Source organism: Cystobacter fuscus DSM 2262 (assembly GCF_000335475.2).
Lineage (GTDB): Bacteria > Myxococcota > Myxococcia > Myxococcales > Myxococcaceae > Cystobacter > Cystobacter fuscus.
Window position 1 is genome coordinate 1 of sequence record NZ_ANAH02000015.1, and the last position, 57,671, is coordinate 57,671.

At 68.4% G+C, this 57,671-nt stretch carries 44 protein-coding genes (1 of these 44 running past the window's edge); 19 read left to right on the forward strand and 25 right to left on the reverse strand.

Annotated features, from left to right (window positions below; all coding sequences use genetic code 11):
• The 3 genes from D187_RS25460 to ileS form a co-directional block, all read right to left on the reverse strand.
• Positions 1–1,087, reverse strand: a 1,087-nt coding sequence (locus D187_RS25460; RefSeq protein WP_043431536.1) for a serine/threonine-protein kinase, incomplete at its 3' end; no start/stop codon positions are given.
• A 31-nt stretch (positions 1,088–1,118) separates the two neighbouring features.
• Positions 1,119–1,580, reverse strand: coding sequence for a DUF4430 domain-containing protein (locus D187_RS25465; protein WP_002625679.1), 462 nt, complete (start codon positions 1,578–1,580; stop codon positions 1,119–1,121).
• Entirely contained in the window at positions 1,577–4,477 is a 2,901-nt protein-coding gene (ileS, locus tag D187_RS25470; RefSeq protein ID WP_002625678.1) for an isoleucine--tRNA ligase, read from the reverse strand. The genes D187_RS25465 and ileS overlap by 4 nt, the downstream gene beginning before the upstream one ends.
• Before the next feature lie 583 nt (positions 4,478–5,060).
• Between ileS and D187_RS25475 the strand changes: the two genes are divergently transcribed.
• The 4 genes from D187_RS25475 to D187_RS25485 all read left to right on the forward strand — a co-directional run bounded on the left by D187_RS25475 (position 5,061) and on the right by D187_RS25485 (position 8,460).
• Positions 5,061–6,542, forward strand: a complete 1,482-nt coding sequence (locus tag D187_RS25475) for a radical SAM/SPASM domain-containing protein (protein WP_002625676.1) — start codon at positions 5,061–5,063, stop codon at positions 6,540–6,542.
• Positions 6,543–6,611: 69 nt separating this feature from the next.
• Positions 6,612–6,785 carry a hypothetical protein gene (locus D187_RS55470; RefSeq protein WP_002625675.1) on the forward strand — a complete coding sequence of 58 codons (174 nt, stop codon included), beginning with the start codon at positions 6,612–6,614 and terminating at the stop codon, positions 6,783–6,785.
• Between the two features lie 81 nt (positions 6,786–6,866).
• A complete protein-coding gene (locus tag D187_RS25480; RefSeq protein ID WP_002625674.1) occupies positions 6,867–8,081 on the forward strand; it encodes a tetratricopeptide repeat protein in 1,215 nt (404 codons plus the stop codon).
• A gap of 85 nt (positions 8,082–8,166) precedes the next feature.
• Positions 8,167–8,460 (forward strand): hypothetical protein, encoded by a 294-nt coding sequence (locus D187_RS25485; protein ID WP_002625673.1) that lies wholly within the window; start codon positions 8,167–8,169, stop codon positions 8,458–8,460.
• A 37-nt stretch (positions 8,461–8,497) separates the two neighbouring features.
• Here D187_RS25485 and D187_RS25490 read toward each other — a convergent pair whose 3' ends face one another.
• The 5 genes from D187_RS25490 to D187_RS25510 all read right to left on the reverse strand — a co-directional run bounded on the left by D187_RS25490 (position 8,498) and on the right by D187_RS25510 (position 14,212).
• Positions 8,498–9,256: a hypothetical protein gene (locus D187_RS25490; protein ID WP_002625672.1), complete on the reverse strand. Its 759-nt coding sequence runs from the start codon at positions 9,254–9,256 to the stop codon at positions 8,498–8,500.
• Positions 9,256–10,245: a hypothetical protein gene (locus tag D187_RS25495; RefSeq protein WP_002625671.1), complete on the reverse strand. Its 990-nt coding sequence runs from the start codon at positions 10,243–10,245 to the stop codon at positions 9,256–9,258. Before D187_RS25495 ends, D187_RS25490 begins: the two co-directional genes overlap by 1 nt.
• Entirely contained in the window at positions 10,245–11,816 is a 1,572-nt protein-coding gene (locus D187_RS25500) for a pilus assembly protein TadG-related protein (protein ID WP_002625670.1), read from the reverse strand. Before D187_RS25500 ends, D187_RS25495 begins: the two co-directional genes overlap by 1 nt.
• Positions 11,817–11,842: 26 nt before the next feature.
• Complete coding sequence (locus D187_RS25505) at positions 11,843–12,601, reverse strand: TadE/TadG family type IV pilus assembly protein (protein ID WP_002625669.1); 759 nt, start codon at positions 12,599–12,601, stop codon at positions 11,843–11,845.
• Positions 12,602–12,766: 165 nt separating this feature from the next.
• On the reverse strand, positions 12,767–14,212 hold the full coding sequence (locus D187_RS25510; RefSeq protein WP_020918271.1) for a sigma 54-interacting transcriptional regulator: 1,446 nt from the start codon (positions 14,210–14,212) through the stop codon (positions 12,767–12,769).
• Between the two features lie 68 nt (positions 14,213–14,280).
• On the opposite strand from D187_RS25510, the gene D187_RS25515 reads away from it, so the two are divergent.
• The 4 genes from D187_RS25515 (at position 14,281) to D187_RS25530 (ending at position 18,279) form a co-directional block, all read left to right on the forward strand.
• Positions 14,281–15,312, forward strand: coding sequence for an ATP-grasp domain-containing protein (locus D187_RS25515; protein ID WP_002625667.1), 1,032 nt, complete (start codon positions 14,281–14,283; stop codon positions 15,310–15,312).
• A gap of 152 nt (positions 15,313–15,464) precedes the next feature.
• On the forward strand, positions 15,465–16,136 hold the full coding sequence (locus D187_RS25520; protein ID WP_002625666.1) for a DsbA family oxidoreductase: 672 nt from the start codon (positions 15,465–15,467) through the stop codon (positions 16,134–16,136).
• Positions 16,137–16,227: 91 nt separating this feature from the next.
• Positions 16,228–17,262: a hypothetical protein gene (locus D187_RS25525; RefSeq protein ID WP_002625665.1), complete on the forward strand. Its 1,035-nt coding sequence runs from the start codon at positions 16,228–16,230 to the stop codon at positions 17,260–17,262.
• Positions 17,263–17,427: 165 nt separating this feature from the next.
• A complete protein-coding gene (locus tag D187_RS25530) occupies positions 17,428–18,279 on the forward strand; it encodes a hypothetical protein (protein WP_043431537.1) in 852 nt (283 codons plus the stop codon).
• 10 nt (positions 18,280–18,289) lie between these two features.
• Here D187_RS25530 and D187_RS25535 read toward each other — a convergent pair whose 3' ends face one another.
• Both D187_RS25535 and D187_RS25540 read right to left on the reverse strand, forming a co-directional pair.
• Complete coding sequence (locus D187_RS25535; RefSeq protein WP_002625663.1) at positions 18,290–19,423, reverse strand: TolB family protein; 1,134 nt, start codon at positions 19,421–19,423, stop codon at positions 18,290–18,292.
• A gap of 12 nt (positions 19,424–19,435) precedes the next feature.
• Positions 19,436–21,046, reverse strand: coding sequence for a golvesin C-terminal-like domain-containing protein (locus tag D187_RS25540; RefSeq protein WP_002625662.1), 1,611 nt, complete (start codon positions 21,044–21,046; stop codon positions 19,436–19,438).
• Positions 21,047–21,355: 309 nt separating this feature from the next.
• On the opposite strand from D187_RS25540, the gene D187_RS25545 reads away from it, so the two are divergent.
• Entirely contained in the window at positions 21,356–22,090 is a 735-nt protein-coding gene (locus tag D187_RS25545; RefSeq protein WP_002625661.1) for a metallophosphoesterase, read from the forward strand.
• A gap of 41 nt (positions 22,091–22,131) precedes the next feature.
• Here D187_RS25545 and D187_RS25550 read toward each other — a convergent pair whose 3' ends face one another.
• Positions 22,132–24,237 (reverse strand): HYR domain-containing protein, encoded by a 2,106-nt coding sequence (locus D187_RS25550; protein ID WP_043431538.1) that lies wholly within the window; start codon positions 24,235–24,237, stop codon positions 22,132–22,134.
• Between the two features lie 210 nt (positions 24,238–24,447).
• On the reverse strand, positions 24,448–26,370 hold the full coding sequence (locus tag D187_RS25555) for a potassium transporter Kup (RefSeq protein ID WP_002625658.1): 1,923 nt from the start codon (positions 26,368–26,370) through the stop codon (positions 24,448–24,450).
• 359 nt (positions 26,371–26,729) lie between these two features.
• Between D187_RS25555 and D187_RS50330 the strand changes: the two genes are divergently transcribed.
• Together D187_RS50330 and D187_RS25565 are read left to right on the forward strand one after the other, a co-directional pair.
• Positions 26,730–28,874, forward strand: coding sequence for a glycoside hydrolase family 88 protein (locus tag D187_RS50330; RefSeq protein WP_245591821.1), 2,145 nt, complete (start codon positions 26,730–26,732; stop codon positions 28,872–28,874).
• 126 nt (positions 28,875–29,000) lie between these two features.
• Positions 29,001–29,951 (forward strand): CBS domain-containing protein, encoded by a 951-nt coding sequence (locus D187_RS25565; RefSeq protein WP_155893575.1) that lies wholly within the window; start codon positions 29,001–29,003, stop codon positions 29,949–29,951.
• A 169-nt stretch (positions 29,952–30,120) separates the two neighbouring features.
• On the opposite strand, the gene D187_RS25570 is transcribed toward D187_RS25565, so the two are convergent.
• Complete coding sequence (locus D187_RS25570; protein WP_002625654.1) at positions 30,121–30,990, reverse strand: hypothetical protein; 870 nt, start codon at positions 30,988–30,990, stop codon at positions 30,121–30,123.
• Between the two features lie 768 nt (positions 30,991–31,758).
• Between D187_RS25570 and D187_RS52650 the strand changes: the two genes are divergently transcribed.
• Positions 31,759–31,947, forward strand: a complete 189-nt coding sequence (locus D187_RS52650; RefSeq protein ID WP_002625653.1) for a hypothetical protein — start codon at positions 31,759–31,761, stop codon at positions 31,945–31,947.
• A gap of 50 nt (positions 31,948–31,997) precedes the next feature.
• Here the strand turns inward: D187_RS52650 and D187_RS25575 are convergent, their stop codons facing one another.
• From D187_RS25575 to cra, 11 genes are all read right to left on the reverse strand, one after another.
• Positions 31,998–33,341: a nicotinate phosphoribosyltransferase gene (locus D187_RS25575; RefSeq protein ID WP_002625652.1), complete on the reverse strand. Its 1,344-nt coding sequence runs from the start codon at positions 33,339–33,341 to the stop codon at positions 31,998–32,000.
• 72 nt (positions 33,342–33,413) lie between these two features.
• Positions 33,414–35,699, reverse strand: a complete 2,286-nt coding sequence (locus D187_RS25580) for a heavy metal translocating P-type ATPase (RefSeq protein WP_002625651.1) — start codon at positions 35,697–35,699, stop codon at positions 33,414–33,416.
• A 45-nt stretch (positions 35,700–35,744) separates the two neighbouring features.
• The gene (locus D187_RS25585; protein WP_002625650.1) at positions 35,745–36,071 is read right to left on the reverse strand and encodes a 2TM domain-containing protein; all 327 of its coding nucleotides are present in this window, start codon (positions 36,069–36,071) and stop codon (positions 35,745–35,747) included.
• Entirely contained in the window at positions 36,052–38,406 is a 2,355-nt protein-coding gene (ppsA, locus tag D187_RS25590; protein ID WP_002625649.1) for a phosphoenolpyruvate synthase, read from the reverse strand. Before ppsA ends, D187_RS25585 begins: the two co-directional genes overlap by 20 nt.
• Before the next feature lie 184 nt (positions 38,407–38,590).
• Positions 38,591–40,069, reverse strand: a complete 1,479-nt coding sequence (locus tag D187_RS25595; RefSeq protein WP_002625648.1) for an ELWxxDGT repeat protein — start codon at positions 40,067–40,069, stop codon at positions 38,591–38,593.
• A gap of 108 nt (positions 40,070–40,177) precedes the next feature.
• Positions 40,178–40,348 (reverse strand): Imm52 family immunity protein, encoded by a 171-nt coding sequence (locus D187_RS59290; RefSeq protein WP_002625644.1) that lies wholly within the window; start codon positions 40,346–40,348, stop codon positions 40,178–40,180.
• Positions 40,349–40,475: 127 nt separating this feature from the next.
• On the reverse strand, positions 40,476–41,153 hold the full coding sequence (mtnC, locus tag D187_RS25600) for an acireductone synthase (RefSeq protein ID WP_002625641.1): 678 nt from the start codon (positions 41,151–41,153) through the stop codon (positions 40,476–40,478).
• 5 nt (positions 41,154–41,158) lie between these two features.
• Positions 41,159–41,701, reverse strand: coding sequence for a 1,2-dihydroxy-3-keto-5-methylthiopentene dioxygenase (locus D187_RS25605; RefSeq protein WP_002625639.1), 543 nt, complete (start codon positions 41,699–41,701; stop codon positions 41,159–41,161).
• Positions 41,698–42,330, reverse strand: a complete 633-nt coding sequence (locus D187_RS25610; protein WP_002625637.1) for a methylthioribulose 1-phosphate dehydratase — start codon at positions 42,328–42,330, stop codon at positions 41,698–41,700. Before D187_RS25610 ends, D187_RS25605 begins: the two co-directional genes overlap by 4 nt.
• Positions 42,331–42,341: 11 nt before the next feature.
• Positions 42,342–43,370, reverse strand: a complete 1,029-nt coding sequence (locus tag D187_RS25615) for an LLM class flavin-dependent oxidoreductase (RefSeq protein WP_002625636.1) — start codon at positions 43,368–43,370, stop codon at positions 42,342–42,344.
• Positions 43,371–43,418: 48 nt separating this feature from the next.
• Positions 43,419–44,405 carry a catabolite repressor/activator gene (gene cra, locus D187_RS25620; RefSeq protein ID WP_211241569.1) on the reverse strand — a complete coding sequence of 329 codons (987 nt, stop codon included), beginning with the start codon at positions 44,403–44,405 and terminating at the stop codon, positions 43,419–43,421.
• Positions 44,406–44,549: 144 nt separating this feature from the next.
• On the opposite strand from cra, the gene ptsP reads away from it, so the two are divergent.
• The 7 genes from ptsP to qatD all read left to right on the forward strand — a co-directional run bounded on the left by ptsP (position 44,550) and on the right by qatD (position 55,378).
• Positions 44,550–47,402 (forward strand): phosphoenolpyruvate--protein phosphotransferase, encoded by a 2,853-nt coding sequence (ptsP, locus tag D187_RS25625; protein ID WP_245591838.1) that lies wholly within the window; start codon positions 44,550–44,552, stop codon positions 47,400–47,402.
• Entirely contained in the window at positions 47,402–48,373 is a 972-nt protein-coding gene (gene pfkB, locus D187_RS25630) for a 1-phosphofructokinase (RefSeq protein WP_002625629.1), read from the forward strand. Before ptsP ends, pfkB begins: the two co-directional genes overlap by 1 nt.
• Positions 48,370–50,166, forward strand: a complete 1,797-nt coding sequence (locus D187_RS25635; protein ID WP_002625628.1) for a PTS fructose-like transporter subunit IIB — start codon at positions 48,370–48,372, stop codon at positions 50,164–50,166. Before pfkB ends, D187_RS25635 begins: the two co-directional genes overlap by 4 nt.
• Positions 50,167–50,311: 145 nt before the next feature.
• Positions 50,312–52,324, forward strand: a complete 2,013-nt coding sequence (gene qatA / locus D187_RS25640; RefSeq protein ID WP_002625626.1) for a Qat anti-phage system ATPase QatA — start codon at positions 50,312–50,314, stop codon at positions 52,322–52,324.
• Positions 52,324–53,238, forward strand: a complete 915-nt coding sequence (gene qatB, locus D187_RS59100) for a Qat anti-phage system associated protein QatB (RefSeq protein ID WP_043431541.1) — start codon at positions 52,324–52,326, stop codon at positions 53,236–53,238. Before qatA ends, qatB begins: the two co-directional genes overlap by 1 nt.
• Entirely contained in the window at positions 53,235–54,605 is a 1,371-nt protein-coding gene (gene qatC / locus D187_RS52655) for a Qat anti-phage system QueC-like protein QatC (RefSeq protein ID WP_020918273.1), read from the forward strand. The genes qatB and qatC overlap by 4 nt, the downstream gene beginning before the upstream one ends.
• Entirely contained in the window at positions 54,605–55,378 is a 774-nt protein-coding gene (gene qatD / locus D187_RS52660; protein ID WP_076606228.1) for a Qat anti-phage system TatD family nuclease QatD, read from the forward strand. Before qatC ends, qatD begins: the two co-directional genes overlap by 1 nt.
• A gap of 97 nt (positions 55,379–55,475) precedes the next feature.
• Here the strand turns inward: qatD and D187_RS52665 are convergent, their stop codons facing one another.
• Positions 55,476–57,671, reverse strand: the 3' portion of a protein-coding gene (locus D187_RS52665; RefSeq protein ID WP_002625622.1) for a Kelch repeat-containing protein. Its footprint extends 120 nt past the window's final position; only the last 2,196 of its 2,316 coding nucleotides appear in the window; its start codon lies beyond the right edge, outside the window — the gene reads right to left on this strand; its stop codon occupies positions 55,476–55,478.

The following is a 57,671-nucleotide window of genomic DNA, read 5'->3' on the forward strand; positions in this document are numbered from 1 at the left end:
TCGCATGGGGGATGTCCCGCTGGAACTGCTCGAACTTCCCACTCAGGAAGAACCCACGCCGTTGCACCACCGGCTTGTGCAGTTCCTGCACCACGGACGACTTGCCGATGCCGGAGTAGCCGCGCACCAGCATGAGCTCCGCCTGTCCTCCGCCGTGGACCCGCTCGAAGCCCCGAAGCAGCGTGAAGACCTGGGCCTCGCGCCCATAGAGCCGCTGCGGCAGATGGAACCGTTGGGGAACGTCCCGCTCGCCCAGGGGGAACACCTCGAGTGCTCCCCCGCGGCACCTTTCCAGATCGACCCGCAGCCCCTCGGCGCTCTGGTAGCGCTCCTCGGCCACCTTGGCCAACAGCTTCACCACGATGGCCGAGACGGCGGGTGGAATGCTGGGGAGGGACTCGTGGGGGGGCCTCGGACTCTGGGCCATATGGGCGTGGAACAATTCGAGCGGATCACGCCCGTGGAACGGGCGGCTGCCCGTGAGCAGCTCGTAGAACGTCACGCCCAGCGAATAGAAGTCGGTGCGGTAATCCACCTGGCGATTCATCCGCCCGGTCTGCTCGGGCGACATGTACGCCAGCGTCCCCTCGATGAGGTGGGTGGGCACCGCGTCCAGCTGTTCCACCTTTTGGAGCGTGGCCAGGCCAAAGTCGATGAGGCGGGCTCCTCCCTCGGGCTCGGCGATGATGTTGGAGGGCTTGATGTCCTTGTGGATGACGCCGTGGCGGTGGATCTCCGCCAGGGTCGACGCCAGGGAGGTGGCCAGCTCGAGGAACCGGGGCACCTCCATGGGCTGGCCGACGAGCTCGGAGAGAGGCTCGCCCCGCACCTTCTCCATCAGGAGCACCGGGCGCTCGAGAATCTGCTCGAGGCAATAGGAGCGGACCACGCCGCTCACCTCCCGCAGCCGTTGCAGGAGGGCGAACTCCCGGCGGTAGCGCTCGAGTTCGCGCGAACCTGGGAACTCCACCCCGGGAGTCTTGATGATGACCGGCAGGCCATCCGACTCACGCACCGCGTGGAAGAGGACGTTCGAGCCGTTGGCTCGCAGCCTACCCAGGAGCCTGTAACCGGGAATGTCCAGCATCGAGAAGCGCCAAGGCGACCGCGCCTCCTTCTCAGGTGCCCGAAGGCGGGGGCGGTGCGAACTTCCAGAGCACCTTGTCCCCCGCCTGAAGCACCTTGGCGCCCACGCCCGCGTCGGCGTAGGTGCCGTTGACCCAGAGCTGCCAGTTGCGCTTGTCGCGCCCGCCGCCCTGGTTCTTCACCCCATCGATGCCCGTGACGTACACCATCGCGCCACTGCCCGAGTGTTTGAGCTCGATGGGAGGGGAGCGCCGGGCCGCGGCCTGGGTGGCCTCCCAGGCCGTCATTCCCTGGCGCCACTCGATGCCCGTCAGGGCCTTTTCCTTGCCATTGCCATAGTCAAAGACAACCGAGACGGTCGCGGGGGTGCTCTTGCCTTCCGGGGCCTTCTTCGCCGGCTCATCCGCCCAGGCGGGCACCGAGGCGAACCCCAGCACCACCAGGGCCAGACAACCCAGCAGGGAACGGCGTGACGGCTTCATCGTGCCACTCATGACAATGCCTCCTGGCATTTGCCGCAGACGGAAGCGCCCGCGGCCACCTGCTCCGAATACGTCCAGCAACGAGGGCACTTGGCGCCCCGGGCCGGCAGCACCTCCGCCTTCACGTCCTCGCCCAGCGCCTGCGCCACGGCGAGCACCTGGGCCTTCTCCCCCGCCCCGTCCGCCAGCTCCACCTGGCTCACGATGAGCAGCCCCGGCAGCTCCGCCGCATGGGCCTGGAGGAACTCGCGCGCCTTGCCGCTCGCGCTCAGCACCACCCGCGCCTCCAGCGAGGAGCCGATCATCTTCTCTCGCCGCGCCGCCTCCAGCAGCCCCTGCACGGCGCCCCGCACCGTGAAGAGCTTCGCGTACCGCTCGGCCAGGGCCGCGTCGGGCTTCACCGCCGGCTCCGGGAAGTCCGTCAGGAAGACGCTCTCCGCCTTCTTCCCCGGCAGGTACTGCCACGCTTCCTCCGCGGTGAAGCTCATGATGGGCGCCAGCAGTTGCAGCAGCACCGTGGCCACCTCGTGCAGCACCGTCTGCGCGCCGCGCCGTGCCTCGCCCGTCGCCTTGGACGTGTAGAGCCGGTCCTTGAGGATGTCGAAGTACACCGCCGACAGGTCCCCCGCGCAGAAGTCCACCACCGTCGCGTACACGAGGTGGAACTCGTACGCCTCGTAGGCTTTCTTCACCCGCGCCACCACCTCCGCGAGCCGGCCCCGGGCCCACGTGTCCAGGGGCTGCAACCGCTCCGCTGGCACCGCGTCCCGCTCCGGCTCGAAGTCATACAGGTTGCTCAGCGCGTAGCGGATGGTGTTGCGGATCTTCCGGTAGCCCTCGCTCAGGCCCTTGAGGATCTGATCCGACAGGCGCACGTCGTTGCGGTAGTCGCTGCTGGCCACCCACAGCCGGAGCACCTCGGCGCCGTACTGCTGGATGATCTTCTCCGGGGCCACCGTGTTGCCCACGCTCTTGGACATCTTCTCGCCCTTGCCGTCCACCACGAAGCCGTGCGTGAGACAGGCCTTGTAGGGCGACACGTCGCGCGTGCCCACCGACACCAGGATGGAGGAGTGGAACCAGCCCCGGTGCTGATCACTCCCCTCGAGGAACAGGTCCGCCGGAATGCGCTGGCGCCGGTCCAGCACCGCGCTGAACATGCACGCCGAGTCGAACCACACGTCCAGGATGTCCGTCTCGCGGCGGAAGGCCGTCTTGCCGCACTTGCGGCACGCGCGCTGGCCCTCGGGCAGGAAGTCCGCCACCGGAGTGCGGTACCACACGCCCACGCCCTGCTTCTCCACCGCCGCCGCCACGTTCTCCATCAACTCGGGGGAGATGAGCGCCTCGTCGCAGCCCTCGCAGTAGGCGATGGGGATGGGCACGCCCCAGCTGCGCTGGCGGCTGATGCACCAGTCCGGCCGCGTCTCCAGCATGCCCCGGATGCGGCTCTGCCCCCACGAGGGCACCCACTGCACCCGGTCCACCTCGTCCAGCACCTGCTGGCGGTACGTCTTGCCCTCGCCGCCGTGCAGCGGCTTGTCCAGCGGGATGAACCACTGGTACGTGGCGCTGAGGATGACCGGGTTGTGGCAGCGCCAGCAGTGCGGATAGCTGTGCTCCACCTTGTCCGTCTTGCCGTTGAGCAGCACGCCCTTGTCGGCGAGCACGTCGATGACGAGCGGGTTGGCCTCGAAGACCTTCTTGCCCACGAGCCACTCGCCCACGCTGTCGTCGAAGCGGCCGTCGTGGCGGATGGGGTTGTAGATGTCGAGCCCGTACTTCAGGCCCACCTCGTAGTCCTCCTGGCCGTGTCCCGGCGCCGTGTGCACCAGGCCCGTACCGGCCTCCAGCGTCACGTGCTCGCCCAGGAGGATCTTCCCCTGCCGGGGATAGAAGACGTGCTGGTAGGTGCAGCCCTCCAGCTCGTCGCCCCGCGCGTAGGCGAGGATGCGCTCGGGCTCCACCAGCGCCGTCGCCGACACCTCGCTGCCCTTCACCTTCACCGTCTTCACTTCCAGCTCGTCCGCCTTCACCTCGGCGAGCACCCGGGACAGCAGATCCTTGGCCACGCAGATGACGCGCTCGCCGAGCGCGTAGAACACGTACTCGTACTCGGCGTTCATCGCGATGGCGAGGTTGGCCGGCAGCGTCCAGGGCGTGGTGGTCCAGATGACGAAGGAGACCTTCCGGCCCGCGAGCGCCGGCACCCGCTCGGCCACCTCGGGGCCCGCGGGGAAGGCCACGTACACGGACGGGCTCGCGTGCTGCTCGTACTCCACCTCGGCCTCGGCGAGCGCCGTCTGATCCGTGAGGCAGAAGTACACCGGCTTCTTGCGCCGGTAGAGCATGCCGCGCCGGGCGAAGGTGGCCAGCTCGCGAATCTCCTGCGCCTCGTAGGCGAAGTCGAGCGTGCGATAGGGATTGTCCCAGTCCCCGAGCACGCCCAGGCGCTTGAACTCGGTGCGCTGGATGTCGATGAACTCCAGCGCGTACTCGCGGCACTGGGTGAGGAAGGCCTCACGGTCCAGCGTGCGCTTGTCGATCTTCTTGTCCTTGAGCCGCTTCTCCACGGCCTGCTCGATGGGCAGGCCGTGCGTGTCCCAGCCGGGGATGTAGTCACACTGGCGGCCGGAGAGATTGCGGTACTTCACCACGATGTCCTTGAGGACCTTGTTGAGCGCGTGGCCCGCGTGCAGGTGTCCGTTGGCGTACGGCGGCCCGTCGGCGATGACGAAGGGCTCGTGGCCCACGCGCCGCTGGAGGATCTTTCCCCAGATGCCGTGGTCCGCCCACCAGCCGAGCATGCGGGGCTCGAGCTGGGCGAGGTTCCCCTTCATGGGGAAGTCCGTCTTGGGAAGGTTGACGGTGTCCTTGGGATCCTGGGGAGGTGCTCCGGCGTCGCTCATGCCGGGGCCGTAACACGGGAGGGACGGGCGCATCAATTACAGTCCAGCACCCACCAGGCGGCACGAGGAGCCCAGGCCCGTCAGCTCGGCCGCGCTCATCCGGCCCGCGCCGTTTTCCGCGTCTGCTCCAGCTGGGCGTGGAGGAGCTCGGCGTAGGCCCCGCTCCGGGCCATCACGACGATGAGGTCGGCGCTCCGGATCGTGCTCAGAGACTCCACCCCACCGCCTCTGCTGCGGGCCGCATGAGAACCTCGACGATGCATTGAGGACGAAGCAGGCTCGGCCTGTCTGGGGAGTTGGGAGCCGAGCAGTCCCTTTCGGAATCGTTTTCGCGCCCTGGAAGCCCATCACAACAGCCAGATGCCACCTCCATCCTGCTGGAGGCTGTCATGCGGCACATCAGTGAGGAGTCATTCCGTCAGTTCAGGGCCTTTCCGACGCCGGCCCAGCCCAACGGAATCACGCTCCATGCCCGGGCTACCGCGTCTCATCCCCCATTTCCGATGTCATCTGCCCATGAACCGTGACCCTTGAAATACGAACATTACATTTCATGCGGTGAGGGTCGTACCTGGAGGTCTCCATGAAGTCCGATGAAATCGCCGAAGCGCAGGACCTCAAGATTCTCCATTCCTCTCCGCACGATGCTGCCGGGTGGGAAGACGACAAGAAGTCGGGCACGGAGAACGAGATTCAGCACTGGGTACCATCCCGTTACACCGTGCGGGCCGCCACCGATGATGGGCAGCTCATCTTGTGGAACACGCTCAGCCGGACGATCAGCGTTTTCAAGAAGGAGCAGGCCCCCTACGTCCTCGCGATGCTCAAGCCCGCGGGAGTCCAGTCACGTGAGGAAGGACTCGCGGGCTATCTGGCCAGGCGGGGAGTGCTGATCCCCAAGGGTACGGATGAGTACAGCAAGTTCCTGCTCATGTTCGGGCAGCAGCACTATCGCAGCGATGTGCTGGAGCTGTTCGTCCTCTCCTCGGAGGACTGCAACTTCCGGTGTACCTATTGTTACGAGCGGTTCACTCGCGGCACCATGCGCCCGGAGGTCCGCCAGGGCATCAAGCGCATGGTGGAGAAGCAGATCAAGAATCTGCGCACGTTGGACATCCGCTGGTTTGGTGGTGAGCCGCTGTATGGGTGGGCCGCCGTGGAGGAGCTGGCTCCGTTCTTCCGCCGGATTTCACAGGAGTACGGGGTCAACCACCGCAGCCAGATGACCACCAATGGTTATCTGCTCACCCCGGACGTCGCGGATCGCCTCCTGGACTGGAACGTCAGATCCTACCAGATCACGCTCGACGGTGTTCCCGACACCCACAATTGCAGCCGGCCGACGCGGGACGGCCGCCCCACCTTCGAGACCATTGTCGAGAACCTCAAGTCCCTGGGCAAGCGCACGGATGAGTTCTACGTGAACCTGCGGGTCAACTTCGACAAGACCAACAGCAACCGGCTGGAGGAGTTCCTCGACCTGGTGAAGAAGGAGCTGAACCCCGACTCCCGATTCAACCTGGCCTTCCACCCGGTGGGCCGCTGGGGCGGAGCGAACGACCCGCAGCTGCAGGTGTGTGGTGGGGACGAGAAGGTCAACATCATGACCCAGCTCAAGGAGGCCGCCCATGCACGAGGCCTCCGGGTCAACAACCTCAAGGACTACAACTACCTGGGCGGCATGGTCTGCTACGCGGCACGCCCCTACAACCTCATCATCGGTGCCAGTGGCAAGGTCATGAAGTGCACCGTCCTCCTCGACATGGACGAGCGCAACGTCGTCGGCCGCCTGATGGAGGACGGCAGCCTGCTGCTGAACAACAACAAGATGGCGCGTTGGACGGAGCCCTCCTTCGAGAAGGATGCGAAGTGCCAGAAGTGCTTCGTCCTTCCCAACTGCCAGGGAATCTCGTGTCCCCTGCCGCGCCTGGATGAGAACAAGCGCCCGTGCATCCCCACCAAGCTCCGGGCCAAGGCGGAACTCCGCGAGGCGTTGAAGTTTGGAACCGCCGTCGTGAAGCGGGAAGTCGCTCAGACGGTTCAACGTCTCGAGGAGAAGCCCTAGAGCCTGGCTGCCCAATGCCGGGCAGCCTTCGTCGCAGCCTGTCCACCAGGGCTGCAAAAGGAGCAGCACATGTCGGAGAGCATCGAGAAGAAGGACACGAGCAAGCTCGAGGAGAACATTCTCTTCGAGGTCGCCGAGCTGGACGACGCCGCCTTGGACGCGGTGAGCGGCGGTGCCCAGCATGAGGCGCCGAACGGCGTCCAGTGCCACTGTAGTAGTGGTAGTGCCAACAACCCCAGCTAGTCGCACCCGGGGAATCCGCCGCCTCCCCGAGGCGGGCAGTTCACCCGAACTGCCCGCTTTCTTTTTCAGACCGGAGAAGCCATGACATCCCACCAGCCCTCACTCGTGCCCAATGACTTCTTGATCGAAGAGGGCCGGGTGAACCGTCCTCCCCTGCGGGCCTGGGCCCGGACCCTCCTGCGGAGGCTGGAGTCGGGTGAGGCCGGGCCGGGCAACTGGCTCAACGTCAGCGGCTGTCTGAACAACGCGTCGCTCATCGAGGTCTACCGCAACCGGCCGCGGAGTGCCCAGGCGCTGTGCGAGCTCCAGTTGCGCTCCGCCGAGAACCTCATCCGGTTCCATGATGCGAACGCCTTCGTCGAGTTCGTCGTGCAACCCTGGGTCAACCTCGGGCGGCTGCTGCGCATCCAGGGGCAGTTCGAGCGCGCGCTCGACTCCTTCGCGGTCTTCTACGATGTCCTGACGGGTGTCTCCCCCCGGCTCTGGCCGTTGCAGCTCGAGCTTCCGTTCTGGAGCAAGCACGCGGCGGCCCAGCCGTCGATGCTTTCCTTCGTGCAGGCGGTCTACGTCATCGACTCGACGAAGAGCTACTTCGCGGCCCGGGACCTCGAGGGCGCGGCGCGCTTCATCCAGCGTACCCGGGAGCGGCCCCAGAGCGCCTCCTCGCTGCTGTTGGACGAGGCGGAGTTCATCACCCTCTTCAAGCTCGGCCGTCATGAGGAGGCCATGGCCCTCACGGAGAAGGCCTCGTGGCAGCGGTATGGCTTCCACGGCAAGCTGGTGCGGGTCACCTACCGCGTCGCCATCCTGGCGGCCTCCGGCTCCGTGGACGCCGCGCGCCAGCTCGGGCTGCAGCTCGCGGAGCGTGTCCTGAAACCGGAGGGGTTGCCCCCCAAGGACCAGCGGGTCCTTCGCTATTTGTATTACCTGGGACAGGTGCTCCAGGGAGTGGGGCTGCCCGAGGCCGCCGCGCGCAGCTGGCTGGCGGGCCTGGCGGCCACCCATCAGCTCGAGGACGTGCCCCTGCGGATGTCCTTCCTCGACTCGCTGCTCGCGCTCGACGCCCCTCCGGCCCGGGAGGAACTGGAGGCCGAGCGGGACCTGCTCCTGCGAGACTGCCAGTACGCCTCCCTGCTCAAAGCCCATGGGCTCTCCCTGGACCCGGCGGGCAACAGGGATCCGGTGTTCGAGCAGCTGCGCGAGCGGCTCGAGGCCACCGCGAGGGCCAGCGCCGCTCCGGACTCGCACGCGACGGACGACAGTGCGGGTGCGCCGGTGCCGAGCCAGGTCGGTTAGGGCCTGGGAATGTCATTCCTGTCTGGCACCGGGGTCCGCAAGCCAGACACTTCAATTACAGTCCAGCAGCTCCTATAGTGGCCGGATGACACGCTCCTCGCTCCTGCTGACCCTCGCGCTCTCCTGTCTCCTGCCCACCGCCGCCCTGGCCAAGGATCCAGCTCCCTCCCGGCGGGACAAGGAGCCCAAGCCAGTCATGAACACCCAACAGGCCCAGGCGCTCAACAAGTGCATGTCGAAGTGCCAGGACCCCATGAAGTCGTGCATGGACGATTGCAAGGGCAACCAGGACTGCAACATGAACTGTGGCGAGAAGTTCACCACCTGCATCACCAAGACGTGCGGAGACCTGCTCCCCGAGGCCAAGCCGCAGGAGTAGGCGCGCGGGGTGAAGGCGGCCCGGCGCCCAAGCCCGCTCAAGGGGCCGGAGCCGCCGGGTCCACTCCGCCCACCTGACGTACCAGCCACACCATCAGCCCCTTCTCGTCCGGCCGGACACGCACCCGCAGCCACTCCGTGGCCCGCCGGTATTCCCCCGGCTGTCCGGTGGCCTTGTAACCCGCCTTCTCCAGCTGCTCGCGATAGAAGGCCTGGACCTTGTCGGGTGTGCTGTCCACGTCGTAGGCCGCGCTCGACTGTCCCTCCGCCTCCGTGCGCAAGAGGTTGCGCGCGCCCGGCATCAGGGGCGCCCACCCGAGTGACTGGCTCTGCTTCTGTGGCTTCCAGGCCCCCACGTTCGCCGTGCCCAGGATGACCGAGGTGGTCTTGTCCGGATTGGACTGGAGGATGACCGTATAGGACAGCATCTGCTTGGGATCCAACGCCGTGAGCTGGGGCTCACGGGTGATGGCGGCCTGTTTCTCGAGCGGAGCGACGTAGAGCCCCGCCTTCTCGAAGAAGCGCACGAAGTGCGCGGCGAGGTCATCCACGGATCGGGACGAGCGCGCCAGTTGGATGAGGACCGGTATGCCATTGGCCGCGATGGGCCCATCCGTGTCCACCCACGCGAGCAGTCCCGGGACATCCCAGCGCAGGGGAACCGGCGTGCTGGAAGGCGCGGACGGCAGCCCGTTCGCCGGGGCCCCTGACGGCGCGCTCGGGGCGCCCGCGGTGGCCGGAGCAGGGGGAGGCGAGGTGGGACTCGCCGCCAACAGCCAGGTCAGGACGAGGAGCATCAGGGGCAATCCTTCCCGAGGAAGCAGCCATCCCGCATGAGGTAGGCCGCCGAATACGCCAGACCGGGAACACCGATGGGCGCGGCCCCGGGAGTGGTGGGCCAGAGCGGCCAGCCCTCGGCCATGGAGAAGCCCGTGGGCTGGACGAAGAGCGGCTCGCCCGCGCTGCTCATCCAGAACATGTTCTCGCCGCCATAGAAGAAGGGCATGGGCATTCTCTTGACGATGCCCATGGCCATCTTGCTGCCGGCGATGCCCTGGCCCAACCCGTTGAGGGTAAAGACGCTGAGGGCCATCCCATAGAAGGGAAGGTTGGTGGGGCACGGCGCGGGGACGTCGGGGATGAACGGGCAGATGCCGGACTCGTTGTCCCCGGACAGGCCCCAGTCATCCAGCGCCATGGTCAACCGCCCCGTGCAGACGCCTCCCCGGGCCCGGCCCATGCCGCACACGCGGAAGGGATCGGGACGCAGCAGGTGCGGCTGGGAGAAGAAGCCCGTGGGGCCCTCCATGAACTTCCGGGGAAGCGTATAAGCGCCCACCGGCTCGACGAGTGCCTCGGATTGGCAGCTCAATCCGCCCGCGTCCTCATACGCGACGCTGGTCAACAGGCTCGGACCGAACGAGGGGCCGGCGCCCGTGCGGCAGGTCACGTTCAGGCCCGAGACGCGGGTGAAGACCTGGGCGAGCCCGTCTCCGTGGGCGGTGGAGGTCCGGCTGTCGAAGTCCCGGTAGCGCTCGGTGGCCTCCGCGGCGGCGATCTCCGCGGCCCGGTCGGAGGGATTGTTGTTCGACGGCCACGAGTGCAGTTTGTGCCCGGTGGTGTCCAGCAGCGCCGAGTGCGACGCCTCCGTCACCTTCACCGACAGGTAGCCGATCTCCGCGAAGTGGATGCCGAACATCAGCACCGTGACGAAGACCAGCAACCCGAGCACCAGCTCCACCAGCGACTGGCCGCGCGAGGCGCGACGGCGCGAAAGGTTGCTCATCACGGACCTCCCTCGTAGCCCTGGCCACGCAGGGCCTCGAAAGTCTCCCCCGCCCACCCGGTGCCCACGTTGCCCAACGTATCGGGGACATCGCCCTCGCCATCCTCATCGACCGTGAGGGGGACCAGGGTGGCGCGCCAGTAGGGGTTGAGCAGGTTGGGCGGCTCCTTCCAGTGCCCCTTGCGGTGGTAGTAGGCGATGCCCGCCGACAGCGCCGTCTGCTTGCTGATGTCGGTTCCGTCCGCGAGCACCAGTGCCCGGTTGTCGAAGCCAGACTCCCGGGAGGGGCTGAAGCGGAAGCGGAAGCCGAGGTTCCACGGGTCCACGGACTGACCGCTGGCCGCGCGCACGCCGTAGTCGCGCTGGATGACGGCGAAGTTCTTCGGCTGCCCGAAGTTGTCATCCTCCTGCACCAGGGGCAGGGGATTGTAGTCGATGAAGGTGGGCCACATGCTCGGACAGCGCACGCACCGGCCCAGGGTGTGACGCGCGGGCGCGGGGACCGTGTCCACGAAGAAGAAGGGGCTCCAGACGTGCAGGTCGGTGGGATCCGTCGAGTCCGTGGAGTTCAACAAGACCATCGTGGGGAACGCGGACTGGTAGCGGCGACACGGCATGAAGGTGTGGTTGTAGCGCAGCGTGTTCATGCCGTGGTCATCCGTCCAGGAGTACTTGCCGTTGACCAGGGGCCACAACGCGCCGTGGTTGGGCAGCGTGGAGAAGTAGGAGCTGCCCTGGTTGACGACCGTCGCCCTGTCCGGGGGCACCACGTAGCCCAGGGCCTGCAATTGCTGCTGGATCACCATCGCGGGAATGCCGGAGCGGCCGGTGATGAAGGAGAAGCCCCGGCTGCCCATGGCCGCGAAGACATGGTGGGAGTTGAGGATGTCGATGGGCGTGGTCGCGCCCGTGAAGAAACCAATCTCCCGGTTGGAGACCGAGTCACCTCCACCCGGCGCGCTCCACTCTCCCGCCACCCGGCTGCCCGCCTTCGCGGCATCCACGATCTCATCGGCCAGGCTCTGGTTGTTGATCTCTCCCATCAGCCGCGTGTACTCGAGCAGTTGCACCGCATGCAGGCGCATGGCCGCGTTCTGCAGGCGCAGCGACTGGGCGGCCGCTTCCGTGTCCAGCGCCTCGAACTGCATGGACTCCGCGACGTCCCGGGTCCAGACCTGGAAGGCCTTCAAGCCCGACACGGCGGAAGCGGCGATGGAGCAGCCACACAGGTGGGGACAGGGCGAGTACTTCTTGCAGCACCTGGCGGCGTCCTTGGCGTGCTGCGCCGAGATGATGGAGTAGTTGAGCGACGTGGCGGCGACGTTGGCCCGGAAGAGCGTGGACCAGCTGATGAGGCTCTGCACCGCCGCCATGGACACCATGTGGGCGATCTGCGCGCGGCTCAACAGGGCGATCTCGTTGTACACGCGCGCGGTGACGGCCGCGTTGCTGTAGGCGGCGGCATCCGCCACGGCCTGCACCTCCATCTTCTCGCGCACCTTGGAGCCGATGGACAGGGTGAGCGTCACCATCAGCGTGAGCAGGAAGAGGGAGATGACCATGAGGACCATGGTCTGGCCCCGACGAGGGTAGGGTTTCACAGGACCTCCGGCGCCGGAGCGCAGTTCTGGGTCAGGAAGTGCCGTTGGCGCACGGGCGTCATCATCCGCAGGCTCGCCGAGGCGTGAATGGGCATGGAGTAGAAGCCAATCGAGACGCGACGCAGGAGTTCGGCGCGGATGGCCCCCTCGAGCGAGGTGGGGTTCTCCGCGGTCCAGTTCGCCCGCCGCACGGGGGTGAGCGGATCCTGCGCCGTGTAGTCCTGCAGGCCCCAGCGCGCCAGCGTCATGCGGCTGATGACCCAGTCGGCGAAGGGAATCTTGAGCGGGTACCAGTAGACGAGCCGGATCTCCATGCGCCGGTTGGCGCTGTCCGCCTGATCGAAGTTCTGGTCCTCGGTGGGAACCGTGGCGGCCACGGGGCTGTCGCGGAGGATCCACACCAGGGCGCCCTCGACGGGATTGCCCCGCGCCGAGCTCCGGTAGACGTTGTCCTTGTACCTGCCGAACGCCTGGCCGAGCTTCTGGGCGGGCGAGCCACCGCCCGCCATGAAGGAGTGGTAGCTGGGCATCAGGGCGAGCACCGCCGCGTGCGTCATCGCCGTGCAGTCCCCATGCTTCACGCTCCCCGAGCGCACGGCCCGGAAGGCGGCGTACTCCGCCATGATGCGGCCCTGGAGCATCAGGAACAGCTGCAAGGTCCCCAGCATCAAGAAGACGACGAGTGGCAGGGACAAGGCCGCCTCGACGGACGCCTGGCCGGACTGTCCCTGCTTGAAGCGCGCACGCGGAGTCATGGGACTCTCGTTTTCTTATAACCGACAGTTGCTGTCCAATCGGTCAAGTGGACGCCTGCCCCCTTTGGGCGGCTGCTCGCCCTCAACGCCAGCGGGGGCCGAGCTTGTCCCGGCCGAGAGATTTTCGGGCCGTCCGCCCCGCGCCCGCCCGCCGGGCCACCGGGCTCAGCGCGGCTTCATGCCCTTGGCATCGAGCTGGTACTTCTTCACCAACCGCTCGATGGACTTGCGGTGCAGGCCGCTCTCGCGGGCCGCGCGGGACAGGTTGCCCTCGCAGCGCGAGAGGACCCGGGTGATGTACTCACGCTCGAAGTTCTCCAGGAGCTGCTCCTTGGCGTCCTTGAAGGTGAGGTGCTCGTTGAAGGGCAGCGGCAGCTCGCGCGCCTGACCCCGCACGCGCGCGGGCAGGTGCTCGGGCAGCACCTCCTCGCCCTCACTGAAGGCGAGCACGTGCGAGAGCACGTTCACCAGCTCGCGCACGTTGCCCGGCCAGGCGTAGGCCATGAGCAGGGCGAGGGCCTCGGGGGAGATGTGCTTGCGGCCATGGCGCGCGAGCACCTCGGGATCCGCCAGGGCACGCGAGAGGATGAGGGGGATGTCCTCGCGGCGCTCGCGCAGCGGCGGCAGTTGCAGGTGGATGACGGACAGGCGGAAGAAGAGATCCTCGCGGAAGTGGCCCGCGGCGATCTCCTTCACCAGGTCGCGGTTGGTGGCGGCGATGACGCGGCAGTCCACCGACAGCACGTCGTTGCCGCCCACGCGCCGCACCTCGCGGTTCTCCAGCACACGCAGGAGCTTGGGCTGCAGGTCCAGCCGCAGCTCCCCCAGCTCGTCGAGGAAGATGGTGCCGCCGTGGGCGCGCTCGAACGCGCCCGGCCGCTCCGTCACCGCGCCGGTGAAGGCGCCCTTCTCGTGGCCGAACAGCTCGCTCTCGATGAGGTGGGGCGGAATGGCGCCGCAGTCGAGCACCACCAGGGGGCCCTTGCCGCGGCTGCTGCGCTCGTGGATGGCGCGCGCCACCAGCTCCTTGCCCGTGCCCGTCTCGCCCCCGATGATGACGGAGACGTCCAGCGGGGCGATCTTCTTGATGAGCGCGAACACCTGCCGCATGTGCACGCTCTGCCCCACCATGCCCCCAAGCTCGCCCTCGCGGTCCGGCTCGACCGTCACCTCCTCGTCGATGGGGGTGAAGGAGAGCACCGAGGAGCCCGCGCGCACCACGGCCCCCGCCGACAGGTAGGCGCGCTCCACGCGCCGCCCCTCCAGGAAGGTGCCATTGGTGGAGTTGAGGTCCACCAGGAGCCAGCCCCGCTCGGTGTTGAGGATCTCGAAGTGGTGGCGGCTGGCGGTGCGATCCTCGGCGAGCACCAGGTCATTGGTGGGGTGGGCCCCGCAGCGCAGGCGCTCCTTGTCCGAGACGATCGAGCGCCCCTCGTCCGGTCCGGCCGTCACCTGAACGCGACATTTGCGCAACTTGAGCGTGGCGCGGGGCTCCAACACGAGGATTTCCGTGCCGGCGCCGACGCCCGCATCCGGGGCCACGACGGAGTCGAGACCGTTCTCTCCCGGATTGGTGAGGATGTCGTCCGGGTGCGGTTCGGGGGTACGCATTCTCACGTCATCATAGCAAACACCACCGGCGCGGCCCGCCCACGTCCGTGGTAGGGTCCCGCGCCCCCATGCCCGCCAAGAAGGTCTCGTCCAAGAAGGCGTCCGTCCAGGCGCGCGCCAAGGCGCCCCCGCGCACCGTGGAGCCCCGGCCCTCCTCCGGCGCGGCGTCCCCCCCCCGCCTGCCCCGGTCGAAGCGGACCGTGGTCATCCTCTCGCGCAAGCGCTCGCTCTACTCCACCCGTCGGCTCGTGGAGGCCATCCGGCGGCGCGGGCATCGGCCCCTGGTGCTCGACACGCTGCGCTGCACCATGGTGCTCGCCCCCAGCCAGCCGCGGATGCTCTACCGGGGGGTGGACATCAAGGGCGTGGACGTGGTGATTCCGCGCATTGGTGCCTCCATCACCGGCTATGGCCTGGCCGTGGTGGCGCACTTCGAGATGATGGGGGTGCCGGTGCTCAACAGCGCCCTGGCCATCTCCCAGAGCCGCGACAAGCTCCGGGCGCTCCAGTTGCTGTGCCGCGCGGGCCTGGACGCGCCGCGCACGGTGATGGCGCACGACCGCAGCAACATGCGCAAGCTGGTGGAGGAGGTGGGAGGGCTGCCCGTCATCATCAAGCTGTTGCGCGGCACGCAGGGCGTGGGGGTGATGATCGCCCACACGCTGCAGGAGGTGCAGACCATCGGCAACACCTTCTGGGACCTGGGGCAGGAGGTGGTGCTCCAGGAGTTCGTCGCGGAGAGCAAGGGCCGGGACGTGCGCGCCCTGGTGGTGGGCAACCAGGTGGTGGGCGCCATGCGCAGGCGGGCCAAGCAGGGCGAGTTCCGCTCCAACATCCACCGGGGCGGCGAGGGCAGCCCGGTGGAGCTGTCCGCCACCTATGTCGAGGTGGCGGTGCGGGCCGCGCGCCTGCTCGGGCTGGAGATCGCGGGGGTGGACATGCTGGAGGGCCACAAGGGGCCACGGCTCATGGAGCTCAACTCCAGTCCGGGCTTCGAGGGCCTGGAGCGGGCGACGGGGCAGGACATCGCCGGGGAGATGATCGACCACGCGCTCGCCCTGGTCGAGGCGCGCGCGGTCGCCACCCGTCCGACGTTGTAGGAAAGGGCGAGGAGGAAGGTCGGCAAGGACTTCCAGAGCAGGCGGGCGGACGAGCCCCATGCCTGGCCCTCCTGGGAATGACCTTGGCGGCGGTGGGTTGCGGGGGGAGTGACAACGAGCGCGGGGCCTTCGTAATCTGTGCGCGCCCGCACATGAAGCCCTCCTCCAAACCACTGCAGATCACCATCTACCAGGATGTGTTGTGTGCCTGGTGCTATCTGGCCGACCTGCGGCTGGAGACCCTCAAGCATGAGTTCGGAGATATCGTCCGCTGGCGCGTGCGCCCCTATCCCCTGCGCGTCCACGACAAGCGGCCCACGGAGAAGGAACTGCGGGGACTGACGCAGGAAATCAGTCTGGCGCAGAAGGAGCCGGAGCCCACGGCGCGGCTGTTGTCGACGGAGCTGTGGCGGGGAGGAGATCCGCCGCGCTCGAGCATCCCGGCGCTCGCGGCGCTGGAGGCGGCGCACCTGCAGGGCCCCGCGGCGCGCGCGCACCTCGCGCGCTCCATGCAGAAGACGGCGCTGGAGCAGGGCGTCAACGTGACGCGCACGGATGTCATCTTCGAGCTGGCCAGCCGCGTGGGCCTGGACATGAGCCCCTTCTCGGTGGCGTACCACTCGGCCGACACGCGCAAGCTCATCCTCGACGAGCACCAGCTCGCCACGAGCCGGGGCGTGCGCGGGGTGCCCACGCTCGTCATCGCCGGCAGGTGGATGGTGTGCGGCCTGCGCGAGGTGAGCGAGTACCGCGAGTACATCCTCGGCTGTCTGAGCAAGCTGTACACGCCCCGCGCCGGCTCGTCCGAGCGCGTGGTCCATTGAGGGTTGAATTTTCATCTCTCCGGGCCGTCCAGTCGTTTCGTCGTGCAGCACTGCGCGGGTAGGCCCACCGCCCCGGGCCCGGAGAACCTCAATGCGTCGCCTCCTCTTCCTCAGCGTGTCGGCCGCCCTGGTCATGGGCTCCGGCTGTGTCGCCCATTACCATCGGCCCGCGACCTATCGCGTGTACGAGTACCGTTACGCGGGGGCCCACCCGGACGTGTACGGAGGCTGGTGCACCGAGGACTACGACCACGTCCACGAGTACGCGCCCTCGGACGTCAACGCCTACACCTACTCGAATCAGGTGTACGTCTACCGGGGCCCGCGCCAGGTCTGGTACTTCGACTACCACCCGGGTCCGAACGGGGACGCCTGCTACCTGCACGGCCGGCACCACCACGACTACTTCCCGCGCACCTACTCGGGCAGCACGTACAACTGGGACCGGGGCCGCTCGGTGTACGTCTACAACAACTACCGCCCATCCCCGCCGCGCCACCACTCCTCCGGGGGATGGGACAGGGACAGGGACAACGGCCACGACGCCTCGCCCGCGCGCCCGCCCCGGGGTGGGGGCTACTACCCGGCTCCGTCTCCCTCCTCGCCGCGTCCGCGTGACGATGACTGGGGCTCGTCGGGCAACCGGCCGCCTCCGGGCAGCGGTCACGGCTCGCGGCCTCCCCGGGGAGACTCGGGTGGAGGCCAGGACCGGCCGCCTCCGGGAACGAGCACCGGCTCCCAGCCTCCGGGTGGTGGCTGGGGTCAGCCCAATCCTCCTCCGAGCAATCCGGGCAATCCGAACACGGATCCACCCGCGCCCCGCGACAACGCCGGCCCGGGCCGCCCCTCGAGGGATCGGGATGATTCGCCTTCCCGCGGCGGTGGTTGGGGCCGGGGCGGTAACAGTGACAACTCTCCGCCGCCCTCGCGTGGCGGGGACACTGGTGGCGGCAACGGTGGCGGCTGGGGCCGAGGCGGCAACAGCGACAACGGCGGTGGCCGGGGCAACAGCGGCGGCAACGGTGGCGGCTGGGGCCGGGGCGGCAACAGCGACAGCGGCGGAGGCCGGGGCAACAGCGGCGACAACGGCGGTGGCCGGGGCAACGGTGGCTGGGGCCGCCGCTAGGCGGGGGTAACGACCCTCGCCGGGATTCCAAGGGCCGCTCCCTTCCTCTCTGGAGGACGGGGGGCGGCCCTTCTTCGTGTCCCCATGTCCGTTCTCCGCCCAACGCCCAGCACCCGGGGGGTGGATTGCCAACAGGCCAGAGCGTGGAGACCTTGGCTTCCAGTCATGAAGCGTTCGAATGTCCTCCTTTGCTGCGCTCTGGTGGGTCTGCTCCCCACCGCCTGTTCGTCCGGTGGCGCTCCGGATCCCAACGGCAATCGCAGTACCCAGGTGGATCTCGATCACCTGACCATCTCCGTGTCCGGCCGCGCCGAGCTGCTTCCCGAGGCCGCACACCTGCTCGATGCCCAGGGGCAACGGCTGCCCGTGCTCGACGGGCTCACCGTCACCCTCGAGGAACCCTGGGGCATGGGGGTGAATGACGAGAACGCCGTCCTGGGCGAGGGACTCCTCGGCGAGGACCATGCCTTCTCCGTGTCCAACGTGCGCGTGCGCGACATCCACCTGAGCCTCGCGGCGCGCCTGGAACACCCGGGACTCGTGCGCAGCTCCACCGTCATCTTCGACACCGCGCTCATGCGCACGCGGCCGAGCACCGACATCTCCGACACGCGCGCCTGGGCCCTGCCCGAGTCCTTCGAGCAGGCCCTGACGCGCGCCATCGGCGAGGCGGCCATCCGCGGCCACAGCGCTCAGCGGGCGGGCACCCTGCGCGACGCGGGCTTCGTCCTCGGCCGCGTCGTGGATGCCTCCGGCGCGCCGCTCGCGGGGGCCGTCGTGGTGCCCGACCGCGAGGAGCTCGCCTCGCGCATCTACTACCCCTCGCCGGACTTCCAGGGCGCTCCCCAGGACGGCACGAGCGCCACGGGACTCTTCGTCTACGTGCACTCGGCCACCGCGCCGGAGAGCTTCCTGCTCTCGGTGAAGGGGAGCGAGGATTACGGGCCCCGCAACGTGGCGGTCACGCCCGGCTCGGCCCTCGTGCTCACGCTCTCGCCGGGCAACGACGCGCGCTGAGCCACTCGCGTCAGGGGCCGCCCGCGTCCGGTGACAGCGGCTTCCGGGGGATGAACCAGCGCGGCAGCCAGTCCGCGCCCCGGGACGTCGTCAAGGGGGTCTGCCCGCTGCCGTCCGCCCGCATCAGGAACAGCTCCACGTCTCCGGTGCGCTCCGAGGCGAACACCAGGTGCTTGCCCTCGGGGCTCCACGCCGGTTGATCCTCCACGGCCTGGCCTCGCGTCAGCGCCACCGGCTCGCCGCCCGCCACGTCCACCACCCAGATGCGCGCCTTTGTCTCCTTTGGATCCTTCGAGGCCGCGACGAACGCCAGCCTGCGTCCATCCGGACTCCACGCGGGCTCGCGCTCATCACCCACCGTGGCGCTAGCCGACACCGGGCGCAGCTCCGTCCCGTCCGCCTTCATCACATACAGCCGCGTGCGCCCATCCCGGTCGCTCAGGAAGGAAATCCACTGCCCATCCGGACTCCAGCGCGGCGCCACGTCCTCCCGGGGAAAGTGGGTGAGCCGGCGCACGTCCGTCCCATCCGCCTTCATCACGTAGAGCTCCGGGTCCCCCTCTCGGCTGGACACGAACACCACCCGCGAGCCATCCGGAGACACGCTCGGCTCGAAGTTGCCCTCGCGCGCCGTGGCCAGTCCGAGCACCTCCGCGTCCGCGCGCGGCGCCTGCCGCACCACGTCGCTGAAGCCCTGAGCATCCGACTCGGCCACCAGCCAGCTTCCGTCCGGCGCCCAGCTCGGGTTGCGAGCCCGCCCGCGGGGCTCCGTCACCTTCACCCGGGGGCCTCCGTCCAACGGCACGAGCCAGAGCTGCTCCATGTGCAGCCCCTGCACCTCCGCCGCGGACACCACCAACATCGCCGCGCCATCCGGAGACGGCGCGGCGGGGTACTCGTCCTCGGGAGCACGCGTGAGCTGGGACTCCTCGCCCGTGGGCCGCACCAGCCACACGTCGCGCTGGGGCGCCCGCTCGGACACGAAGGCGATGACGCCCGGCAGGGCCCGCCGCTCGTCCAGGGACAGGGGCGCGGACGCATCCCCGCCACACTTCCCCGTCCCACACCCGGCCAGGGCCAGGGCGAGCACGGCCAGCCGCCGCGCTCCCCCCCGTCCCGTCCGCATCACCCGCTCACGCGTCATCACGTTCCACGCCTATTGCACGCGGATGGCGTCCGCGACGACCACGAAGCCCGCGGGAGCCCAGCGGCTGACCTGCACCTTGTTCCATCCGGCCGGGAAGCTCCAGGTGCCGAGCGTGTTCCAGGCCCCGCCCCCCACCTGCTGGTTCACGTTCACCGAGCCCAGCTTCGTGGCGCCCCCGTAGACGACGAAGGGCGTCGCCGTCGAGCGGTTGGTGCCCGACGTCCACCAGGCGGAGATCGTCCGGGTGCCCGCCGTGGGCAGGTAGAAGTGGAACGTCGCCGGCTCCGACACGGCCTCCGTCGCGGCGTAGAGGTAGTCCGAGCCGAAGTAGTTCGGCGTCGAGGACGCGGACGCCCACGTGCCCGTCAGCTCGATGTAGCCCTTGGCGCTGTCGTTGAGGGCGTTGTCGCTGTCGACGGTGATGGCCGTGGTGCTGGGGGTGCCGCAGTAGCTCTTCACCTTGCTGAGGTACGTGCTCCACGGCCAGTTGGGACCCGGGTCCGTGCGGCTGGCCGGCTGGAGCTTGCCGTGCGCCACGATGTGGTAGCTGTCGATCGGCACCGCCTGGCCCTTGGAGATGTCGCACGAGAGCTTCGCCGACGCCTCGATCTGTCCCGCCGGGAAGGAGCTCTGGCTGGCCGAGCCGCCGTGCTCGATACCCACCGAGAAGTGGTTCACCGACACGCCACTCAGCGAGCCCATCGTGCCCCCGTTGAGCGAGGGATCGTACGACGCGCCCACGTGCCAGCCCCGGTCCGACTCGCGCACCAACTGGGAGATCTCGCCGCCATCCTCCCTCACCACGTAGTGCGCGCTCACCCCGGAGGCCGAGTTCGTCAGCCAGCTCCAGCAACTGGAGTAGGTGCCCTCACACGTGTGGATGACGATCATCTGCACGTCGCCCTGGGCACCCGTGGGACGCGAGCCGTAGTTGGGCGAGGGACGCCAGACGGCCGCGGCGTAGTCCGGACCCGCCAGCATCGCGCGCACCCTCGGTGAGTCGAACCGGGCCGCCACCTCGCTCGGCATCAGCGACACCGCCACCCGGCCCTCCGGCGTCCGCGCCACCATGCCCTTGCGCATCACCCCGTACACGTCCCGGTGCACGTACTCCGCCTGCGCGTCCGGATGCGTGATGCCGCTCAGCTTCACCACCACCGGAGCCCACGCCCCCACGTCGCTCCGGTCCAGTCCCGCTTGCGCCGCGTAGCTCGACAGCAGCGCCGCCGCCGCCCGGATGTTCTCCTCCGGCTTCGTGCGCGCCGCCTCCTCCGTCACTCCCGCCAGCCGCGCGCCTCGCGCCAGGTTCTCGCCCCGCAGCGCCATCAGACCGTGCGCCGCCGGCATGCCCTCGAACTCCTGCTGGGTGGAGAGCATCTCGAAGCGCGTCTCGGCGTAGGCAATGGCCTTGAGCAGATCCGCCGGTACCTGGAACTCACCGGCCGCCCGGGCAAATGCCTCGTTCAGCTCATGGGGCGTGCGCTGCGCCTCACTCTGCTCCGGGGTGCGCGTGTCTTCCACGGCGGAGGGAGGGGCGTTCTCCACGGTGTCTTGCGGACCACAGGCGGAAAGGCACAACGCCGCGACAGCGGCCACCATCGGGGGACGGAAAGGACGCATGGGCAATCTCCTTGAACGAGGCTGGGGGTAGGGCAGCCAAAATGCTCTTTCCCCTTCCCCAAGGGAAGTCGGTTCTTTCTCAGAACCTGATTTTTTAGAAAAGAACCGTATTTCGCACCGCGTCCAACGCCTCACTCCGACGCGGAGTCTGTCCCGGCTGAGACCGTCATTCATGGTGGAGGGCGTGCGCCCCGTGCAACGCCATGCGGCGAAACGTCCGTCAGCCCGCACCCCGTTCGTCCCGAGGGCAGACAGATGGGGGACGTCGAGGACGACGCGGGTAGCGGCTTTGGGTTAGGAGAAGACACCATGCGTCTCTTCGCCATCGGCGACACCCACCTGCCCTCCACCCGCAACAAGGACATGCACCGCTTCGGGTGGACGGATCACCCCCTGCCCCTGCAACGCGCCTGGGACGAGAAGGTCCGGCCCGAGGACGTGGTGCTCGTGGTGGGCGACATCTCGTGGGCCACGCGCGCCAACGAGGTGCTGGACGACTTGAAGTGGCTGGACGAGCGGCCGGGACGCAAGGTGCTGGTGCGCGGCAACCACGACTACTGGTGGGGCGACTCGGCGTCGAAGCTGCGCCGGCTGCTCGAGCCCTACAAGACGATGGAGGGCTTTCTCCACAACAGCTCGGTGGTCATCGGCCGGTGGGTGATCGCCGGCACGCGGCTGTGGACCGCGCCCGAGGCTCCGCCCATGCCCGGCGGGGAGATGGGTGATGAGTCCGGGGACGCGGGCTACGTGGAGCGCGAGACGCGCCGGCTGATGGCGTCCATCGCGGAGGCGGAGAAGAAGGAGAAGGAGAGCCCCACGCCCCTCACGCGCGTGGTGGCGGTGCACTTCCCGCCCATCTACGCCAATGAGAAGCCCACGGCGTTCCTCGGGCCCATCGAGGCGTACAAGCCCAAGGTGTGCGTCTACGGGCACCTGCACGCCGGGGGCATCCCCGCGGGCTTCACCGGGGAGAAGGCCGGCATCCGCTACGTGCTGGCCTCGTGCGACGCGGCGGGCTTCTCGCCCCTGCTGCTGGACGAGTAGCCCGCCCCTTTGGGGTCGGAGAGGGCCCGAGGCCGCCCTCCTCAGCGGGCCCGGGAGGCCAGGGGCTTCCACGAGGGCGCACCGCCCTCGCTCCGGCACGAGCGCCACTGCTCGCCGCTGTCCCGCACGGGCGCCCCACCGCGCTCCAGCGGCACGCCCACCGGGCACAGCCCCCGGGTGACATTGCCCGCCGCGTCCCGCACCTCGAAGTGCAGCGAGTACACGCGCCCATCTCCCTCGGCCTCGCGGTCCACGCGCACCTTCACCGTCGTGGCGTCCACGAAGACGACGTCCGGCTCGCTCCCCTTCGGCTCGTCCGAGGACACGCAGGTGATGCCGCCCGTGGCCCCCGTCTGCGTGAGCCCACCGCTGCACCGGTCGTACACCGTGAGGCAGTCCTCCAGGCGCAGCGTGCGGTACTGCTGATCCACCGGCCACAGGGGCTCGGGTGGCGTCACGTCCACCGTGGGCGGCGTCTGATCCACCACCTGGATGGTGGAGGTGCACGAGGCCTCGTTGCCCGAGCTGTCCCGCGCCGTGTAGCGCACGGTGCTCACGCCGAGCGGGTAGAAGTCCGCCTCGGGAGCGGACAGCGCGGCCTCGGTGCAGGAGTCCGTGGCGTGGGCCGCGCCGGGCGTCACGTAGGCGGAGTTGCGGCCGGTGCACTCGGCGGTGATGGGCGCGGGGCACGAGACCGAGGGCGGCCGCGAGTCCACCACCGTGACCTTGGGCGCGCACGTGGCGGTGTTGCCGGCCGAGTCCGTCGCCGTGTAGACGAGCTCATGCGTGCCCAGCGGCAGCTCGCCTCCCTGGGGACTCGTCACCTGGGCCACGGCGCAGTTGTCCGTGGCGCCCACCTCGGGCGGCGACACCGGCGCGCTCCCTTCGGCCGAGCACTCCACCGTGAAGTCCGCGGGGCAGGTGAACCGGGGCGCCTCGCAGTCGCGCACCGTCACGTTGGACCAGCACGAGTCGATCTTCCGCCCATCCGACGCGGTGACGCACAAGCCATGCGTGCCCGGCGCATAGGGGCCCAGCGGGTGCGTGTCCCAGGAGATCTCGTCCCCGTCCGCATCCGTGGCGGTGGCCAGCCCCGTGGGGCTCGTGGCGACACACAGCCCCGGGTCCGTGCACACCGTGGCATCGCGGCAGGTGACCTCGGGCGCGTGGTTCTCGTTCTGGCACGAGGCGCCGCACCCATCGCCGCCCACCGTGTTGCCGTCATCGCACGCCTCGCCGGGATCCACCCGGCCATTGCCGCACACCTGGCAGTCCGGGTCCGCGCCGTCCACCGCGCCATCCCCGTCGTTGTCGCGCCCATCCGCGCAGTCCTCGGCGGTGAGGACGATGGCCGAGCCCCCGAGCATCACCGGCTGGCCCTTGTCCGGGTGGTAGACCTCGTCGTTGACGGCGAGCACGCGCAGGCCCGAGTAGCCGCTCGGCCCGGTGAAGACGTTGTGGAAGGACTTGTGGCTGAGCTCCGCGCTCGTCAGCGAGGGCGCGAAGGCGGTCAGCTCCTGGGTCGGCTGGGCGACGTCGAACTCGGTGTCACGGGTGGTGAGCGGCAGCGGGAGGAAGCCCCAGCCCCCGGTGACACCCGCCTGGGTGAGCGCGATGAGCGAGCCGCCCCGCTCGTTGACGAAGCGCGCCAGGTCCGGCTGGCGCTCGTTGAGGGCGCCGATCTGCTTGGCGGTGAGTCCCCCGAGGGTGTGCTGCTGGGCCGACGGCAGGTAGACGAAGGCGTAGAGGGTGAAGTCCACGCGCGAGATGTCCTCGGTGGAGCGCACGTGGGTGACGGCGGCGCCCGGGCCGCCCTGGGCCGGAGCATTCCAGCTGTCGAAGGCCGTCAGGGCCTGCTCGCCGTTCACGCCGATGGCGAGGATGCCCTGGCCCCCCGTACGCGAGCGGGAGATCGCCTCGCGGAAGAGCGAGGGGAAGAGCCCACCACACAGCGCGCCCTCGCAGTGCCACAGGTCATCGGCGTCATCGCCGGTGACCACGACGAAGCCCCCCAGCGCGGGCGTCTCGCCGGGCGTCGTGGGAGCGGGCCGGGGCGTGGAGGGGTTGCCAGTGGACGGCAGACCGCCCGGCGGGGTGTGGCCACTCCGGGGCGGCACGAGCGGCTCGTCCTCCCAGCTGTAACTCACACACGCCGTCCCCAAGGACAGCCAGGACAGCAGGCACAACGACAGACCGAGACGGACACACGCACCGGACGAGCGGCGAGGAGAGAGCGGGGGGGGCATGGGGCACATCAGTAAGGCCACCCGGGCCCGACCGACGAGCACGAGGACGGCCAAACCCCTCCCGGGCTGTTCAGCCGTGGACGGAACGGCGGTACCGGCGTCCGCTGGTGGCTACAGCTCCACCTGCGCGCCCAGCTCCACCACGCGGTTGGGGGGAATGCGGAAGTAGGACGTCGCGCTGCGCGCGTTGCGGCTCATCCACGCGAACAGCGCCTCGCGCCACATGGCCATGCCGGGCTTCTTGCTCGGAATGAGCGTCTCGCGGCCGAGGAAGAAGGACGTGCCCATGAGGTTGAACTGCAACCCCTTCTCGCGCGCGCGCTTGAGGATCTCCGGGATGCTCGGGTTCTCCATGAAGCCGTGGCGCGAAATCACCCGCACGAACCCCGACTCCAGGCGGATGACCTCCACGCGATCCTCCCCGGGCACGTGCGGCACGTCCTCGGAGGCGATGGTCAAGAGCATCACCTGCTCGTGCAGCACCTTGTTGTGCTTGAGGTTGTGCAGGAGCGCGGGCGGCGTGCCCTCGGGGTTGCCCGTCATGAAGATGGCCGTGCCCGACACGCGCACGGGCGGGTGGTCGCCAAAGCTCTCCAGGAGCTGGGTGAGCGGGATGCTGCTCGAGCGCAGCCGCTGGGCCAGGATGTCGCGCCCCCGCTTCCACGTCGTCATCAGCGTGAACACCGCCAGGGCGAGCAGCAGCGGGAACCAGCCGCCCGCGGCGATCTTCACCGCGTTGGCGCTGAAGAAGGACAGGTCCACGATGGCGAAGATGCCCGTCACCGGCAGCGCCACCGCGCGCGACACGTTCCAGCGCTCGCGCGCCACCACGTAGGCGAGCACCGTGGTGATGCTCATGGCCGTCGACACCGCGATGCCGTAGGCCGCCGCCAGGTTCGTGGAGGACTTGAAGCCGAGCACCGTCAGGATGACGCCCACGAGCAGCGCCAGGTTGATGCCCGGCAGGTAGATCTGCCCCCGCTCCTCCGCCGACGTGTGCACCACCTCCAGGCGCGGGCTGTAACCGAGCTGGATGGCCTGCTGGGTGATGGAGAACGCCCCGGAGATGAGCGCCTGGGCGGCGATCACCGCCGCGCCCGTGGCCAGGGCCACCAGCGGGTAGAGCGCCCAGTCCGGCGCCAGGAGGAAGAAGGGATTGCGCGCGGCGCTGGGATCGCGCAGGAGCAGCGCGCCCTGCCCCATGTAGTTGAGCATCAGCGACGGGAGCACCAGCCCGAACCAGGCCAACTTGATGGGCTTCGCGCCAAAGTGGCCCATGTCCGCGTAGAGCGCCTCGCCACCCGTCACCACCAGGAACACCCCGCCGAGCGCCAGGAAGCCGTGCCCCTTGTTCGCCACGAAGAAGTGCACCCCATTCAGGGGCGACAGCGCCCCCAACACGGCCGGGTACGTCACCATCCCCTTCACGCCCAGCGCCGCCAACGAGAGGAACCACAGGAGCATGAAGGGCCCGAAGATGGCGCCGATGCCGGCCGTGCCATGCCGCTGGATGAGGAACAAACCCACCAGGACGAGGATCGTCAGGGGACGGATGTAGGCCTCGAACATGGGCGTGGCCACGCTCAGGCCCTCCACCGCGCTGAGCACGGAGATGGCCGGTGTGATGAGCCCATCTCCATAGAGGAGCGCGGCGCCGAACAGGCCGAAGGTGATGACCACCGGCCGCACCTTCACCTCCTCGCCCCGCTTGCGCTGCATCGCCAGCGCCATGAGCGCCAGGATGCCGCCCTCGCCCCGGTTGTCCGCCCTCATCACGAACACCAGGTACTTCACCGACACCACGATGATGAGCGCCCAGAAGATGAGCGACAGCACCCCGAGCACGTTGTCATGCGTCGGCGCCACGCCGTGCTCGCCCGTGAAGCACTCGCGCAGCGCGTAGAGCGGGCTCGTCCCGATGTCCCCGTAAACGATGCCCAACGCCCCCATCGCCAGGGCGGCGAGCCTTTTGTTGGAGTCCGGAGCACCCGGAACGGAGGGCACGGAGGGCAGGGAGGATGGTGAAGCACTCATGGGCGCTCCTCCTAGCCCAACCCCAGCCCGGGAACAGCAGATTGCCACCCTTCCGTCACCTATAATTCCAGGAAAACCGGAATAGAACTCCGATTTTGTCACCTGGAGTCCGTCCCCCTCTCACTGCACGTGGTGAGTCGGGCGGGGCGCGGCCTGGTCTCCCGCCCATCCCCGCGGGGCGGGAGCCCCGTCCCGACGCGCTCTCGGCCTCCCGACCCACGGAGCGGCCGGGGCCTGGCGGTGTCCCGGCCTCGGGTTGAGGGGTGGACGCCGTCCCACCCCTCCCGGCCAATAGCAGACGGCTCCGTGCACACCATCTTGTCCGCTGACGCACGCGGAGGCGGGGAATGGGGGGAAGAGTGAAAGCAAGACACGGGGTCTTCCTTCTGCTGGGCCTGTGCTGCGCGCTCACCACGGGCCCGGTCCAGGCGTTCGATGAAGCGGCGTCGTCGAGGATCTCGCAGGTCGCCCGGCGGAAGCTCGCGCGCACGGCGGAAGAGGTCCCCGTGGGTCAGTACCCCAAGAGCTCCCGGCCCGATGGCACCTGGCTGCTCGTTCCCGCCGACAACATGATTGGTTGGACCCAGGGCTTCTTCCCCGGTGAGCTCTGGCTCATGTACGACCAGTCGGGAGAGCCCGACTGGAGGACGCGGGCGGAGACCTGGACCCGGCCGCTCGAGGTCCAGCAGGACAACGTGCAGACGCACGACCTGGGCTTCAAGTTCCTGCCCAGCTACGGGCTCGCGTACCGGCTGACGGACGACGACTATTACAGACAGGTGCTGCTGCGGGCGGCCGGCTCGCTGGCCACCCGCTACAACCCCCAGGTGGGCATCATCAGTTGTTGCGACTGGAACCCGGACTGGCACCTGCCGCTGGTCATCGACACGATGATGAACCTGGAGCTGCTCCTGTGGGCCTCGCGCAACGGAGGACAGCCCGGCTGGCGGGACATGGCCATCACCCATGCCCTGCGGACCCAGGCGGACCTCGTGCGCCCGGATGGCAGCACCTACCATGTGGTGGATTACGACCCGGACACGGGGGCGAGGCGCTTCCGGGGCACCTACCAGGGGTACTCGGACACCTCCACCTGGGCGCGCGGGCACGCCTGGAGCCTGTATGGCTTCACCCTGCTCTACCGGTACACGAGGGATCCGCGCATGCTGGAGACCGCCCAGCGCGTCACCGACTACTACCTGGGCCGGCTGCCCGAGGACGCCGTGCCCAACTGGGACCTGGATGCGCCCACCCCCCAGAAGGACTCCTCCGCGGCCGCCATCATCGCCTCGGCGCTGCTGGAGCTGAGCAACTACGTCCCGGACGCGGACAAGAAGGTGGCGTATTGGAACGCGGCCCTGCGGATGCTCGACTCGCTCAGCTCCCCGGCCTACCTGGACACGGCCGACACCAGCCCCGGCCTCCTGCTGCATGGCGTGGGCAACTTCCCGGCCGGCCAGGAGGTGGACGTGAGCCTCGTCTACGGGGACTACTACTTCCTCGAGGCCGTGCGCCGGTTCCAGCGTCAGACCCGGCCTCCCCTCCCCTCCGACTGGTACTCGCGCCTCGACTTCGCCGCGGCCACGCACACGCTTGGCGGCGGCAACACCGGGGTCCTGGTGGCCGAGTTCGACGTGACGCCCCTGGACCAGCCGCTCGACGCGGTCATCGGCTACGCGGACAGCGCCACCTCCGTCACCGCCTTCTCCCAGCTCTCCATGCTCATCCGCATGAACACGAGCGGATTCTTCGACGTGCGCAACGGGGCCGCCTACGCCGCCACCCACCCCGTGCCCTACGAGTCCCTCTCCACCTACCACGTCCGCATGGTGACCGACCTCGGGGCCGGGCAGTACAGCGTCTGGGTGACGCCCCCGGGCGGCGCGGAGATCCTCCTGGCGGATCGCTTCGCCTTCCGCACGGGCGCGCCGCCCATCGATGACCTCGGCCAGGTGGTGCTCGAGAGCGGCGCCGTGGACGAGGAGTACCGGGTGTCCGGCCATACCGTGAGCGGCGTCTGGTCCTCCCAGCCGGGCTTCGCCGCGGGCACGCGCGCGCTCGGCGGCGGAAACACCGGGGTCCTGGTGGCCGAGTTCGACGTGACGCCGCGCACCCGGCCCCTGGACGGCGTCATCGGCTATGCCGACAGCTCCGCCCTCGTCACGTCGCGCGCCGCGCTCGCCCTGAGCCTGCGCCTGAGCCCGGCCGGCGTCTTCGACGCGTACGACGGCACCCGGTATGCCGCCACCAACGCCGTGCCCTACGAGGCCAACGCCACCTACCACGTGCGCATCGTGGCCGACCTGCCCGCCGGGAGGTACAGCATCTGGCTCGAGCCGCCCTCGGGCCCGGAGGTGCTGCTGGCGGACCGCTTCGCCTTCCGCGCTGGCGCCCCCCTGACCGATGACCTCGGACAGCTCACGCTCAAGAGCACCACCGCGGGCGAGTTCCAGATCTCGGGCCATACCCTGGGACCCGCCCCGGGGGCGCGCCCGGCGGAGTAGGGGGCGAGAAGTCCCTCGTCATCCCGGGAGTCCGGCGAAGGAAGGGACGGGAGCGGATTGCCCCAGGCCTCCGGCACCCTGAACTTCGTGGGAGAGGACAGCGGCTCACCGCTAAAGGAGGGCACCATGGCATCCCATCATCCGGAAACACCCGGCTCCGGCATGGCTCGACCGGAGTCCACCCAAGCCGGGGAGCATGCCAGCGTGCCCCTGACGTCGCGGCTGCGTGTGCGCGACGTGATGAGCCAGAAGGTGTCCACCCTCCACGCGAGCGAGGCCCTGCCCCTGGAGGGGCTGCTCAAGAAGTTCCGCCATGTCCGGCACCTTCCCGTCATCGGCGCGAACAGCCGCCTCGTCGGCATGGTGACGCGGATGGACGTCCTCGAGGAGGCACTCCTGCTCGGCAGGGAGCGCTGGGTGCGCGTGAGGGACCTGCTGTCCTGCCCCGTGGTGAGCATCTCCGAGAACGAGAGCCTTCCCGAGGCCGCGCGGGCGATGCGCAAGGCGCAGGTCCACTCGCTCCCGGTGGTCGATGCGAGCAAGCGCATGGTGGGCATCCTGACCGATGGAGATCTGCTCGCCGCCATGGCGGGCGAGCACCTGTCCGCGCCCGGCGACCCGTGGGAGCTGCCCGTCGACATGCTGATGACGCACGAGCCGTTCGCGCTCGGGCCGGATGCGACGCTGGAGGAGGCGGCCGGGGTGCTCATCGACGCGGACGTGCGGCACCTGCCGGTGGTGGATGATGACGAGCGGCTGGTGGGCATCCTCTCCGAGCGCGACCTGCGCGAGCGGCTGGGTGGGAGCGCTCGGGAGTGGCCCCGAGCCGCCCGCCAGGCGTTGGAGGTACGGCTGGGAGAGGCGATGACGCCGGATCCGCTCGCCCTGCGCTCCGGGGCGTCGGTCGCCCAGGCCCTGGAGATCTTCACCGACGAGCGGGTGGGAGCGATTCCGGTGGTGGACGAGGACGAACGGCTGCTGGGAATCCTCTCGTACATCGACCTGCTGCGCTGGCTGCGCGAGCGGCAAGGTGAGGCACGGGAGCGGGAGGGCGGCCCGCCCCCTCCATCCCAATAGACAGACGAGAAGGGGGGAACGACGTCTGGCATACGGCAAGCTAGGCACCCGCCCTGAAGCCGGGAGCGGAGGCCCGTCCGGCGCGTCCTCCGACGAACGCTCACCGCCTGGCTCATTCCTCACCAGACATCCGCCTCGGCCACCCGGGCGGGGCGGGCGTGGGAGGACTTCATTGCACGCCCGTCAGCCGGTAATACGCATGGGGACGGTGCCTGCGGATGAACGTCCGCGCGAGCGGGGCCATGTCCCACTTGATGGGGACGGGGTCCACGACGAATCCCATGTCATCCTTGAACTGGCTCAGTTGGGGGGCCTCGCGCGAATGAAGGCCGCCCATGAACGTATGCACGCACTGGAGCCTGCGGCAGAGCTGCGCGAACTCGAAGACCAGCCCGGTGGAGAGATTGGTCGGCAGCGCCCAGGTGGCGTAGTACGCGCTGAATCCATACGCGACGCCATCCACCACATAACCGTCCAGGTACCCGCCCAGCTTGCCATCGATGATGCCCGCGAGGACGCACCAATGGTTGCCCCGAAAGTATTTCTTCACCTGTTCGAGGTATCTCTCACGAGAGGGCGGCTTCTTGTGCTGGGTTCGCGAGAGCGCATCGATGACCAGCTCATGGCCCTGCTCCTCCAGGAGCGCGGGGCCGGTCAATTGGACGATCCTGACGAGTCGCTGGCATTTCCTGAGCTTGCTCCTCCGGTTCGAGGAGAGGCTGTTGAGGTCGTAATTCGCCAGGTCCGGGATGCGCACGATGGGGACGGTGCCATTCGCGGCGTCCGAGGCCTTCGGCGTCAAGGTCGCGCGGTAGCCCCAGCTCCAGGGCGTGGGCCTGGTTGCCTCCTCGGGTGTCAGACGTGCCAGCAGGTGCACGGGCTGGAAGAACCCGGGTGCTCCCGTCTGCTCCCAGTAATGACCGCCGTGCTGGATGACGCGTGCGCCTTCCTTGCACCGGATTTCGGCGAGCTCCCGCTCGGTGAGGACCGCGAACGTCGCCGCCGAAGCATCACGTACCTGCTGATTGGGGATGAGCATTCAGACCTTTCCGCCAGGGGTTGTCTGGTTGTTCGCGCGGAAAGGTATTCATGAACCCAGACATCACGAGCGCGGAGCACCAGGCGACGGTATGAAAGCATCGTAGCGAACGCGATCGCCACGACAGCCTGTGTACTTGCCGATTTCCTCCCGGGCTCCGAGGGTAGGAAACGGCGAGTCTCGAGGGCAGCGGAGCGAGCGGGCGGTGAGTTCCATCCTATTGCCTCCTCATGAGGTCATGTCTTGTCGATGATTCGACGCCCCCCGCGGGCCAGCTTGCTGGTCAGCGATTGCCAGCCATTCCCGAACCCGCCTCCTCTCTTGCCTCGGCCGCGGAAACGACGACACGCGAACAGGCGGAGCCCCGCGTTCCTTCTTCCTGGCCAGGAGGAACGGCGAGCCGCGCAGGTCATCGCGCCCTACCGTTCACGCGAGTGAGATGACTCGCTCACCGCGTATGGAGGCATCATCATGAAGGCTCGGTATGGAGCACTGCTCGCCACGACCCTCTTCCTGGGGTCATCCGCCCTTGCCCAGCAGGACACTCCTCCCCAGCCCCCCTCCGGGACTTGTCCCTGTCCCCCGGGTGGAGGTCAGGGGCCCGGTCAGGGTGGAGGTCAGGGGCCCGGTCAGGGTGGAGGTCAGTGGCCCGGCCAGGGTGGAGGTCAGTGGCCCGGCCAGGGTGGAGGTCAGTGGCCCGGCCAGGATGGAGGTCAGTGGCCCGGCCAGGGTGGAGGTCAGGGAGGAGCGGGGATGGAACGGGGACCCATGAACTGTGTGATGAGTGAAATCGCCAACGTCTCGGTCGAGCAGACGTCCGACGGTGCCGTCGTGCGGCTCACGGCGAAGGACCCCAACCAGGTGGAGCAGGTCCAGCAGATGGCGCGGAGGATGGAGAACTGCATGGCGGGGGAGCAGCAGTCACCCGACCAGCAGACCCCAGCACCCGAGCCGTGATGAGCGCACCTGGAAGCACTTCCCCGACTCTCCGTCGAGGAAGTGCCACGTCAGGGAGCGTGTGATGCCTCATGGAGCTCCGCGACCACCTGCCGCCGCGCCGCGCTCAGCTCGGCGCTCACGTCCACGGGATAGGGAGGCCGCGCGGGCTCCAACCGCCGCACCGCCGAGGGCAGGCGCCCCAACTCCGCCCGTGCGTGCGCCCGGATGGCCTCGAGCGGCGGCGAGGCCTCCGCCAGCCGTCGGCCCGCGTGCATCACCCGCCGCAGCAGCGGCCGGCCCGGCAACACCTCGCCATGGCGGGCGAGTACGTCCCGCCGGGCCACGCCGCCCTCCTCCTCGCGCAACACCTGCTTGCGCCCGGGCAGCAGCACCTTGCCCGTGGACAACTTGAGCCGCCCGCGGCCCGCGTACTCCACCAGCTTGTAGGCCATGTCCAGCGCGGGCGCGTCCGCGGAGACGCCCATCGCCGTGCCCACGCCGAAGGCGTCGATGGGCGCGTGGTGCGCGAGCAGCCGTGCCACCTCGTCCTCGTCCAGCCCGCCGCTCGCGAAGATTTGAACGTGCACCAGCCCCGCCGTGTCCAGCAGACGGCGCGCCTCGTGTGACAGCGCCACCAGGTCTCCCGAGTCCAGCCGCACCGCGCGCACCTGGAAGTCCGGGCCGAGCTCCCGCGCCAGCCGAACCACCTTCCGCACGCCCTCCAGCGTGTCGTACGTGTCCACCAGGAGCGTCGTCTCCGGGAAGCGGCGGACGTAGGCGCGGAAGGCGGCCAGCTCGTCGTCGTGCGCCTGGACGTAGCTGTGCGCCATGGTGCCCGCCACCGGAATGCCGTAGCGCTGGCCGGCCAGCAGGTTGGACGTGGCGCTCACCCCGGCGACATGGGCGGCACGCGCCACCTCGAGGCCCGCGTCCTCCCCGTGCATGCGCCGCACCCCGAAGTCCACCACCGGCCGCCCCCCCGCCGCCTCCACCACCCGCACCGCCTTGGACGCCGCCAGCGTCTGCAGGTGCACCTGGTTGATGAGGGCCGTCTCCACGAGCTGCGCCTCGGGCAGCGGGGCGATGACCTCCAGCAGCGGCTCCGCCGCGAACAGGGGTGTCCCCTCGGGCACCGCGTGCACGTCGCCGGAGAAGTGGAAGTGCTCCAGCCAGTCCAGCAGCCGCCGGGAGAAGCGCCCCAGTGACTCCAGCCAGGCGAGCTCCTCCGCAGAGAAGCGCAGGGTCTCCAGGTACGTGAGGGCCTGCTCCAGCCCGCAGGCGAGCAGGTAGTTGCGGCGCGCGGGCAGCCGGCGGACGAAGAGGCTGAAGGCCGCCTCGTCGTGGAGCCCCTCGGAGAGGTAGGCATCCACCATGGTCAGCTCATAGAGATCCATGAGGAGCGCCGACGCCATGATCTTCCTCCTGGCCCTCGCGACAGGGCCACGTCCGGGGCCTCGCCCCTGAAGGTAGCCATGCCGGAGCGCTCAGGAGACGGTCTGGAACAGCTCCTCCTCCTGGGCGAAGTGGAGCTGGAGGATGGCGCCCAGCCCATAGAGGAGCCGGCGCAACTCGCGCCGCTCGGCGGGATCCGGCCCCTCCTCGGACAGGTCCGACACCCGCCGTTGGTAGAGCCGTCCGAGGTGGGCGATCTCCCGGTGGGTGCGGCTCATGCTGCCCAGCGGATCCTCTCCCCCCAGCAGCGGGGCCAGGGCGGGATAGAGCTCGGTGTCATCCCGGTGCTCGTGGGGCAGCAACCGGCTGCACAGCAGCCCCTCGAGCGCCAGCAGCTCGGAGCGCTGCCGCCGCGGCTCGAGCGCATCCAGCCGATCCGCCAGGGCCTGGATGCGCTCGAGCACGGGGCGCAGCTCCTGGTGCTCGGCCCGCAGCTGGCGCACCGTCTCGGCCGGGAGCGCGTGGTGCACCGGGTGCGGACCGCCGCCCCCCAAGGCCCGCAGGGCGTTGAGGATGGACGCCACGTCGATGCCCTCCTGCAGGAGCGCCCCCGCCACCGGGCCCAGCATGCCGACGGCCGCGAAGCCCATGGCCACCAGCGACAGGCCCATGCCCAGCAGCATGCTCTGCAACGCGATGGCGCGGGTGCGCCGGGCCACGAGCAGTGCCTCCACGAGCCGATCCAACCGGTCCACCAGCACCACCACGTCCGCGGCCTCGGAGGAGGCTCCGGAGCCGCGCGCCCCCATGGCCACGCCCACGTCGGCGGCCGCCAGCGCGGGCGCGTCGTTGATGCCATCACCCACCATGAGGGTGACGCCCGAGGAGCGCTCGGTGAGCACGGCGCGCACCTTGTCCTGGGGACTGCGCTCGGAGAGCACCCCGTCCACGCCCAGTGCCGCGGCGATGCTCTCGGCCACGTCCGCCCGGTCCCCGCTCACCATGACGAACCGCTCCACCCCGGCCTTGCGCAACAGGCGCAGGGCCCGTGGGGCCTCGGGGCGGATCTCATCCGCGAGCAGCAGCGCTCCGGCCAGCCGTCCGTCGATGGAGACGAAGACGCCCGAGCACCCCTCGTACCCCATGCGCCGCAGCACCGTGCGGACCCAGGGGGAGGGAGGAGTCGAGCCCACCACCCAGTCATGCAGGCCGAGCTTCAGGCGGTGGCCCTCCACCACGCCGCTCATCCCGGCGCCCGGAGACTCCGAGGAGTCGGCGGGCAGCGACAGGGACAGGCCCCGCTCGCGCGCGGCGGAGACGATGGTGCTGGCCATGACGTGCTGAGACACCTGCTCGAGGGACGCGCTCAAGCGCAGCAGCTCCGCGGGATCCGTGTCGCCCGTGGTCTCGATGGCCGTGAGCCGGGCCTGTCCGGTGGTGAGGGTGCCGGTCTTGTCGAACAGCAGGACATGGGCACGGGCGAGCGTCTCCAGGGCGGTCCCGTCCTTGATGAGCACGCCGCGGCGGGCGGCCCGGGAGATGCCGGAGACGATGGCCACCGGCACGGCGAGCAGGAGGGGGCAGGGCGTGGCCACCACCAGCACGGCGAGCGCGCGCACCGGCTCGCCAGACAACACCCAGGCCAGGGCGGCCAGGGCGAGGGTGAAGGGGACGAAGAGCAGCGCGTAGCGGTCCGCCATGCGCACGAAGGGGGCCTTGGACGCCTGGGCGGATTGCACCAGCCGCACCACCCCCGCGTAGGTGCTCTCGGCCGCGGTGGTGAGCGCGCGCAGCTCGAAGGGCGGGCCGGCGTTGACGGGGCCGCTGCGCACGCGCTCGCCCGTCTTGTGGGACACGGGAAGCGACTCACCCGTGAGGGCCGACTCGTCCAGCACCGACTCGGCGGACACCACGAGCCCATCCACTGGAACCACCTCGCCCCCCTTGATGAGCAGGCGATCCCCGGGCCGCAGTGACGCCACCGGCACCTGCGCGAGCCCACCGTCCTCGTAGCGGGTGGCCACCTTGGGGGCCCGGCCGAGCAGCGCCGACAGCTCGCGCCGCGCACGGGCCCGGGCATGGTCCTCCAGGGCCCGGCCCGTGGAGAACATGAGGGCGATGATGATGCCCGCGAGGAACTGGCCGAGCACCAGGGAGCCCACCATGGACAGCAGGGCGATGATGTCCACGCCCGTATGTCCCTGGCGCAGGGCGGTGACGATGGAGCCCGCCACGACGAGCAGCACGGGCGCGGTGCCCACCGCCCAGGCGATCTCCGCCACCCGGGAGTCTCCGAGCAGCCAGGCGATACCGCCCACGAGCAGCCCGCCCGCCGACACGGCCAGGGGGCCCGCGCTCATGTTCCAGGAGATCTTCATGTCACGGACGTCATGCCTCGCGGTTGGATGCCAGCCCGCGGGGGCTCAGGGAATCAGGGGACGGGGCGGCCGAGGAGGACCGCGCAGGCGCTCCCTGTCCCTCTCCATGAACTGGCGGATCTTGCGCTCCTCCCACCGCTCATCGAACAAGGACCCGTTCATGAGGACCGTGGCGCCGTGTAGCAACACGAGGATTCCCCAGCCGACGAGCGGCCAGAAGAACCAGGGTCCACCGGGGGTCATCATGTCGAGGATGAACAGGCCGAGGTTCACCGAGAGGTATGACAGGACGTGCATGTAGAAGCCGCGGAGATCCTCGACACGCTTGCGCGCGCGATCGTAGGCCTGGTTGTCATTGCTGATGTCTGGCATGGGAGACGCCTCCTCCTTCGATGAAATCCCGCGTCCGGGCGGTCTCCAACAGCAGCCGGCGCTCGGCGGCGGCCACCACCCGCCGCGCCGCCCCCACCGCACCGGGGTCCACCGAGATGGAGGTGATTCCCGCCCGCACCAGGTGCTCGGCGAACTCGGGCCGGTTCGAGGGGGCCTGGCCGCACAGCGAGCACGTCACCCCCGCTTCCCGGCTGGCGTGGATGATGCGGACAATGGCATCCAACACCGCCGCGTCCGACTCGTCGAACAGCTCCGCGCACATCTCCGAGTCCCGGTCCACCCCGAGCATGAGCTGGGTCAGATCATTGGAGCCAATCGAGACGCCCGTCACTCCCAGCCGCGCGTACTCGGGGATGCGGTACACCACCGAGGGCACCTCCGCCATCACCCAGCGCTCCAGCCCGCGCTGCCGCCCCAGGGGACTGGTGTCCATCAACTCCAGACAGGCCTCCAGCTCCCAGAGCGTGCGCACGAAGGGAATCATCACGTGCAGGTTGGGGGACTCCTCCCTCACCCGCGCGAGCGCCTCCAATTCCAGCCGGAACACCTCCGGCTCGCGCAGGTAGCGGTAGCAGCCGCGGAAGCCAATCATCGGGTTGGCCTCGCCGGGCTCGAACTCCGCGCCGCCCTCCAGTCCCCGGAACTCGTTGGTGCGGAAGTCCGTCGTCCGGTACACCACGGGCCGCGGATGGAACGCCCGGGCGATCTCCCGGAGCGGGCCCACCATGCGCTCCACGAACTCGCGCTGGCGCCCCTCGGCGATCAGCTTGCGCGGGTGGACTCCGCCCAACGCATCGGTGAGGAGGAACTCCGCGCGCAAGAGCCCCACGCCGTCCACGGGCAGCGCGGCCGCCTCGCGCGCCTGTCCCGGCAGGGCCAGGTTCACGTACAGCTTCGTCGCCAGGGGCTCGGGCTCACCCGCGGCGACGACACGGGGCGCCTCGACGGGCCGCGCCGAGTCCACCTGGGGCGGGGCCACCTCCTCCACCCGGCCCTCGAGCACCTCGCCCGAGCGCCCATCCACCGTCACCTCCTCGCCGTCGCGCAGCACGCGCGTGGCGGTGCGCGTGCCCACCACGCAGGGCAGGCGCAGCTCGCGGCTGACGATGGCCGCGTGGCTCGTCATGCCGCCGCTGTCGGTGATGATGGCCACGGCGCGGCGCATGGTGGCCACCCAGTCGGGTGACGTCATGGGGGCGACGAGCACCTCGCCCTTGAGCAACCTCGCTCCTTCCGCGGGGCCGCGCAGCACCCTCACCTTCCCGGTGACACGCCCCGGCGAGGCGCCCAACCCCGTCACGAGCGCGGGCTTCCGGGCTTCCCGCGCCGTCTCGGGCGTCCCCTGACCCAGGGTGGTGATGGGCCGCGACTGCACCAGGTACAGCCGCCCGCCCTGCTCGGCCCACTCGATGTCCTGGGGCGAGCCGTAGTGAGACTCCACGCGCGCGCCCAGGCGAGCCAGCGTCAGCACCTCCTCGTCCGTCAGCACGCGCCCGCGGGCCCGCTCCTCGCTCAGCTCCACGCGCCGGTCGCCCCCCTCGGGCGCGCGCTCCAGCAGGAAGTCCTTGTGCCCCACGCGCACCTCGCGCAGCCGCGGACCCTGCTTGTCCACCGTGTACGTGTCCGGCTCCACCTGCCCGCCCACCACCACCTCGCCCAGGCCCCAGGCGGCCTCGATGATGAGCCGCTGGGTATCCCCCGTGGACGGGTCCGCGGTGAACATCACCCCCGAGCGCGCCGAGTCCACCATCTCCTGCACCACCACCGCGAGGGCGGGCAGCGCGGTGAGGCCCTGGCTCTTGCGGTAGGCCACCACCCGCTGTCCGAACGCCGAGGCCCAGCAGTCGCGCACGCGCGCCAGCACGGCCTCGTCCCCCACCACGTGGGTATAGGACTCGTGCATGCCGGCGAAGGAGGTGGCGGCCGTGTCCTCGTCCGTCGCCGAGGAGCGCACCGCCACCGCTTGCTTCTGGTCCAACTGGTGGTAGGCGGCGAGCAGGGTGTCGCGCAGCGCGGCGGGCAGCTCCACGTGGAGCACCACCTCTCGCAGCTCGGCCGAGCGCTCCGCCAGTGCTTCCGGATCGTCCACGTCGATGTCCCGCCACAGCTCGTCCAGCCGAGGGCGCACCGGCCGGAGGGCTTCCCGGAAGGACTCGGACGTCACCACGAAGCCCCGGGGGACGGGCAGCCCCGCCTGGGTCATCTCCCCCAGGTTGGCGCCCTTGCCTCCCGCGAGCGGCACGTCGTCGCGCGAGAGTGAATCGAACCACACCACCCAGGAATGCCGCTGCTCGTCCGGGTGCTCCCCTCGCATGTCCCGGAGAGACTCCTGCCCCAGCTCCGTCGTCGGTTCCATGCAGCACAGGGTGGGGATGGGCGCGGCGCGGAGCGACCTGTCCGAGGGCAGGCACCGGACGAACGGCTTGCCCTCGAATGGACGGCCTCCCACGCCGAGCGCGGACCCCGAGGAGTGGCACGGCCGCAGGGGCCCAAGCCGCTCACGGACGATCGGGCCTCGGCTTGAAGCAGTTGCCGAGCGACTCCAGGGGGAGGGCCCACAACTCCCGGCCGTGCACGCCATCATCGGCGACGAAGAAGGCCCGGTCGCCGGACTCGGTGAACCAGGAGGGGGAGGACGCACTGGGACCGGGCGCGATGTCCTGGAAGAAGAACGTCCCCCGCGGTGTCCCATCGCTCCTCCACAGTTCCTGGCCGTAGGTGGCGTTGGGAATGGAGAACAGAACTCCCTTGCCCACGCCGACCAGAGCCGTGGGGTAGCCGGGGAACGAGCTGGCGGTCCCGGGGGTGAGGTCCTCGACGAGCCGCGTGTTCCTGCTCCGACCCTGGCTCACCCACACCTCCCGTCCATGGCGCCCATCGTCGGCGACGAAGAACACCTTGCCGTTCGCGGTGGCCAGCACCTGGGTGTAGTCGGAGAAGAACGCGTTGGCTGGGCCGGGATGGATGTCCTCGACCAGGCGCGTGCTCCCGCTCGAACCGGAGGTCTTCCACAGCTCCTGTCCGTGGACGCCGTCATCGGCGGTGAAGAAGACCTCGCGGCCCACCGAGACGAACGACAAGGGCGAGGAGCCCTCCGGACCGGGACGGATGTCCTCGACGAGGCGCGTGCCCCCGGACGTGCCATCGCTCACCCATGGCTCGGCACCGTGGAGGCCATCGTCGGCGACGAAGAAGAACTTCCCGTCCGCGACGGCGGTCACGTACAGGTCCGGGACGATGTCCGCCAGGGGAACCGTGCCCTGGGGAGTGCCGTCGCTCCTCCAGAGCCGGGTCCCGGTGTCATCGGAGGCGGAGAGCAAGAGCATTCCTCCCAGGGCGCCCAGGATGCTGACACCGCCGAAGCCGCCGGGATTGATGTCCTTGACGAGCACCGTGCCCTCGGGCGTGCCGTCGCTCTTCCACAGGTCCGGGCCCCCCTCCCCACTGCTGGCGACGAAGAAGAGTGTTCCGTCCGCGTTGGTGAGCCACTCGGGATAGGACGGGCCCATGGGGTTGATCTCCTTCAGTTGGAAGGTGCCCTCGGGCGTGCCATCGCTCCGCCACAGCTCGATGTCGTGCTCCCCGCTCTCGGCGGCCACGAAGAAGAACAGCCCGTTCACGGCGGTGGGATACTGGGACTCCCCGAGGTAGCTCCCGAGGAAGAGGGTTTCGATGAAGACCGTGCCCTCGGGCGTGCCGTCGCTCTTCCACAACTCGACGACCCCTCCGGGATTCGGGAAGGGCAGCGTGGTGAGGTAGAGCGTCCCATCCACGTCCGTCAGGTCCACCGGGTCCGAGGTCTCCAGCCCGGGGACGATGTCCTTCACCAGGTAGGCGGGACGGCACTCCGGCTTGCAGTCGTACTCCCTGCGCTCCAGTTCCTGGGGTGTGGCCTCGATGGTCTCCTCATCGACGGAGGGCGCACAGGCCCCCACGAGGCAACAGAAGAAGATGAGCGGCAATCGCCAAGCAGTCATATGACCCCCCCTCATCGCGCGAGGCCGCGCGACACGCCCCAAGGTGGAGACGGGCGCAACGTCCATCCAGGCATCTGGGGGTGGGACGAGCGGACAGGCGGAAGCCCCTCATGATTGCCCGCTCACCTCCGTCTTCCGCATGGCAGACGGGTGGACCATCAACCGGAACAGCCCCCGCTCCTCCAGCCGTTTCTGTATGCGCCAGGCGAGCGCGACGTGCTCGGGATTGCTCGGGGTGAGCCGATCGGAAGTCAGGGCTTGTGGCGGAACTCCTCCCACGGTCGCGGCGAGTTCTCGTAGAGCTGCCGCACCGCGCCCGGCAGCTGCGCGAGCCCCTCGAGCGTCTCACCCGTGTAGAAGACCAGCCTATAGGGGGCTCAGCTCGCGCCCCGTGACACGCCCTCCACTAGACAGACAGCTCGTCGAAGCTGTGCGCCACCGGGTGAGGCCCCGGGTCCACGGTGGGGCCCTCGCCGCGCAGGAGGCAGGCGGTGCGCAGGCCCGAGGCGGCCGCCGCGTCCAGTTCCGCCCGCACGTCCGACAGGAAGAGGATGTCCTCGGCGGGCAATCCCAGCTCCCGGACGATCTCCGCGTAGGAGGCCGCCTCCTTCTTGCCGCCGATGCCGGTGTCGAAGTACCCGCGGAACAGCGGCGTCAGGTCCCCGAAGCGGGTGTGGCGGAAGAGCAGCATCTGCGCGTGCACCGAGCCCGAGGAATAGACATACAGACGCAATCCCCGGGCGTGCCACTCGCGCAGCCGCCGGGCGGCGTCCTCATAGACGTGGCCCTGGAAGTCTCCCCGGCGGTAGCCCTCCTCCCACATGAGGCCCTGGAGCCCCTTGAGCGGCCCCACCTTCCGGTCCTCCTCCATCCACCGCCGCAGCACGGCCACGAGCCGTGCATCGTCCAGGTCGCCCCCGGCCAGCTCCCGGGCCCCGTCCAACAACCGGCGCACCTGGGGCTCGTGGCCACGGGCGCGCACGAAGTCCTCCAGGTGGCGCGCCGCGTACGGGAAGAGCACCTCGTGGACGAAGGACAGGCTCGAGGTGGTGCCCTCGATGTCGGTGACGATGGCCCGGAGCATGCGGCTCATTCCAGACGGGGAAAGCGCGAGGCGATGTCATTGCCCGTCATCCGCGCCACCCATCCTTCCTTGCTGGTGAAGAGGCGGATGGCGGTGAAGCGCGGCCGGGGGCCCATGTCGAACCAGTGCGGCGTCCCGTCCGGCACGCTGATGAGGTCGTCCTTCTCGCACAGCACGAAGAAGACGCGGCCCGCCTTGTGGATGCAGAACAGGCCCTGTCCCTCGACGAAGAAGCGCACCTCGTCCTCGCTGTGCGTGTGCTCCTCGAGGAACCTGGCGCGCATCGCCTCGCGCTGCGGGTGGTCCGGCACCATGCCCAGCACGTCCACCGATTGCAGGCCACGCTCCTCCATCAGCCGCCGCACCGGCCCCTCGTAGGCCGCGAGGATCTCCTCCTGGCCCGCTCCGGGCGTCAGCGGCCGGTTCGCCTCCCAGCGCTCGAAGCGGATGCCCACTTCGCCCAGCTCGCGCCGGATGGTGTCGAAGTCGCGCGTGTGCACCCGCGCCCGCGCACTGTCCGCCTCGTCGAAAACCCTCAGCTCGCTCATCGGCTCAACCTCCTGACTTCCAGCTCGCACGCCAGCAGGAACTCGAACGCTTCCACATGCCGCCGGGCTTCCGCCACCGAGCGGCCCCACGTGTACAGGCCATGGCCCTCGATGAGGTAGCCCGGCAGGCCAGGGTGCGCGCTCAAGTGGGCCTCCACGCGGGCGGCCAGCCGGGGAATGTCCTGATCATTGCCGAACACGGGCACCTCCAGGCGCGCCGTGTGCGAGTCCACCCCGGGCAGGGCCTTGAGCACCTCGTAGCCCTCGAGCACCACGCCGCCGGGGTTCAGGCGCGAGAGCACCGTGGCCGCCAGCGAGTGCGTGTGCAGCACCGCCCCCACGTCCGGCCCGCTCCGGTAGCGCCGCAGGTGCAGCGCCGTCTCCGCCGAGGGCTTGCCGCCCGGGGGACGCACGTCCTTCAGGGTCTCGTCCTCCAGGCCCACCACCAGGAAGTCCCCGGCGCCGAGCTCGCCCTTGTGACGGCCCGAGGCGGTGATGACCATGTGGCGCGCATCCAGCCGCGCCGAGAAGTTGCCGGCGGTGGCCGGCACCCAACCCCGATCGAAGAAGAGCCGGCCCGCGCGGCTCAACTCCTCGCCTCGAGCACCCATCTGCTCCATGCCGTCCATGGGCGCGAACTCTACACCGGCGCCGGGGGCTGGGCAGCCGGAGCGCTCGCGGCGAGTGCGTCGCGCACCTGCGCGGCGAGCTCGAAGGAGTGCAGCCGGGCGGCGTGGTCGTGGATCTGCGCCGTCACCATCAACTCGTCCGCGCGCGTGCGCTGGAGGAAGCGCTCCAGTCCCTGGCGCACGGTGGCGGGCGAGCCGACGAACGAACAGGCCAGCGAGTGCTCCACCCGGGCGCGCTCCAGCTCCGTCCAGCGCGCGTCCATGTCGTCCACGGGCGGCTGCATGATTCCAGGCGTGCCGCGCTGCAGGTTGAGGAAGTGCTGCTGGAGCGTGGTGAACAGGCGCGTGGCCTCGGCGTCCGTGTCGGCGGCGAAGACGTTGGCGCAGAGCATGACGTAGGGCCGTGCCAGGGCCTCGGAGGGCTTGAACTGCTCGCGGTACATCTCGATGGCCGACCACATCAGCTCGGGGGCGAAGTGCGAGGCGAAGGCGAACGGCAGGCCGAGCGCGGCGGCGAGCTGGGCGCTGAAGAGGCTGGAGCCCAACAGCCACAGGGGCACATTGAGCCCCTCGCCCGGCACGGCCCGCGTCCGCTGGCCGGGCGTGGCCGGACGGAAGTAGGACTGCAGCTCGAGCACGTCCTGGGGGAAGGAATCGGAGCTGGCCACGAGGTTGCGGCGCAAGGCCTGGGCCGTGCGCTGGTCCGTCCCCGGCGCCCGCCCGAGCCCCAGGTCGATGCGGCCCGGGTAGAGCGACTCCAGCGTGCCGAACTGCTCGGCGATCACCAACGGCGAGTGGTTGGGCAGCATGATGCCTCCCGACCCGACGCGGATGGTGGAGGTGCCTCCGGCCACGTGGCCGATGACCACCGAGGTCGCCGCGCTGGCGATGCCCGGCATGCCGTGGTGCTCGGCCAGCCAGTAGCGCCGGAAGCCCCAGCGCTCGGCGTGGCGGGCCAGGTCCAGGGAGTTGCGGAAGGACTGCGCGGCGTCGAAGCCCTTGAGGATGGGCGACAAATCGAGGACGGAGAAGGGAACCATGGGCCCTGTCATACAACCGGACCCGCTCCATGGCATCCCCAACAGCCCTCAGTCCCGTCGCTTGAGCTCCCGGGCCACCACCTCGCAGCCAGGCGTGTAGGTGCCACGCACCGCGGCCAGGGCGCGCGCCAGGGTCACCTCGGCGATGCGCTCGTGCCGCTGCGGCAGCGAGTTGATGCGCAACGGCAGGAAGTCCAGCAGGCGGTCATCCCCGAACGTCGCCATCCGCAGCGACCGGGGCAGGCCGTCGGGGAACTGGAGCAGCACGTCGAGCACGCCCTGCATCAGCGTATACGAGCACGTGACGAGCGCGTCGGGCAGACCATGCTTCTCGATCAGCTCGCGCATCATCTGGGCACCGCTCTCCCGGTCGTAGCGCGCCCCGGACATCTCGTGCACGTGCTCGACCTGGCCCTGCACCGCGCGCCGGAAGCCCTCGCGCCGCTCGACGGTGACCGCCAGCGAGGGCACCGCGTCCAGCCAGGCCACGCGCCGCGAGCCCTCGTGGAGCACCGAGCGCGTCAGCGTCTCGGCCGCCAGGGTGTTCTCGCTGACGACGCACACGAAGCGCTCCGGGTTGAGCGCCCGGTCCACGGCGATGACCGGCGTGCCCGACTCCATCAGCCCCGCGTAGAACGTGTCCTCGGGCGGCAGCGCGCTCGCGACGATCAGCGCATCACAGCGCCGCGCGCGCAGCATCAGCGCCAGCTCCCGCTCGGTGTGCGGCTCGTCATCCGAGCCGACGATCAACAACTGGTAGCCCTCGCGCCGCGCGCCGTGCTCGAACAGCTTGGCCAGCCGCGCATAGCTCACGTTCTCCAGATCCGGAACGATGAGGCCCAGGGTGCGGCTGGCGCCACGCCGCAGCGCCGCCGCCTGGGCGTCGATGCGAAAGTTGTGGTGCTCGACCACCGCCATCACCCGAGCCGCCGTCTTGGCGCTGATGCGTCGGGCCTCCGCCTGCCCGTTGAGCACGTAGCTGGCCGTGGTCCGCGAGACCCCCGCCAGGCGAGCGATGTCCGTCAATGTCATCATGACTTCCCGCGCAATGAACGCCCCGACTCGACACATGCCACCCCGAAATTTTCGGGCGGCATAGACCTATTATCTACTCAAAGGGTGACACGATTCAGCATCTCCATTATAAGCGGCAAAACAAGGAGACCGCAATAGATGCTAATGCTGACACGAGAGGACGTCCAGCTCGGTTGTCACGCCGCGGACTGGAGGGGGGCCTTGGCTCAAGCAGCGGCGGCACTGGTCGACGCGGGCCGTGTCTCGGCCGAGTACGGCGAGGGGTTGCTCGCCCGTGAGGCCCAGTCCTCCACCTACCTCGGCAAGGGGATCGCCATTCCGCACGGCACGCCGGAGAGCCGCCGCTACGTGCGCTCCACGGGCGTGCGAGTGCTGCAATTTCCCGAGGGCGTGGCGTGGCATGACGGCTCGCGCGTCAACCTGCTGGTGACGATCGCCGCGCAGTCCGACGAGCACCTGGACATCCTGCGCCAGCTCACGCACGTGCTGGACCGGGAAGGCGTGGCCGAGTCGCTGGCGCGCGCGACGAATCCCGACGAGGTCATCGCCACGCTCTCGCGTCAGCCGGTGACGGCGAAGCTCGACGCCCAGACGCTCAGCCTGGGCCTGCCCGTGAAGGACCGGTGGGAGCTGGCGCTCGCCGCCGCGGCGCGGCTGCGCCACGCGGGCTGCGTGGACGCGGGCTTCGTGGCCACCATCGCCGGGCAGCCCCCCGTGTCGCTCGGCCAGGGACTGTGGCTCGTGGTGGGCACCTCGGGCGTGCGCGCCCCCGCGCTCGCGCTGGCCACGCCGGACAAGCCCCTCCGGGATGAGGCCGGAGACGTGGCGGGCGTCTTCTGCCTCGCCGCCCAGGGCGAGGGGCATCGCGCCCTGCTCGAGCGGCTCGATGCGCTGCTCGCCCACGGCGAGGGCGCGCGGCTGCTCGGGCTGTCCGCGGAGGCCGTCCTGTCGCGGCTCGCGGGCGAGTCCGCCCAGGCGCAAACGGCCCGCGTCCGTCTGCTCAACGCGCATGGGTTGCACGCCCGGCCCGCCCAGGCGCTCGTCCAGGTGGCGCGGGAGCAGACGCTGCCCGTGCGCGTCCGCCTGCTGGAGGGCAACGGTGAGGCGGTCTCCACGACGAGCCTGAGCAAGGTGCTCGGCCTGGGAGCACGCCGCGGCCAGACGCTCGTGTTCTCCGCCGAGGGCGAAGGTGCCACCCAGGCGGTCTCCGCCCTGGTGGAGGCGGTGCGCGGCGGGCTCGGGGAGCCGGTGACGCCCCTGAGCGAGGCGAGCGAGACCGTGCCCGTACCTCTCGCCCCCCGGAAGGAGCCCGCCGCCGCGCCGCCCGTGGATGAGCCCCTGACGGCCGTGCCCGCCGCGCCCGGCATCGCGATCGCGCCCGCCTACGTGCTGCGGCCCCCGGAGTTCCGCTACGCCGAGCGCGCCCAGGACGCGGCGCGCGAGCGGAGCCGGCTGGACAAGGCCCTGCTCGGCGCGCGGCAGCAGCTCTCCGCGATGGTGCAGCGCACCGTGGGCAACGAGGTCGCTCAAATCATGTCCATCCACCTGGAGATGCTGGGGGACCCGGCCCTGAAGGATCCAGCGCTGGAGGCCATCGGCGAAGGCGCTTCGGCGGAGGCCGGTTGGTGGCAGTCCGTCGAGACCGCGGCGCGCGCCCAGGAGTCGCTGGCGGATCGCCTGCTGGCCGAGCGCGCCGCGGACCTGCGCGACGTGGGCCGGCGCGTGCTCGGACTGTTGTGCGGGGTGGAACTGCCCACGCCCCCCGAGCACCCCTACATCCTCGTGGCCGAGGACGTGGGGCCCTCGGACGTGGCCCGGCTGGACACCGCCCAGGTGCGTGGCCTCGTCACCGCGAAGGGTGGAGCCACCTCGCACAGCGCCATCCTCGCCCGGGCGCTCGGCATCGCCGCCGTGGCGGGCGCGGGCGAGGGCGTCATGGCGCTCGTGTCCGGCGTGGAGCTGATCGTCGACGGAGAGCTGGGCCGGGTGGTCGCCGCGCCGAGCGCCACGCGCCGCGAGCGCACCGAGCGGCGCATCGCGGAGCAGGAGACGCTCAAGCAGGCGGCCCACGCGCGGCGCCACGAGGAGGCGCGTACCCAGGACGGGCACCGCGTGGAGGTGGCCGCCAACCTGGGCAGCACCGCGCACGCCGCGGATGCCGTGGAGCGCGGCGCCGAGGGCGTGGGCCTGTTGCGCACCGAGTTCGTCTTCATGGCGCACCCCCAGGAGCCCGACCTGGCGACGCAGATCGCCGAGTACAGCAAGGCCTTCGACGCGCTCGCGGGCCGGCCGCTCGTGGCGCGCACGCTCGACGTGGGTGGAGACAAGCCCTTGTCCTACTGGCCCATGCCCCAGGAGGACAACCCGTTCCTCGGCCTGCGCGGCATCCGCCTGACGCTCACCCGGCCCGAGGTGCTGGAGACCCAGTTGCGCGCCCTGCTCACCGCGGCGGGGACGCGCCCGGTGCGCATCATGTTTCCCATGGTGAAGGACCTCGAGGAGTTCCGCGCGGGCAAGGCCCTCTTCGACAAGGTGCAGGCCCAGGTGCGAGCGTCCGACGTGCAGCTCGGCGTGATGATCGAGGTGCCCTCGTGCGCGCTGCTCGCCCCGACGCTCGCGAAGGAAGCGGACTTCTTCTCCATCGGCACCAACGATCTCACCCAGTACACACTCGCCATCGACCGCGGCCACCCGCAACTGTCCGCGCAATCCGACGCGCTCCACCCCGGCGTGCTCCAGCTCATCCGCATGACGGTCGAGGCCGCCCATGCCGAGGGCCGCTGGGTGGGCGTGTGCGGCGAGCTCGGCTCGGATCCCCAGGCCGTGCCCGTGCTGGTGGGCCTGGGCGTGGACGAGCTGTCCGTGAGCAGCCGCCGCGTGCCCCTCGTGAAGGCCCGTGTCCGTGAATTGACCCTGTCCCGAGCGCGCGAGCTGGCGCGACTCGCCCTCCAACAACCCACCGCCGCGGCCGTCCGCGAAGCCCTGGAGAACGCGTGATGGCACGCATCCTCACCCTCACCCTCAATCCCGCCCTCGATCTGACCGTCCGCGCCGGAGGCACCCTGCGGCTCGGCGAGGTCAACCGCACCGAGAGCACCCGCATCGATGCCGCCGGCAAGGGCATCAACGTGGCGCGCGTGCTCGCCAGGCTCGGCCACGACGTCACCGTCTCCGGCCTGCTCGGCGCCAACAACGAGACGGACTTCGTGCGCGCCTTCGACTCCTGTGGCCTGCGCGACGCGTTCATCCGCGTGCCGGGCGAGACGCGCATCAACATCAAGCTGTCCGAGGCCGGCGGGCGCGTCACCGACCTCAATGGTCCCGGCCTGCGCATCCCCGCCTCCGCGCTGCAGGCCCTGTTCGCGCGGCTGGACACGCTGTTGGACACCGGGCTCGACGCCGTCGTCATCTCCGGCAGCCTGCCGCAGGGCGTCCCCGTGTCGACCCCCGCGGACCTCATCACCCGTATCCGCGAGCGCCAGGTGCCGGTCTGGCTCGACACCAGCGGAGCGGCCCTCGTGGCCGGACTCGCCGCGCGGCCCTCGGGCGTCAAACCCAATGATCTCGAGCTGGCCGACTGGGCGGGGCATCCGCTCGACACGTACGAGGCCCGGCTCCGGGCGGCGCGGCGGCTCCATGACGAGGGCATCGCGGACGTGCTCCTGTCCCTGGGCTCCGAGGGCGTGCTCTGGGCGTCGGACGGCGCGGCCCTGACCGCCACGCCCCCTCCGGTCTCCGTCGTCAGCACCGTGGGCGCGGGGGACACCCTGCTGGCCGGCACGCTGCATGGCGTGTTGTCCGGCTGGCCCCGCGAGCGCGTCCTGCGCTTCGCCACGGCGCTCGCCGCCGAGTCCGTGCGGCACATCGGCGTCGGCGAGCCCGACGCCGTGGACTTCGAGCAGCTCCACCAACACACCCTCGTCCAGAGCCTGTCCGCGGAGCCGAGCGCCAGGGAGACGCACCCATGAACGTGATTCTCATCACGGCCTGCCCCAGCGGCGTGGCCACGACCTTCCTGGCGGCGCGGGGGCTCGAGCGCGCCGCGGCCCAGCGTGGCTGGAAGACGTCCGTGGAGATGCACGGCCAGCTCGCGCCGCTCGTCCCCGTCGACGCGGCCACCCTCCAGGCCGCCCAACTGGTCGTCGTCGCGGCGAGCGCTCCGGTGGACCTCGCGCGCTTCGCGGGCAAGCGCGTCTTCCAGGCACCCATCTCGGAGGCGCTGCCCGACCCGCGCGCCTTCCTCACCCGCGCCGAGGCCGAGGCCCGGCCGTGGAGCCCCACGGTCCCCGCCAACAACGTGCCCCCGATGCCGGCGGCCACCGCGGGCTCGCCGCGCATCGTCGCCGTCACCGCCTGTCCCACGGGCGTGGCCCACACCTTCATGGCGGCCGAGGCGCTGCTGCAGGCCGGACGGGGACTCGGCTATCCGCTGCGCGTGGAGACCCAGGGCTCGGTGGGGGCGCAGGACGCGCTCACGGCGGAGGAGATCCGCGCGGCGGACGTGGTCATCCTCGCCTGTGACATCGAGGTGGACCCCTCGCGCTTCGTGGGCAAGCGCGTCTTTCGCACCTCCACGGGCGCCGCGCTCAAGAAGTCCACGCAGACGATCCGCGAGGCCCTGGACAAGGCCACGGTGCTCGAGGGCGCCCAGGGCGAGCGGGCCGCGGCCCCCGCCGGGAAGAGCGGCCAGCGCGGACCCTACCGGCACCTGCTCACGGGCGTGTCGTTCATGCTCCCCATGGTCGTCGCGGGTGGCCTGATCATCGCGCTGTCCTTCGTCTTCGGCATCGAGGCCTTCAAGGAGAAGGGCACGCTGGCGGCGGCGCTGATGGACATTGGCGGGGGCGCGGCGTTCAAGCTGATGGTGCCGCTGCTCGCGGGCTACATCGCGTACTCCATCGCGGACCGGCCCGGCATCGCGCCCGGCATGGTGGGCGGCTATCTGGCGAGTACCCTGGGCGCCGGCTTCCTCGGAGGCATCGCCGCGGGCTTCGTCGCGGGCTATGGGGCCCAGGCCCTGAGCCGCTACGTCAAGCTGCCCGCCAGCATGGAGGCGCTCAAGCCCATCCTCATCATCCCCCTGGTGGCGAGCCTCGTCACCGGACTGGTGATGATCTACGTCATCGGCACGCCCGTGGCCGCGCTCCTCTCGTCCGTCACCACGTTCCTCAAGACGATGAACACCGGCAACGCGCTCATCCTGGGGGCGCTGCTGGGCGCGATGATGTGCTTCGACCTGGGCGGCCCCATCAACAAGGCGGCGTATGCCTTTGGCGTGGGCCTCATCTCGGAGAACACCTACGGCCCCATGGCCGCCATCATGGCCGCCGGCATGGTGCCGCCCATCGGCATGGGCATCGCGAGCCTGCTCGCCCGCAGCAAGTTCTCCGAGCCGGAGCGCGACGCGGGCAAGGCGGCGCTGGCGCTGGGCCTGTGCTTCATCTCCGAGGGCGCCATCCCCTTCATGGCCAAGGATCCCTTGCGCGTGATTCCCGTCAGCGTGCTCGGGGGCGCCATCACCGGAGCCATGTCCATGTTCTTCGGCGTCCAGCTCATGGCGCCCCACGGGGGGCTCTTCGTGCTGCTCATCCCCCACGCGGTGAACCACGTGCTCATCTACCTGCTGTCCATCGTCACGGGCTCGCTCGTCATCGGCGTCGGCTACGCGCTGGTGAAGACGGGCAAGGCGGAGCTGCCCGGAGCCACGAAGGAGTCCTCCCCGGTCGTGGGCAAGAGCGGCGCGGCGGTCGGCTCGAGTTGAGGCGTCAGACTCGGCTTTCGCTATTTTTGGCTCAGAGAAAGCCGCAGTTCATGCGGCTTTCGGCTGGATACCTTCGCTGGAACAGAACCTTCGAAAGTCCTATGCTGATGCTGCACACCAAGCACGGGCAAAGAGGCCCTAAACGATGCTTCTGACCGACAACGAGACCAAGGTTGACCTCCTCAACAACGAGGCGATCGCGGCGACCATCGTCACGCTGCTACGGGACCGCCCAGACCGCCCGGTGACTATCGGCGTGCACGGGGATTGGGGTGCTGGCAAATCGAGCATTTTGGAGATGATCGAGACCGGGCTTGAAGAGCAAGATGGTGTGCTTTGCTTGAAGTTCAACGGGTGGCGCTTCCAAGGGTTCGAAGACGCGAAAATTGCGCTTATTGAGGGCATCGTCACTGCCCTCATCGAGAAGCGGCCGATGCTGAACAAGGCCGTTGGCGCTGTTAAGGACGTGTTCAAGCGAATCGATTGGCTCAAGCTCGCCAAGAAAGGTGGCGGCCTCGCTTGGACTGCATTCACCGGGATTCCCACCCCAGAGCAGATCCAAGCGGTCGTCGCCACCGTTGAGGGGCTGCTCGCTGATCCGATGAAGCTTGCGACCAAGGAGAACGTGGAGTCCGCGCTGGGGGGCGTGAAGTCTCTCCTTAAGCCTGAGACTGAAACCAAGAATGTGCCCGAGGAGGTTCACGCGTTCCACGAGGCATTCGACAAGCTCCTCAAAGCAGCTAGCGTCAAGCAACTCGTGGTCCTCATTGATGATCTCGACCGCTGCTTGCCCGACACGGCAATAGAGACGCTCGAAGCTATCCGTCTCTTCGTCTTCACCGAGAGAACTGCTTTCATCGTCGCTGCTGACGAGGCCATGATTGAGTACGCTGTGCGAAAGCACTTCCCCGATCTGCCCGACACAACAGGTCCGCGCGATTATGCCCGGAACTATCTCGAAAAGCTCATCCAAGTTCCTTTTCGCATTCCGGCACTGGGCGAGACCGAGACGCGCGTTTATGTTACCTTGCTACTTATTGGGGCCGAACTGGGCGAAAACGATGAGGGTTACGAGAAACTCATCATCGCCGCACGCGAAAAGCTAAAGCGTCCATGGGAATCTACGGGGTTGGATGCAGCGACGGTCAATGAGGTCCTGGGAGCAAGAGCAGCGCAGGCGCACAATGCACTCACTTTGAGTGATCAAATTGGTCCCATTCTCGCTACCGGCGCGAAGGGCAACCCTCGACTGATTAAACGCTTCCTCAATACCTTGCTGTTGCGCCAGAGCACGGCAGAAGCCCGGGGATTTGGAAGCGAGGTAAAACTCCCAGTCTTGGCTAAGCTGATGCTGGCCGAACGATTTCAATCGCGCCTTTTTGACCAGATTGCCAGTGCAGCTGCAGCCCATCCCAAGGGGCGCTGTGAAGATCTTGCTGCCATTGAGACGATGGTGGAGGACGAGCAGTTGCGGAATGCCACTGCTTCCGCCGAGAAGTCCACCTCCAAGAAGCAATCGGGAGATGGCAACTCCAAGAAGCCATCGGGAGATGGCAAAGATGGGGTCAAATTTGAGGTAATGGCGAAGCCGACAGCGGAAAGTGCCGTGCTAAGCGAGTGGCTGGCATCGGAGCCAGTTCGAGCATGGGCCCGTGTCCGTCCTTCACTCGCCGACGTGGATTTGAGGCCCTATCTGTTCGTCACGAAGGACCGAAAGGACTACTTCGGTGCTGCCTCCGCACTAGGTCATTTGGCGCCTCTTGTCGAGCAACTCCTCGGACCAAAGCTGATGGTCCAAGCTCGCGAGTCCGATCTGAGGCAGATTACCCTGCCAGAAGCAGCACGGATATTCGAAGCACTGCGGAGTCGAATCATGGGAGACGACTCATTCGATCAGGAACCTCCTGGTGTCGCTGGGCTTACAGTGCTGGTACGCACGCATCCAGTGCTTCAGAGTAACCTCCTCGACTTCCTTGAAGCGCTTCCTCGGGAGCGATGTGGGGTTTGGCCGGTCAAGGGCTGGGAGGGCATCATCAAGGACGGTGATGCGATTGCGAGGCTCGACAAGTTGCTCGCGGAGTGGTCAGCGATGCCGAAGAACAGCTTCCTCAAGTCGGCTGCTGCGAACGCACTTCGAGCCCGTCGCGGAGGTCGTTGATGGGGACCTCGAATGCCTATGGTGGCCCCGGTGGCGGCACTCCGCTTGTGCCGACTTGGTTGGAACCCACTGGCGGGGGAGTTCCGAACGCATCTGACGGTACGCCGCCTTCTGCGATTCCGCCTGCAGCGTCCCTACCTCCTGGAGGGCCACTGGAGCCAGGCACAAGCCCGACAGTTCCTGCGGCGCCGCCTGCCCTACCGGCCCTTCCGCCCACTCCCACACCTAGCCGCTTCAGCACAGCGCGGAGCAATTTCTCGCGGTTTGCCCGTTCAGGAGGAAGTGATCGGGCAAGCCTCGGCCGTGCCGTCTCGGGGTATGTCGCGAACGCTTCTGGGGGCGCGCGCCAAGCCGCGCGGCGCATGGGATCCGCGCGAGCTGCTGGCACACGGCTGCTCGGCTTTCTGTCAGATGCGCAAGCCCGCGGTGCGCGTGAGGCGCTTCGGGCCCTTAATCTCGAAAGTCTCGTAGGCCGTCCTCTTGAAGACGTTTTCCTCGGACTCACAGATTATGTATGTCCGAGCAGCGGGACCGTAGATGCCGGGATTGCTCGCGACGCATTCATCGAAACCATCGCCGAGCTTGCCAAGTCCGGCATCACAGACCTTGATGCGCTAACGTCCGAGCAGATGCAGACTGTGTTCGAACTGTACGCGACCCATGCTATTGAAGCTCGCCTTTGCAACGACATCGGCACGAAGGTAGTCACGTTGCCAAACGATATCCGTGCTGCCAAGCAGGTCCAGGAACAGCTTAAAGACTACATCCGTCGCGGTGTCAGCGATGCGCTAGCAGCATCTCAAGCAGCCTTTCAGGAGCTAACGCCCGAGCGAGCGCAGAGCTTTGTCGACAGCGTGTACGAGGCTGCATTCGACATCCTTCGGACGATGGGTGAAGCGGAGGAGGAGACGTGAGACGTCATGTTCTTGTGGGGCGTTTTGGTCCCGACGACAACATCAAGGTTCCGACTGCAACTGATGAGGTCACAACGCAGCTCGACCTTGCTCCTTCAGGAGAAGATTTCGACTACGGGCTTGGACACGCGCTGGACGACATCAAGTCATTGGGCGTCTACCCGTCTGAGGTGGGCTTCGACCTTCTCGTCCTTGCCTCACTTGTGCATGCTGCGGACACGCGCATCGCGCGCGCAACTGAGTCCCAGGACTCATGGACGCGCGAAATCCGACTTGTCGTTCCGGTGAGTGCCCCCGACCGATGGATATCTGTCGAGCCAGTCATCAAACGAATGCTCGACTTCCTCACAGGCGACCGCTGGACGCTCGGATTCCGCTCACGGCCCAGCTCTTTTACAGAGACGCTCCCTGTGCGGTCGCCCGAACTCAATGCTCCTTCTTATGACTCCGTGAGTCTATTCTCGGGAGGACTCGATAGCCTCATCGGTGCCATCGATTTGATTGAGAACGGAAGAAGTCCTCTGTTCATCAGCCACGCGGGCGAGAGCGCAACGAGCGCAGCTCAGAGTACATGCTTTGACGCCCTGAAGGATCACTATACGGATCGGACTTTTGCGCGTCTGCGTGTGTGGATGAGCTTCCCTGCGGATTTCGTAAAGGGCGTTGGGACGGAGGATACTACGCGCGGTCGCTCTTTCTTGTTCTTCGCCATTGGAGCCTTTGCTGGGAGCGGACTCAATCGTTCCTTCACTTTGCTGGTTCCAGAGAACGGGCTCATTGCCCTTAACGTACCTCTCGATGTGCTGCGCCTCGGCTCGCTCAGCACTCGGACAACTCACCCCTTCTACATGGCGAGATGGAATGAGCTCCTGTCTGGGCTCGGCATTAACGGGCGAGTTCAAAATCCGTACTGGGACAAAACTAAGGGGGAGATGGCTGAGGGATGCGCGAATGCGGCGCTCCTCAAGCAGCTTGTGCCCGCCTCGCTCTCTTGCTCCTCACCGAGCAAGGCGCGTTGGCGGCAAGGGCGCAGCGTCGAGCACTGCGGCTATTGCTTGCCTTGCCTTATCCGACGTGCGGCCCTCGAGCATGCACTCGGGCAGGGTAATGACCCCACGCCATACACAGTGCCTGACCTCAAAAAAAGACCGTTGAACACGACACAGGCGGAAGGCCAGCAAGTGCGCTCTTTCCAACTGGCAATTGACAGGCTGCGGAAGAAACCAGACTTGGCGAAGCTTCTCATTCACAAGCCTGGCCCGCTCTCAGATGAAACGTCGCACCTTCTCGCACTCGCGGACGTTTATCTCCGTGGTATGGAAGAGGTGGGTCGTTTGATTGCCGGTGTGAAGACGCGACCACACTAATGCTCATGATTAACGGACTCGTTGACTTTCACTGTCATCTCGACCTCTACCCGGATCATGTTGCGGCGGTTGCGGAGTGCGAGCGTGAGGGCATTTTCGCATTGACCGTGACTACCACACCAAAGGCATGGCCGCGCAACCAGACGCTGGTCTCTGGCACACGTCGCGTGCGTGCCGCGCTTGGGCTCCATCCTCAGTTGGTGGCAGAGCGCGCAAGCGAGATTGCATTGTGGGAGGAGTACTTGCCGCAAGCACGGTATGTCGGAGAGGTCGGCCTCGACGCGGGGCCGCGCTTCTACAAATCCCTGGATCTGCAAAAGCAAGTGTTTGAACGGGTGTTGAGAGCCTGCGCCCGTCAAGGGGGAAAGGTCCTTACTGTACACAGTTCACGTGCCGCGACAGCAGTGCTGGATATGGTAGAGGCGCACTTACCGCCACCGTCTGGACGTGTGGTGCTGCATTGGTTCACAGGCAGCCAAGCAGAGGCCCGTCGCGCACTCGACCTGGGTTGCTACTTCTCAGTAAACACCGAAATGCTCCGCAACGAGCGTCACCGAGCCTTGGTCGCTTTGCTTCCACTTCAGCGGCTACTAACTGAGACTGACGGGCCATTCACGAAGCATGAGGGACGCCCTGTGCATCCGCGCGACACTGTGTCTACCGTCCAGACTCTGGCCCAACTGCGGGGCATGAGCGTTGACGAGGTCAGTGCGGCGATTCGAAGCAATCTTCGTACACTCGTGTCCGGTGAAGATGGGGGCAACGGAGCGTGAGGCTAGTACTACTTGGTCACTTCCCGAGGGCGACCACGATTCTCCGAGGGGAAAGCCTCCTCGGAGAAGGATCGAAGTGACCTCGTAGTACTAGGATTCAGGGCGTGTACAGCTCCGCCGTCCTGATAGTGCCGTCAGGACCCCATCCACCAGTGATGAGCACTTTGCCGTTGGGCAGTAGTGTCGCTGTGTGCTCGTCACGGGGGTAGGCCATGGAACCGGCAGGGATCCATGTGTCCGAGGCCGGATCGTATATTTCTGCCTTCGCGAGTTCGCCGCCAACGCCGTCTCCTCCCGCGACGAGCACTTTTCCGTTGGGCAACAGCGTTGCCGTGTGAGCGAAGCGTGTTGTGCTCATTGGGCTAGTAGCACTCCAGGTGCCCAAAATTGGGTCGTACACCTCCGCCGTAGTGATCCATCCACTGCCCGCCCCCACGACAAGCACCTTGCCATTGGGCAGCAGCGTCGCCGAGAAGAAACTGCGCGGTGAGATCATCGAGCTTGTAGCAGTCCAAGTATCGGAGGCCGGGTCATACACCTCCGCCGTCGCGACGGAACGTTCAGGAGCGGGGGTGATCCCGCCTATGATGAGCACCTTACCGTTAGGCAACAGCGTTGCTGTGTGACTGTAGCGCGGCGAGATCATCGAGCTTGTAGCACTCCAAGTGCCCGATGCTGGGTCATACACCTCTGCTGTAGAGATACCCCACGCCCAATCTGAGTCCTCCCTTCCCCCCGCGCCTCCCACAACAAGCACCTTGCCATTGGGAAGCAGCGTCGCTGAATGGTACCGACGATGAGAAATCATTGGGCCAGTGAGGCTCCAAGTACCCAAAGCCGGATCGTAGACTTCTGCGATGCGGCCGCTCCCAATCCGACCTCCTGCGACGAGTACTTTGCCATCAGGCAGCAACGTCGCTGTATGGAGGTCATTGCGAGGTGTTGCCATCGAACCAGTCGCACTCCAGGTTCCCGATGCTGGGTCATAAATCTCCGCCATGGGGGCACTGTCTGTTCCCTCTGACTCAACGAGTACCTTGCCGTTGAGAAGCAGTGTTGCCGTGTGACGATAACGGCGATTTGCCATGGAGCCCGTGATGCTCCAGGTACCTGAGGGACAGGTCGGCATCCCCGCGACTGAAAAGCTTTTAGTTGTTGTGAGGTTGAAGGCGTTGGTGACAGTGGCGGTGATGGTAGGGGATACTCCTGCGCTGACACAGGAGAGGGCTGTCCAAGTGATGCGACTGTTGGAGGCGGTATTGGCTGGTGGGCCCAGCGAACCCGTATTGGTGGACCAAGAGAAAGTGAGCGCGGAGTTCTCCGGGTCACTGGCCGTCACCTCATAGGTAAGTACTTGGCCAGGAGTAGCCGTATCCGATGAGCTGTATGATCGAACGATAACGGGAGCGAAATGGTTGATGGGGGGCGTGTTACTGATGCACAAAGAAACGGTGCCGGAGGTCTGCCCCCCGCGCCCATCCGAAACAGTGACAGTCAACTGGCAGTTGTTGCAGACTCCAGCGGGCAATTCCGAGGGAGTGAACTCTGCCGAGCTAGAAGAGGTATTTACCCAGGAGCCAGCGCAGGTGGCGCTCCAGGCGTAGGAGAGGCCATCACCGTCTGGATCGGAGGCTGAAACGGAAAGGGCTGTCGTCCTACCTGGGGCGAGTTGTGTGGGCGTGGCACTCATGACTGACACGGTGGGGACGCTGTTGAAGGAGATGTTGATCTGCGCATCTCCTTGTCCTCCGCTCTGGGTGACGTTGACGGCCAGGGAGAGGTTGGAAGCCATACCTCCTGAGTCCGTCACGGTGAACGTGAGCGTTTGAATTCCTGTGGTGGCAGGCGCTGTCCATGAGGTGGACAAGGCGGTGGGCGCGGAGAAAGTACCGGCCGTAGCGTTCCACGCATAGGTGAGGGTATTGTCTGGGTTGGGATCATAGGCGGTGGCCACCAGGGAGATAGAACCGCCTGGGGCCACAGTAGTGGAAGATGCCACCAGTGAGCCGATCAGGGGCGCCTCGTTTTGGAATGGAGGAGGTGGGTTGACCTGCTGGAGGGTGATGGCGACGAGGGTACGCTGTCCTGAGGTGATGGTAATGCCGGAGGCATAGCCTTCAAAGAGAAGGGCGCCCAGGGTGTTGAATGCTTGAGCATGGAAGGAGCGGTTGGAGCCAGCGGGGATGTTGCCGATGGTGCCGCCCCACACACCGTTGGTGAGAGCGAGGTCTACGGAAACGGAAGGGATGTCCGCAGAGCTAGATGTGACAGAAACGCGAGAAATGTTGGTGGC

Coding starts and splice junctions, on each gene's coding strand:
- D187_RS25465 (WP_002625679.1), bottom strand. CDS start 1,580: ATGAGTGGCACGATGAAGCCGTCACGCCGTTCCCTGCTGGGTTGTCTG.
- ileS (WP_002625678.1), bottom strand. CDS start 4,477: ATGAGCGACGCCGGAGCACCTCCCCAGGATCCCAAGGACACCGTCAAC.
- D187_RS25475 (WP_002625676.1), top strand. CDS start 5,061: ATGAAGTCCGATGAAATCGCCGAAGCGCAGGACCTCAAGATTCTCCAT.
- D187_RS55470 (WP_002625675.1), top strand. CDS start 6,612: ATGTCGGAGAGCATCGAGAAGAAGGACACGAGCAAGCTCGAGGAGAAC.
- D187_RS25480 (WP_002625674.1), top strand. CDS start 6,867: ATGACATCCCACCAGCCCTCACTCGTGCCCAATGACTTCTTGATCGAA.
- D187_RS25485 (WP_002625673.1), top strand. CDS start 8,167: ATGACACGCTCCTCGCTCCTGCTGACCCTCGCGCTCTCCTGTCTCCTG.
- D187_RS25490 (WP_002625672.1), bottom strand. CDS start 9,256: ATGCTCCTCGTCCTGACCTGGCTGTTGGCGGCGAGTCCCACCTCGCCT.
- D187_RS25495 (WP_002625671.1), bottom strand. CDS start 10,245: ATGAGCAACCTTTCGCGCCGTCGCGCCTCGCGCGGCCAGTCGCTGGTG.
- D187_RS25500 (WP_002625670.1), bottom strand. CDS start 11,816: ATGGTCCTCATGGTCATCTCCCTCTTCCTGCTCACGCTGATGGTGACG.
- D187_RS25505 (WP_002625669.1), bottom strand. CDS start 12,601: ATGACTCCGCGTGCGCGCTTCAAGCAGGGACAGTCCGGCCAGGCGTCC.
- D187_RS25510 (WP_020918271.1), bottom strand. CDS start 14,212: ATGCGTACCCCCGAACCGCACCCGGACGACATCCTCACCAATCCGGGA.
- D187_RS25515 (WP_002625667.1), top strand. CDS start 14,281: ATGCCCGCCAAGAAGGTCTCGTCCAAGAAGGCGTCCGTCCAGGCGCGC.
- D187_RS25520 (WP_002625666.1), top strand. CDS start 15,465: ATGAAGCCCTCCTCCAAACCACTGCAGATCACCATCTACCAGGATGTG.
- D187_RS25525 (WP_002625665.1), top strand. CDS start 16,228: ATGCGTCGCCTCCTCTTCCTCAGCGTGTCGGCCGCCCTGGTCATGGGC.
- D187_RS25530 (WP_043431537.1), top strand. CDS start 17,428: ATGAAGCGTTCGAATGTCCTCCTTTGCTGCGCTCTGGTGGGTCTGCTC.
- D187_RS25535 (WP_002625663.1), bottom strand. CDS start 19,423: ATGACGCGTGAGCGGGTGATGCGGACGGGACGGGGGGGAGCGCGGCGG.
- D187_RS25540 (WP_002625662.1), bottom strand. CDS start 21,046: ATGCGTCCTTTCCGTCCCCCGATGGTGGCCGCTGTCGCGGCGTTGTGC.
- D187_RS25545 (WP_002625661.1), top strand. CDS start 21,356: ATGCGTCTCTTCGCCATCGGCGACACCCACCTGCCCTCCACCCGCAAC.
- D187_RS25555 (WP_002625658.1), bottom strand. CDS start 26,370: ATGAGTGCTTCACCATCCTCCCTGCCCTCCGTGCCCTCCGTTCCGGGT.
- D187_RS25565 (WP_155893575.1), top strand. CDS start 29,001: ATGGCATCCCATCATCCGGAAACACCCGGCTCCGGCATGGCTCGACCG.
- D187_RS25570 (WP_002625654.1), bottom strand. CDS start 30,990: ATGCTCATCCCCAATCAGCAGGTACGTGATGCTTCGGCGGCGACGTTC.
- D187_RS52650 (WP_002625653.1), top strand. CDS start 31,759: ATGAACTGTGTGATGAGTGAAATCGCCAACGTCTCGGTCGAGCAGACG.
- D187_RS25575 (WP_002625652.1), bottom strand. CDS start 33,341: ATGGCGTCGGCGCTCCTCATGGATCTCTATGAGCTGACCATGGTGGAT.
- D187_RS25580 (WP_002625651.1), bottom strand. CDS start 35,699: ATGAAGATCTCCTGGAACATGAGCGCGGGCCCCCTGGCCGTGTCGGCG.
- D187_RS25585 (WP_002625650.1), bottom strand. CDS start 36,071: ATGCCAGACATCAGCAATGACAACCAGGCCTACGATCGCGCGCGCAAG.
- ppsA (WP_002625649.1), bottom strand. CDS start 38,406: ATGCGAGGGGAGCACCCGGACGAGCAGCGGCATTCCTGGGTGGTGTGG.
- D187_RS25595 (WP_002625648.1), bottom strand. CDS start 40,069: ATGACTGCTTGGCGATTGCCGCTCATCTTCTTCTGTTGCCTCGTGGGG.
- mtnC (WP_002625641.1), bottom strand. CDS start 41,153: ATGCTCCGGGCCATCGTCACCGACATCGAGGGCACCACCTCGAGCCTG.
- D187_RS25605 (WP_002625639.1), bottom strand. CDS start 41,701: ATGAGCGAGCTGAGGGTTTTCGACGAGGCGGACAGTGCGCGGGCGCGG.
- D187_RS25610 (WP_002625637.1), bottom strand. CDS start 42,330: ATGGACGGCATGGAGCAGATGGGTGCTCGAGGCGAGGAGTTGAGCCGC.
- D187_RS25615 (WP_002625636.1), bottom strand. CDS start 43,370: ATGGTTCCCTTCTCCGTCCTCGATTTGTCGCCCATCCTCAAGGGCTTC.
- cra (WP_211241569.1), bottom strand. CDS start 44,405: ATGATGACATTGACGGACATCGCTCGCCTGGCGGGGGTCTCGCGGACC.
- ptsP (WP_245591838.1), top strand. CDS start 44,550: ATGCTGACACGAGAGGACGTCCAGCTCGGTTGTCACGCCGCGGACTGG.
- pfkB (WP_002625629.1), top strand. CDS start 47,402: ATGGCACGCATCCTCACCCTCACCCTCAATCCCGCCCTCGATCTGACC.
- D187_RS25635 (WP_002625628.1), top strand. CDS start 48,370: ATGAACGTGATTCTCATCACGGCCTGCCCCAGCGGCGTGGCCACGACC.
- qatA (WP_002625626.1), top strand. CDS start 50,312: ATGCTTCTGACCGACAACGAGACCAAGGTTGACCTCCTCAACAACGAG.
- qatB (WP_043431541.1), top strand. CDS start 52,324: ATGGGGACCTCGAATGCCTATGGTGGCCCCGGTGGCGGCACTCCGCTT.
- qatD (WP_076606228.1), top strand. CDS start 54,605: ATGCTCATGATTAACGGACTCGTTGACTTTCACTGTCATCTCGACCTC.